This is a genomic window from Cupriavidus sp. 96C5-1 (genome assembly GCF_057798855.1).
Genome location: NZ_JBYOJU010000001.1, coordinates 507,894 through 564,442, shown reverse-complemented (window position 1 = coordinate 564,442; position 56,549 = coordinate 507,894). Strand labels below are relative to the sequence as shown.

At 66.8% G+C, this 56,549-nt stretch carries 48 protein-coding genes and 1 tRNA gene (1 of these 49 only partly in view); 23 read left to right on the top strand and 26 right to left on the bottom strand.

From position 1 onward, the window contains the following. Positions 1–102 precede the first annotated feature (102 nt). Positions 103–249 carry a hypothetical protein gene (locus AC3FOF_RS02570; protein ID WP_017224713.1) on the top strand — a complete coding sequence of 49 codons (147 nt, stop codon included), beginning with the start codon at positions 103–105 and terminating at the stop codon, positions 247–249. Positions 250–380: 131 nt separating this feature from the next. Next, positions 381–1,583, top strand: coding sequence for a DUF2863 family protein (locus AC3FOF_RS02565; RefSeq protein ID WP_276268458.1), 1,203 nt, complete (start codon positions 381–383; stop codon positions 1,581–1,583). A gap of 61 nt (positions 1,584–1,644) precedes the next feature. On the opposite strand, the gene trmB is transcribed toward AC3FOF_RS02565, so the two are convergent. Continuing rightward, positions 1,645–2,322, bottom strand: a complete 678-nt coding sequence (gene trmB, locus AC3FOF_RS02560; protein ID WP_017224711.1) for a tRNA (guanine(46)-N(7))-methyltransferase TrmB — start codon at positions 2,320–2,322, stop codon at positions 1,645–1,647. 246 nt (positions 2,323–2,568) lie between these two features. On the opposite strand from trmB, the gene AC3FOF_RS02555 reads away from it, so the two are divergent. Next, the gene (locus tag AC3FOF_RS02555; protein WP_488725672.1) at positions 2,569–4,206 is read left to right on the top strand and encodes an ABC transporter substrate-binding protein; all 1,638 of its coding nucleotides are present in this window, start codon (positions 2,569–2,571) and stop codon (positions 4,204–4,206) included. Between the two features lie 140 nt (positions 4,207–4,346). Here the strand turns inward: AC3FOF_RS02555 and AC3FOF_RS02550 are convergent, their stop codons facing one another. Then, positions 4,347–5,225, bottom strand: a complete 879-nt coding sequence (locus tag AC3FOF_RS02550) for a class I SAM-dependent methyltransferase (protein ID WP_488725671.1) — start codon at positions 5,223–5,225, stop codon at positions 4,347–4,349. A gap of 87 nt (positions 5,226–5,312) precedes the next feature. Then, positions 5,313–6,068 carry a tetratricopeptide repeat protein gene (locus AC3FOF_RS02545; protein ID WP_276268456.1) on the bottom strand — a complete coding sequence of 252 codons (756 nt, stop codon included), beginning with the start codon at positions 6,066–6,068 and terminating at the stop codon, positions 5,313–5,315. Between the two features lie 294 nt (positions 6,069–6,362). Between AC3FOF_RS02545 and AC3FOF_RS02540 the strand changes: the two genes are divergently transcribed. Then, positions 6,363–7,058 (top strand): mobilization protein, encoded by a 696-nt coding sequence (locus tag AC3FOF_RS02540; protein ID WP_017229805.1) that lies wholly within the window; start codon positions 6,363–6,365, stop codon positions 7,056–7,058. A gap of 194 nt (positions 7,059–7,252) precedes the next feature. Here AC3FOF_RS02540 and AC3FOF_RS02535 read toward each other — a convergent pair whose 3' ends face one another. The 7 genes from AC3FOF_RS02535 to AC3FOF_RS02505 all read right to left on the bottom strand — a co-directional run bounded on the left by AC3FOF_RS02535 (position 7,253) and on the right by AC3FOF_RS02505 (position 18,594). After that, the gene (locus AC3FOF_RS02535) at positions 7,253–8,416 is read right to left on the bottom strand and encodes a Wadjet anti-phage system protein JetD domain-containing protein (RefSeq protein WP_488725670.1); all 1,164 of its coding nucleotides are present in this window, start codon (positions 8,414–8,416) and stop codon (positions 7,253–7,255) included. After that, entirely contained in the window at positions 8,413–12,087 is a 3,675-nt protein-coding gene (locus tag AC3FOF_RS02530) for an ATP-binding protein (RefSeq protein WP_488725669.1), read from the bottom strand. Before AC3FOF_RS02530 ends, AC3FOF_RS02535 begins: the two co-directional genes overlap by 4 nt. Continuing rightward, positions 12,077–12,769, bottom strand: coding sequence for a DUF4194 domain-containing protein (locus AC3FOF_RS02525; RefSeq protein WP_488725668.1), 693 nt, complete (start codon positions 12,767–12,769; stop codon positions 12,077–12,079). Before AC3FOF_RS02525 ends, AC3FOF_RS02530 begins: the two co-directional genes overlap by 11 nt. Continuing rightward, entirely contained in the window at positions 12,756–14,186 is a 1,431-nt protein-coding gene (locus AC3FOF_RS02520; RefSeq protein WP_488725667.1) for a Wadjet anti-phage system protein JetA family protein, read from the bottom strand. Before AC3FOF_RS02520 ends, AC3FOF_RS02525 begins: the two co-directional genes overlap by 14 nt. Before the next feature lie 119 nt (positions 14,187–14,305). After that, positions 14,306–14,842, bottom strand: a complete 537-nt coding sequence (locus AC3FOF_RS02515) for a DNA-deoxyinosine glycosylase (protein ID WP_488725666.1) — start codon at positions 14,840–14,842, stop codon at positions 14,306–14,308. Positions 14,843–14,970: 128 nt separating this feature from the next. Continuing rightward, the gene (gene htpG, locus AC3FOF_RS02510) at positions 14,971–16,884 is read right to left on the bottom strand and encodes a molecular chaperone HtpG (protein ID WP_488725665.1); all 1,914 of its coding nucleotides are present in this window, start codon (positions 16,882–16,884) and stop codon (positions 14,971–14,973) included. Between the two features lie 210 nt (positions 16,885–17,094). Continuing rightward, positions 17,095–18,594, bottom strand: coding sequence for an aminotransferase-like domain-containing protein (locus tag AC3FOF_RS02505; protein ID WP_051078591.1), 1,500 nt, complete (start codon positions 18,592–18,594; stop codon positions 17,095–17,097). A 103-nt stretch (positions 18,595–18,697) separates the two neighbouring features. Between AC3FOF_RS02505 and AC3FOF_RS02500 the strand changes: the two genes are divergently transcribed. From AC3FOF_RS02500 to AC3FOF_RS02460, 9 genes are all read left to right on the top strand, one after another. Further along, a complete protein-coding gene (locus tag AC3FOF_RS02500; RefSeq protein ID WP_276264300.1) occupies positions 18,698–19,381 on the top strand; it encodes a VOC family protein in 684 nt (227 codons plus the stop codon). A 66-nt stretch (positions 19,382–19,447) separates the two neighbouring features. Then, on the top strand, positions 19,448–20,164 hold the full coding sequence (locus AC3FOF_RS02495; protein WP_488725664.1) for an alanyl-tRNA editing protein: 717 nt from the start codon (positions 19,448–19,450) through the stop codon (positions 20,162–20,164). Between the two features lie 16 nt (positions 20,165–20,180). Further along, entirely contained in the window at positions 20,181–20,825 is a 645-nt protein-coding gene (locus tag AC3FOF_RS02490; protein WP_276264328.1) for a LysE family translocator, read from the top strand. Positions 20,826–20,834: 9 nt separating this feature from the next. Further along, entirely contained in the window at positions 20,835–21,842 is a 1,008-nt protein-coding gene (locus AC3FOF_RS02485) for a DMT family transporter (protein ID WP_276264302.1), read from the top strand. An 11-nt stretch (positions 21,843–21,853) separates the two neighbouring features. Next, positions 21,854–22,312 (top strand): RidA family protein, encoded by a 459-nt coding sequence (locus tag AC3FOF_RS02480; protein WP_017230627.1) that lies wholly within the window; start codon positions 21,854–21,856, stop codon positions 22,310–22,312. Positions 22,313–22,412: 100 nt separating this feature from the next. Then, complete coding sequence (locus tag AC3FOF_RS02475; protein ID WP_017230626.1) at positions 22,413–22,742, top strand: DHCW motif cupin fold protein; 330 nt, start codon at positions 22,413–22,415, stop codon at positions 22,740–22,742. A 36-nt stretch (positions 22,743–22,778) separates the two neighbouring features. Next, positions 22,779–23,966: an aminotransferase-like domain-containing protein gene (locus AC3FOF_RS02470; protein WP_017230625.1), complete on the top strand. Its 1,188-nt coding sequence runs from the start codon at positions 22,779–22,781 to the stop codon at positions 23,964–23,966. 180 nt (positions 23,967–24,146) lie between these two features. After that, positions 24,147–24,791, top strand: coding sequence for a glutathione S-transferase (locus AC3FOF_RS02465; protein ID WP_017230624.1), 645 nt, complete (start codon positions 24,147–24,149; stop codon positions 24,789–24,791). 381 nt (positions 24,792–25,172) lie between these two features. Further along, positions 25,173–26,849 (top strand): L-lactate permease, encoded by a 1,677-nt coding sequence (locus AC3FOF_RS02460; protein ID WP_035817416.1) that lies wholly within the window; start codon positions 25,173–25,175, stop codon positions 26,847–26,849. Between the two features lie 92 nt (positions 26,850–26,941). On the opposite strand, the gene AC3FOF_RS02455 is transcribed toward AC3FOF_RS02460, so the two are convergent. The 5 genes from AC3FOF_RS02455 to hutU all read right to left on the bottom strand — a co-directional run bounded on the left by AC3FOF_RS02455 (position 26,942) and on the right by hutU (position 31,744). Beyond that, positions 26,942–27,367 carry a type II toxin-antitoxin system VapC family toxin gene (locus AC3FOF_RS02455; protein WP_488725663.1) on the bottom strand — a complete coding sequence of 142 codons (426 nt, stop codon included), beginning with the start codon at positions 27,365–27,367 and terminating at the stop codon, positions 26,942–26,944. Further along, complete coding sequence (locus AC3FOF_RS02450; RefSeq protein WP_017230621.1) at positions 27,361–27,633, bottom strand: type II toxin-antitoxin system Phd/YefM family antitoxin; 273 nt, start codon at positions 27,631–27,633, stop codon at positions 27,361–27,363. The genes AC3FOF_RS02455 and AC3FOF_RS02450 overlap by 7 nt, the downstream gene beginning before the upstream one ends. Before the next feature lie 83 nt (positions 27,634–27,716). Then, the gene (hutG, locus tag AC3FOF_RS02445; RefSeq protein WP_488725662.1) at positions 27,717–28,685 is read right to left on the bottom strand and encodes a formimidoylglutamase; all 969 of its coding nucleotides are present in this window, start codon (positions 28,683–28,685) and stop codon (positions 27,717–27,719) included. Further along, positions 28,682–29,989 (bottom strand): MFS transporter, encoded by a 1,308-nt coding sequence (locus tag AC3FOF_RS02440; RefSeq protein ID WP_017224405.1) that lies wholly within the window; start codon positions 29,987–29,989, stop codon positions 28,682–28,684. Before AC3FOF_RS02440 ends, hutG begins: the two co-directional genes overlap by 4 nt. 81 nt (positions 29,990–30,070) lie before the next feature. Next, positions 30,071–31,744 (bottom strand): urocanate hydratase, encoded by a 1,674-nt coding sequence (hutU, locus tag AC3FOF_RS02435; RefSeq protein WP_488725661.1) that lies wholly within the window; start codon positions 31,742–31,744, stop codon positions 30,071–30,073. 416 nt (positions 31,745–32,160) lie between these two features. Between hutU and AC3FOF_RS02430 the strand changes: the two genes are divergently transcribed. Together AC3FOF_RS02430 and AC3FOF_RS02425 are read left to right on the top strand one after the other, a co-directional pair. Beyond that, positions 32,161–33,993 carry an ABC transporter ATP-binding protein gene (locus tag AC3FOF_RS02430; protein ID WP_017229180.1) on the top strand — a complete coding sequence of 611 codons (1,833 nt, stop codon included), beginning with the start codon at positions 32,161–32,163 and terminating at the stop codon, positions 33,991–33,993. Between the two features lie 142 nt (positions 33,994–34,135). Then, a complete protein-coding gene (locus tag AC3FOF_RS02425; protein ID WP_488725660.1) occupies positions 34,136–34,318 on the top strand; it encodes a hypothetical protein in 183 nt (60 codons plus the stop codon). A 10-nt stretch (positions 34,319–34,328) separates the two neighbouring features. On the opposite strand, the gene AC3FOF_RS02420 is transcribed toward AC3FOF_RS02425, so the two are convergent. From AC3FOF_RS02420 to AC3FOF_RS02400, 5 genes are all read right to left on the bottom strand, one after another. Beyond that, the gene (locus tag AC3FOF_RS02420) at positions 34,329–34,859 is read right to left on the bottom strand and encodes a chromate transporter (RefSeq protein WP_488725659.1); all 531 of its coding nucleotides are present in this window, start codon (positions 34,857–34,859) and stop codon (positions 34,329–34,331) included. Continuing rightward, positions 34,856–35,524 (bottom strand): chromate transporter, encoded by a 669-nt coding sequence (locus tag AC3FOF_RS02415; protein WP_017229183.1) that lies wholly within the window; start codon positions 35,522–35,524, stop codon positions 34,856–34,858. The genes AC3FOF_RS02420 and AC3FOF_RS02415 overlap by 4 nt, the downstream gene beginning before the upstream one ends. A gap of 109 nt (positions 35,525–35,633) precedes the next feature. Then, on the bottom strand, positions 35,634–37,985 hold the full coding sequence (gene parC / locus AC3FOF_RS02410) for a DNA topoisomerase IV subunit A (protein ID WP_488725658.1): 2,352 nt from the start codon (positions 37,983–37,985) through the stop codon (positions 35,634–35,636). A 75-nt stretch (positions 37,986–38,060) separates the two neighbouring features. Continuing rightward, on the bottom strand, positions 38,061–38,846 hold the full coding sequence (locus AC3FOF_RS02405) for a lytic transglycosylase domain-containing protein (RefSeq protein WP_017229185.1): 786 nt from the start codon (positions 38,844–38,846) through the stop codon (positions 38,061–38,063). A 46-nt stretch (positions 38,847–38,892) separates the two neighbouring features. Continuing rightward, positions 38,893–40,884: a DNA topoisomerase IV subunit B gene (locus AC3FOF_RS02400; protein WP_017229186.1), complete on the bottom strand. Its 1,992-nt coding sequence runs from the start codon at positions 40,882–40,884 to the stop codon at positions 38,893–38,895. A gap of 302 nt (positions 40,885–41,186) precedes the next feature. Here AC3FOF_RS02400 and AC3FOF_RS02395 point away from each other — a divergent pair, with 302 nt between their 5' ends. Both AC3FOF_RS02395 and AC3FOF_RS02390 read left to right on the top strand, forming a co-directional pair. Beyond that, positions 41,187–42,434, top strand: a complete 1,248-nt coding sequence (locus tag AC3FOF_RS02395) for an MFS transporter (protein WP_017229187.1) — start codon at positions 41,187–41,189, stop codon at positions 42,432–42,434. Further along, complete coding sequence (locus tag AC3FOF_RS02390; RefSeq protein ID WP_276264310.1) at positions 42,431–42,571, top strand: hypothetical protein; 141 nt, start codon at positions 42,431–42,433, stop codon at positions 42,569–42,571. The genes AC3FOF_RS02395 and AC3FOF_RS02390 overlap by 4 nt, the downstream gene beginning before the upstream one ends. A gap of 305 nt (positions 42,572–42,876) precedes the next feature. Here AC3FOF_RS02390 and AC3FOF_RS02385 read toward each other — a convergent pair whose 3' ends face one another. Further along, positions 42,877–44,796 carry an ATP-binding cassette domain-containing protein gene (locus AC3FOF_RS02385; protein ID WP_488725657.1) on the bottom strand — a complete coding sequence of 640 codons (1,920 nt, stop codon included), beginning with the start codon at positions 44,794–44,796 and terminating at the stop codon, positions 42,877–42,879. Positions 44,797–45,292: 496 nt separating this feature from the next. Here AC3FOF_RS02385 and AC3FOF_RS02380 point away from each other — a divergent pair, with 496 nt between their 5' ends. Beyond that, the gene (locus AC3FOF_RS02380) at positions 45,293–46,483 is read left to right on the top strand and encodes a benzoate/H(+) symporter BenE family transporter (RefSeq protein WP_276264312.1); all 1,191 of its coding nucleotides are present in this window, start codon (positions 45,293–45,295) and stop codon (positions 46,481–46,483) included. 9 nt (positions 46,484–46,492) lie between these two features. Here the strand turns inward: AC3FOF_RS02380 and AC3FOF_RS02375 are convergent, their stop codons facing one another. Beyond that, entirely contained in the window at positions 46,493–46,990 is a 498-nt protein-coding gene (locus AC3FOF_RS02375) for a hypothetical protein (protein WP_488725656.1), read from the bottom strand. 334 nt (positions 46,991–47,324) lie between these two features. On the opposite strand from AC3FOF_RS02375, the gene AC3FOF_RS02370 reads away from it, so the two are divergent. Next, a complete protein-coding gene (locus AC3FOF_RS02370; RefSeq protein ID WP_017229192.1) occupies positions 47,325–47,657 on the top strand; it encodes a DMT family transporter in 333 nt (110 codons plus the stop codon). Between the two features lie 223 nt (positions 47,658–47,880). Here the strand turns inward: AC3FOF_RS02370 and AC3FOF_RS02365 are convergent. Beyond that, positions 47,881–47,955, bottom strand: a tRNA-Arg gene (locus AC3FOF_RS02365). A gap of 176 nt (positions 47,956–48,131) precedes the next feature. Then, positions 48,132–48,527, bottom strand: coding sequence for a YXWGXW repeat-containing protein (locus AC3FOF_RS02360; RefSeq protein ID WP_488725655.1), 396 nt, complete (start codon positions 48,525–48,527; stop codon positions 48,132–48,134). A gap of 980 nt (positions 48,528–49,507) precedes the next feature. Here AC3FOF_RS02360 and AC3FOF_RS02355 point away from each other — a divergent pair. Continuing rightward, entirely contained in the window at positions 49,508–51,469 is a 1,962-nt protein-coding gene (locus tag AC3FOF_RS02355) for a DEAD/DEAH box helicase (RefSeq protein ID WP_276264314.1), read from the top strand. Positions 51,470–51,573: 104 nt separating this feature from the next. Here AC3FOF_RS02355 and AC3FOF_RS02350 read toward each other — a convergent pair whose 3' ends face one another. Together AC3FOF_RS02350 and egtD are read right to left on the bottom strand one after the other, a co-directional pair. Then, positions 51,574–52,833: an SUMF1/EgtB/PvdO family nonheme iron enzyme gene (locus AC3FOF_RS02350; RefSeq protein WP_276264315.1), complete on the bottom strand. Its 1,260-nt coding sequence runs from the start codon at positions 52,831–52,833 to the stop codon at positions 51,574–51,576. A 133-nt stretch (positions 52,834–52,966) separates the two neighbouring features. Next, positions 52,967–54,058 (bottom strand): L-histidine N(alpha)-methyltransferase, encoded by a 1,092-nt coding sequence (gene egtD / locus AC3FOF_RS02345; protein WP_488725654.1) that lies wholly within the window; start codon positions 54,056–54,058, stop codon positions 52,967–52,969. 613 nt (positions 54,059–54,671) lie between these two features. Here egtD and AC3FOF_RS02340 point away from each other — a divergent pair. The 3 genes from AC3FOF_RS02340 to AC3FOF_RS02330 form a co-directional block, all read left to right on the top strand. Next, entirely contained in the window at positions 54,672–55,370 is a 699-nt protein-coding gene (locus AC3FOF_RS02340; protein WP_017227638.1) for a TerC family protein, read from the top strand. A 180-nt stretch (positions 55,371–55,550) separates the two neighbouring features. Continuing rightward, positions 55,551–56,345, top strand: coding sequence for a thymidylate synthase (locus tag AC3FOF_RS02335; protein WP_276264317.1), 795 nt, complete (start codon positions 55,551–55,553; stop codon positions 56,343–56,345). Further along, positions 56,342–56,549, top strand: the 5' portion of a protein-coding gene (locus AC3FOF_RS02330) for a dihydrofolate reductase (RefSeq protein ID WP_017227640.1). It continues 293 nt past the right edge of the window; 208 of the gene's 501 nt are visible here — the first part of the coding sequence; the start codon lies at positions 56,342–56,344; the stop codon falls past the right edge of the window. Before AC3FOF_RS02335 ends, AC3FOF_RS02330 begins: the two co-directional genes overlap by 4 nt.

Genomic DNA, 56,549 nt, shown 5'->3' with positions numbered 1-56,549 from the left:
GCCTGCCCTGCCACACTGCCATGCAACAAAACCCACAAAGCACCGCGCGAGGGCAGCCATGTCAGCCTGTCCCGCCTCGATCGCACAGGAGACACCAACACCATGGCAAAGATTTTCATCGCCTTCGTCGTCATTGCCGGCGCGGCACTCTATATGCTGTCCAAGGGCGGCGACATCTCGATGGGCGGCGAGCAGCACGGCGTGGAAACCCATGCGCCGGAGACCCCGCAAGCGCCCGCGCAGAAATAAAGCCCCGAGCGGTTCCGCCGCCGCGCGGGCCAAAGGGGTGCAATGCTGGAAGACCGCCAGGCACCTGGCGGCTTTTTTGTCAACGCAGCGAGTAGAATACCGTTTTACCGAAAAACGGATGATTTCGACTTATGGCAGGTTTTCGCCCCAAGGCTTCCCAACGTCTTTCGCCTGACGCCGAGCGTCTGGTGGCCGATGCGCTTGCGCTCGATGCCTCGGGCAGCCGCATGGAGGATGCGTATTGGGAGCGGCGGCTCTCGCAGCGCCTGGGCCGGCTCTTGAAGAACGGCAGCCAGTCCGCACTCGACGCGGCGCTCGAACACCTGTTCAAGCACAACGCCGATGCCTCCGACGTACTCGCCGAACAAGCCGAGACCCTGGCCGAGTCGGCCACCGTCGAAATCGACGGCGTCAGCTACGACGCGCTGCTGATCGCCGCGCCCATCCTGGCCCACACCCGCTACGCCATCCCGTCCGGCGCGCTCAAGCCCGAACTGTCACAGACCCTGGCGGTGCACATGCAGGCGCATGTGCTGGCGGCCAACACCAGGATGGCGCTGTCGCCCTACCTGTACAGCATCGACCAGCTGCCGCGCACGCACAGCGATACCTTCGCCCTGACCTACAAGCTGGTCTCGGCCGCCATGGCCGGCACCACGCCCAAGGTGGACCTGCGCGACCTGCCGGAAACCGCGCCGATCCTGGCCGATCCGCGCTACCTGCTGGCCGTGGTGGTGGCGCCGCACGAGCAGGCCCTGTTCCGCTGGCAGGAAGATGCCAAGGAGCACCATGCCGAGCGCACCGTATGCCTGGAACAATGGCGCACCCAGGTCCAGCCCTCGATCGCGCTGCTGATGCCCGGCTGCGAGTTCGAGCTGCTGCTGCCGGACGCCTTCTTCCTGTCCTGCCGCGAATCCGACAAGAGCATCCGCCCGCTGACCGTGCGCGCCGCCGTCAACTACCTGTGCGGCACGCTGGACGTGCCTGCCGGCCAGATGGCGGCGGTGGTGGCGGCCTTCGGCGAGGAGGAAGTCGAGGAATACCGCGTGGGCTTCACCATGCGCGGCGAGAAGGATGTGATCTACGGCATCGTCTGGCCGGTCTATGGCCGCGAGTCCGGCGAAATCGATGCCAGCGAGAAAGACAATCCGCTGGAGCAGATCTGCGAGGAACTGCGCAACGCCGGGGTAGAAGACATCTTCCGCCACGCCGCGCTGTTCGACCCTGAGTATTGCGAAGACTGCGGCACGCCGCTGTACGCCGACCGTTCGGGCGAGATCGTCCACGCCGAACTGCCGGAAGACGCGCCCACGCAGCAGCCGCTGTTCCACTGAGCGGCTGGCGCTGCCCTACCCTGCCGGATCGACGGCCCGCCTTGCGCGGGCCGTTTTTCTTTCAGGCTGCCGCCGCGGTCTCGCTCACGCAGCGCCATAGCGCATGGCCGGAGGCAGCGTACTTGCGCTCGAACGGCGTAATGGGCTCGGCGGGCTGCCACGGCTCGACCCGCGCCGGCCGGCCGACCAGCGCGAGCGCCTGGGCGAATTCATCGATATAGACCCGCCAGTTGCTGCGGCACTCCAGGTAAGCCCCGCACGCGGCCAGTGCAGGAAACACCGCATGCCCCTGCCAGCGCCGCCCGAGGTGGCCGATCTTGGGCCAGGGATTGGGATACAGCACGTAATGCCGCTCCACCGGCACGCGATCCGCCTGCAGCATCCGCCAGACGTCGACCAGGTCGGCACGCGCCCACGCGAAATTGGCCGGCATCGGCCCCTCCCACCAATCCTTGCCGCCGGTCAGCCGCTTCTCCGACTGGTCCACGCCGATCACGAAGTGGCCGGGAAAGGCCGTCGCCAGGCGCAAGGTGCTCTCCCCCACGCCGCAGCCGGCATCCAGGATCAGCGGCGCCGCCCCGGCCTGCTGCCATTGCTGCAGCGCAAGATCGAGCGCGCGCCGGCTGGGCTCGCCGATCGGCTTGCGAAAAGGCTCGGCCAGGTGGCGGGCGACGCGGGCCGCGAGATGGTCGTGGACATCGGCCTGCGCCGAGGTGATGGTGCGGGAGTTGGCAAACATGGGCGGGATTCTACCGGCTGCCGTGCGCTGCGTGGCCATGGCCGCGGCAACAAGGCATGGACAAGGGCCACCCCTTGCTGCCAGCATAAGGATATGACGTCCATGTCGCACGCCGATGTCGTTTTGACGGCACAATGCGGGCAACCGGGTGAACGCGCGGGCCGGCAGGCCCGGGCAGCCACCCCTTCTGAGAACCCGCCGCCGCCCGCCAATCCGGGCGGCGGCCCGTACGAGGAGCGCATCCCGATGAACGCCACACGCCGCACACGCCACCATCCCAGCCGCCTGACCGCCCTGATGCCGCGCCGCGCGCTGCTGCAAGCCGGTGCCGCCCTCGCGCTCGGCGGCGCCGCGCTGATGCTGCTGCCCGCCGGCGCGGCACAGGCCGAAGACCTGCGCATCGGCCTGTCAGCCGATGTCACCTCGATGGATCCGCAGTGGAACAATGCCGGGCCAAATAACGCCATCGCCCTGCATATCTTCGAATCGCTGGTGTTCATGGACAAGAACGCCCGTTTCATCCCGGGCCTGGCACTGTCGTGGAAGCCGGTCAATGCCATCACCTGGGAAATCAAGCTGCGCCCCAATGTGAAATGGCATGACGGCACGCCGTTCACCAGTGACGACGTCAAGGCCTCGCTGGAGCGCCCCGAGAAGCTCACCGGCAGCCCGGGCTCGTTCACCAGCTACACCAAGCCGATCGCGCGCATCGACACGCCCGACCCGCTGACCGTGCGCCTCACCATGAGCGTGCCCAACTACGCCAACCTGGCCAACGACCTCAACAGCGTGCCCATCATGCCGAAGAAGGTAGCGGCCACGCTGACCCAGGCGGACTTCGATTCCGGCAAGGCGATGATCGGCACCGGCCCGTTCAAGTTCGTACGCTTCGCGCGCGGGCAGGAAATCGTGATGGCCAGGAATCCCGATTACTGGGGCCCCAAGCCCGAATGGGATCGCGCGATCTTCCGCATCATCACGGATAACGGCGCGCGCAGCGCGGCGCTGCTGTCCGGCGACGTGGACGTGATCGAGAGCGTGCCCTCGGCCGACGTGGCCAAGCTCAGGCAGAATCCCAAGTTCCGCATCGAGCAGCAGGTGTCGTGGCGTACCATCTTCTGGCAGATGGACCAGTCGCGCGACAACCCGCCTTACGTTACCGACCGTGCCGGCAAGCCGCTGGGCAAGAACCCGTTCAAGGACGCGCGCGTGCGCGCCGCCATCAGCAAGGCGCTGAACCGCGATGCCATCGTCAGTCGCATCATGGAAGGCCTGGCCGTGCCTGCCTCGTCGATCGTCTCGCCGCAGATCTTCGGCCATCCCGGCACCAAGCCCGATGCCTACGACCCCGAAGGCGCCAGGAAGCTGCTGGCCGCGGCAGGCTATCCGGATGGCTTCGGCCTGACGCTGCACGCGACCAACAACCGCTACCTGAACGACGCCGCGGTGGCGCAGGCGACGGCCAGCATGCTGACGCGCATCGGCATCCAGACCAAGGTGGAGACCTTGCCGGTGGCGGCGTATTTCACGCGTGCGCGCCAGGGCGACTTTGCGTTCGAGATGCTGGGCTGGGGTTCGGCGGCGGCCGACGTGGCGCTGCGCTCTATCACGGGCACGCCCAATCCCAAGACCGGATACGGGACGTGGAACTGGGGCAAGTACAGCAATCCGCAACTGGACCAGCTGATCGAGAAATCGCTGACCACCGTGAGCAGCGACAAGGCCCGCGAGGACAACGCCCGAGCCGCGGCCAGGTTCGCGCTGGCCGATCACGCCATCATCCCCTCGCATAGCCAGCTCGCCATGTGGGCGATGCGGAAGGGCCTGAAGTATGAAGCACGCACCGATGAATGGTCGCTGGCGCAGTTCTTCCACAAGCAGTGAGGGGGAAGGGTTCAAGCGCCTGACGTTGATGGGTACGGCCTAAAATCAACTGCTTGACTGCTTAACAGTTGAGCAGTTGACTTTTGTTGAACAGCCAGGCTACCGCCCCCTCAACGCAAACCGTCAAACCCCAACCCCCCTCAAATCCGCAATCCGTCCTCCTGCCGCGCATTCGCCGCCCGCAATTTCTTCACCCAGTCGCGCGCCGGCAGGCCAGTGCTGTCCTCCACCACCTTGGCACGCACCTCCAGTACATCCCACGACACATCGATCGCCGGCCCGTTGAAAGCCAGGGCGATGACATTGCCGTCATGCACCTCGGGAAACACCAGTACGCGGTCATCGAATGCCTCGCAGATCCGCACGATGTTCTTGGGAAAGCTGTCGTGGTCGCCGAACAGGTTGATGGTCATCACGCCCGGCGCTTTCAGCACGCGGCGGCAGGCCTTGTAGAAGGCGGTGGTGTCCAGCACCGGTCCGCGCGCAGTGGCATCGTAGAGATCGACCTGCAGGACATCGAGGGCACCGGTGTGGGCGCCGTCCATCACGTAGTCCCAGGCATCCTGCTCACGCACGGTAAGACGCTCGTCGTCCTCGCGCAGGCCGAACATGCTGCGCCCGGCCACGATCACGGAAGGATTCAGCTCCACGGCGGTAACGCGCGCGCGGCTGAACTGGCGATGGCAGAACTTGGTCAGCGCGGCCGCGCCCAGGCCCAGCTGCGTGACGTGGAAATCCGGTGCCGACGGCGACAGGAACAGCAGCCACGCCATCATCTGCTGTGCGTACTCCAGTTCGATGGCATCGGGCTTGCGCAGGCGCATCGCGCCCTGCACCCATTCGGTGCCGAAATGCAGGTAGCGCACGCCTTCCATTTCAGAAAAGGTCACCGGCGCGAAGCGCGGCGTCATGCGTTTTTCCTCGCGCTGCGCTGCCTGCGCGCCGTCGCGGCTGCGCGTGCCGCGCGCGGGACGGCGCGAGGCCACGGCTTCAATCGATTTGCGTTTGAGAAGAGTCATGGTGATCAGGAGAAGACGAGCAGGCGTGCCGCCTACATGGACGGCACGTACGTAGTAAGGCGGCTGGCGACAGCCGGGCCGTTCAATTCATGCCTTGCCGAGCGCAGCCTGGGCACGCTGCAGCCATTCGCGATTGTGCTCCCGGGCATGGCGCGGCCAGTGCTTGCCGTCATGCACGATCTCGGCATACAGCGCCTGGGCGCGCTCCCGGTCGGCAGGTTCGGCGTGCGCAGCCAGCCAGTCGGCGAACAGGCAGCGCGCGGCCGCGTCGTTTGCGCAGGCAAGCGCCTGTTCGAATGCGGCGCGCGTGCCCGGCGCGTCCAAGGCGGCCAGCGCGCGCGCGTACAGCAAGGCGGGATCGGCCTGCTGGCGAGCCTGGGGCTGCGCGGCGAACAGCCGCTCCAGCGCGGCCACGGCGGCGGCATGCCCGCCGGTGGCGAACTGCGCGCGCGCCAGGCCCAGCAACAGGGCCGGGTCGGTGGCAAACGGGCCGCTGGCGGCGGCCTCGTAGTGCTCCAGCGCGGCCTTGGGCTCGCCGGCGTCCAGCAAGGCGGCGCCCAGGCGCATGCGGTGCTCGACGGTGGGCGCCCGGTCGAAGGCGTCGCGGGCCTCGCGTACCGCCCGGTTGGGGTCGACCAGTTGGCCGATGGCACGCGTGGCGGCCCACGCGCCACGCGTCTGGCGCAGTCCGGGCAGGTAGATGGCGAAGAAATACACCACGCTGCCCAGCCCCGGAAAGGCGAACAGGATCAGCAGCCAGTACATGTTCTGCTGCGTGCGCACCGCATGCACGGCGAAGTACAGCGCGACGATAACGTGAAAACCAATTCCTAGATACGGCATTGTCTATCTACCCTGCAAAACGTTGGCCGGCGGACTCGCCACCGGTATTCATGGCCGCGATTGTGACAGAAGCGGGCACCCTGCCCCCGGCTTCGGCGCGCAGCCGCGGGCGGCACAGCCGGTATTTTGCCAAATCCGGCGCCATCGCCGCGCTTGGCGCGGCATGCAACTTGCTACTGTCACACACGCCTCTTACGGTAGGCATGTTTCGGCTGGCATGGTTCGCAGCTACCTGAACCGAACCTGGGACACCCCGTTCAACCCGGCCCTATCCACGACCAAGGATCCGCAGAAATGAGCTACATCCACTTTATCGGTGGTGAAAAAGGCGGCGTCGGCAAATCGCTCGTCGCCCGCCTGCTGGCCCAGCATTTTATCGACCGGAGCATGCCGTTCCTGGGCTTCGACACCGACAAGTCGCATGGCGCGCTGCTGCGCTTCTATGCCGATTTTGCCGCGCCCGCCGCGCTTGAGCGGCACGACAGCCTGGATCCCATCATCGAACACGCGGTCGAGGATCCGCAGCGGCGCATCCTGGTGGACCTGGCAGCCCAGACGCAGCAAGCGCTGGCCAGGTGGCTCGACGATGCGGACGTGCTCGGTCTGGCCGAGGAGCATGGCCTGACACTTACCTGGTGGCACGTGATGGATGCGGGACGCGATTCGGTCGACCTGCTGCGGCAGTGGCTCGACCAGTTCGGCGGGCGCATCAGGCTGGTGCTTGTCCTCAATGAGATCCGCGGCGACCGTTTCGAGATCCTGGATGCGTCAGGCGAGCGCGCGCGGGCCGAAGCGCTTGGCGCCAGCGTGATGACGCTGCGCCACCTGCCCGATACCACGATGCAGAAGATCGATCAGCAAAGCACGAGCTTCTGGGCCGCGGTCAATCACCCGGACCGCGCCGCCACCGGGCTCAACCTGCTGGAGCGGCAACGCGTCAAGGTCTGGCTGAACCGGGCCTATGGCGAAATGGCTGCGCTCGCGCTGTGATGTAGGAGCACTGGCGGCCCGGCTTGTGCAATTCGCCGCTGGCCGACCGCGTTCGACTTCACGCCGCCACGCGACAGCCGCCGTCGCGGCTACGGGAATGAGGGCGGCAGCCGCATCCGCCACAGATCCAGCTTCTGCTCGAAGCTGCGCGCGGCGTGGGCCGGATTTGACACCGCCTGTCCGCAGCAAAGACGTTACACGCTCTCCTGATCGACAAATCGGCCCAGCCTGCGTAGTGCCGGTAGCAGCACTTCATCCGCATAACAACAGCCAGTCAGCCCCGGATCGGTCTGGCCCGACTTCCTTGCCTCATCCGGCGCGTGGGACTCCTCCGCAAGCAAGCGTGCAAGCAGCGCCTCGTAACCAGCCTTCCACGCTTGCGCGCCAGGGAACACCACGCGCAACTCCTTGAGAATATCCATGCCGGCGAAATCCAGGTCGCCCCAGAAATGCACTGGGCGCGTGACGTCGGGGCCATGCAGCCATGCAAGAAAACGGCTCCCCAATGCTGCATTCCGCTCAATCGCAGCTGGGGAAAAATAAACTGAACTGCCACCCGGCTGGCGCAGCCTCCTCGCGCTCGCCTTGTACCCTGATGCGTATATCAGGATAAAACCTTCGGCATCGCTCAGCCTCCCCGCCGCCATCGATTCGAACGTTGCGGCATTTTCCACAAACAGGATCGGGGCGGCAGGATCGGCCGTCCTGGCGGCCACCAGCAGTTGCACCGGTTTGTCCGGAAAGGGGCAGACATCTGCGCCAAGCAACAGGGCAATGGATTCCTGCTGGCCGTTGAGAATTTTTGACAAACCCCAGAACTGCCGGCTTGCCACCTCGTGGAGCAAAAGATTTTCACCGGCGAGTGCCGGGATGCCAGCGAAGCGCTCCAGAACCTGCTCCGGTGAGCGCGGCAAGATGAGAATCGGACGGGACAACAGCCGCTCGCACAGCGCCGCATTGCCGAAGCGCGCTTGCACGGCCTGCCGCCACTGCGCCATCCAGCCGGCCACGGCGCTGGGCTGGCGCCCCGTCTCGTCGCGAAGAAACACCTCCGCCTGCGCGGCAATGACGAGCTTCGGCGAGCGCTCCCAGATATCGAGGTCCCGCTGGCCGCGACGCTGGTCGAGCATCAGTGCCACCCCCGGCTGCGCCTGCAGCGCTTCCAGGGCACGCCACACGAACATGCGTTCGCCGTGGTGGGCGATCGCAAAAAATTCCGGCCACGTCCCGGCACTCAGCGGGAAGCTGATATCGCGGCGTCTCTCGGCAAATGGCTTCGCCTCGATGCGGTCCACCAGCGCATTCAGCAACGCAGCGAGGGCGGCCGGCCGGTGCCCTGGGATGCCGTCGCCGCTCATGGTTCCATGTCCGGGGCCAGTTGCTTGCGTGCCTCCTGCAAGTCGAACTGCCGTGCCGCTTCACGCCGCACCGTCTCCCGGCGCTCAGTCCAGAGCGCATGCAGCCGGTCAGCCTTCAGCAGGGAGCTGTCCACCTCGGTAATCTTATCGAGTTCTCCTGCCAGCCCCTCCACCTTCATCAGGGAAAAGCGATGCTCGAAGCTGAACAACTCGAGCAGCGGGCCGGACGCTCGGGACGGCATGGCAACCACCAGTTGCAAGTCAAGGTTCTCATTGAGATAGCGCATCACGGCGGCAGTGCGGCCCTCGTCCATCTTGTCGAAGGCCTCGTCGATCATCATGAGCCTCAGGCTCGGCGTCTTCTCGAACTGGCGGAATGCCTGGGCCAGCACCGCGGCCCGTACGAGGTAGGCCGGCGTCATCAGCTCGCCGCCGGAAAACGTCGCCATTCTCGCCAGGGACGCCTCGCGCCCATCTTCCGAATACTTGCGGATGTCGTACTGGCGATAGTTGCGGTAGTCCGCTATGTCCTTGAGCCGCCGCAACGCATGATCGCGATTGGTGTCGAGCAGCAGCGACTTGATGTCGTCCAGCGCCGCGACGCTTTCGGCGGACAGCACGCCTTCGGCCGCCGAGAACAGGTCTACCGGCGTTTGCGTCTCGGCCAGCCGGTTCAGCTCCTGGAACAGGTCGAAATACTTCTTGTACTCCTTGACCATCTGTCCGTATTCGATCTCGAAACGGTCTTCGCCGAATGCCAGGCGCTTGAGCTTCTCGTTGAGCCGCTTTAGCGGATCGACGCCCTGTTCCACCGCGGTACGCACGGTCAACGCGAAATGCGTGCTGAAGGTGTTGTTGAAGTTCTTCTCGGCGCCCCGCAGCTCGCTGGCATTGTTGAGAATGCGAACGTGTTCGAGCCGTTCGAGCATGGCCGAGATCTGCCGCCGTGCGGCAGGTACGCCGCCGTAGGCTTGCCACTCGTATTCCCCCTGCGTCGACTGGCAAAGCTGAAAGTCGACCCTTTCATCGAAGGAGGAAGCCAGGAGATTATGTGCCTCCAGTTTCCGCTCGAACGCCTCGCGTTCCTGGCGGTAGAGGCCGGCTTGCTGGCGCCGCCGCCCGTCGAACGACGCAGCGGTCTGCTCCTTGGCCGCTTCCCGGGCGCGCTGCTCCAGCCGGACCGGATCGAAGTGCGGATTGAGCCGGATCAATTCAGCCACGCGGGCGTTGACCTGTCTCACGCCTTCCTGGCACCCAACAAGCTTAGCCTCGGCGTCAACAATGCTCGCTTCGAAGCCACGCGCCCGGCCCGCCGCTTCGCCCGCTGAGCGGGACGCGGTATTGGATAGGCGGTGGTGGCCGTCCAATAGCTGCGCCGCGCGCGCCACGCGGCGCTCCAGCACGATGAGATCGGAGTCATCCAGACTGGCGAGCTGCGCCGCGAGACTACTCAGTCCGCGCTGCGTCTCGCCCAGCTTGTCCAGCATCGGTGCGACAGGCACCAGCTTCAGACCGAGCAGACGCGCGCCCCATGCGGCCAACTCTACGGAGCTTGCGCGATGTGCGTCCCTTTCCCGCGTCTTTTCGGCAATCTGCCGGGCAAGCCTCACCACGCGCTTGCGCCGCGCCTCGGCACCGAAGGCAAGTTCGCCGTCCTCCACCCATGACGAAAACATCTTGAACCCGCCGCTGGCCATGCCGTCCACGGTCAGTGCCTGTGGTGCGCCGCGCAGCGCCTGCGCATCCGCTACCTTGACATAGCGGCCGTAGCTTGCAACCAGATAGGCGCGCGCGGTCTCATCGGCGATCACCAGTTCCTGCAGCACGGCATCGGGCGACAGCGCCTGGTTTTCCGCCCGCCGCTTGGCCAGTTCACCCTGCGCCACGGAAGCCTCTCGTCCTTGCCTAGTCGCCGGCAGTTCGTGCCGCAGCGCCCGGATGGCGCTCGCCTCGTACTGCGCGTCCACCAGGATCACGAAGCGATTGCCGCCCAGAAGCCCTTCGATGGCGTTCTGCCAGCGTGAGCCCTCCCGCGGCTGGACAAGGTTGCAAAGCACCCTGGGACGGGCGCCCGGCATCTGGGCTTCGAGATATCGGACCGCGGCCTCCACATGCGCCGGCAAGTCGAAGTGACCATCTTCCAGCCCTTGCCGGCGCCGCTTCAGGTCATCGATTTCCCTTTGCAGGGCGGCAGCGCGATCCGACTCTCGCGCCTGCTCCTGAACCACTGCCCCATACAGGCCATCGGCGCCGTGCAGCCGCTGCGCAATGGGAGCCAGGGCGGCATCCAGTCTGGCGAACCGGTCGCGCCGCAGGCTCGCCGGGTCGATCTGCGCGCCTGTCAGCATCGCCGCCAGCTCGCGCGCGGCGGCCTGCCCATCGGCGGCATCGATCGCCGCGGCATCGACAACCAGCCGCTCCACATGGGGGGCGTAGGCGGAGGAGGCCGGTCCTGCAGGCAGTTTAGCCAGGGCAGCCAGTTCGTCCAGCACGCCGCGCAAGCCCGTCAGGGCGGCCAGGACGTCCAGCGCGATACGGGATCGGTCTTCGGTGGCAACGGCTATCTCGCGGCCGAGCCGCTCGCGATCCTGCGCCACCGGATTACCATTGAGCCGCCCCTTGGCCGTGCCGTGCAATTCCGTGGCACGCTTTAGCGCCTTGGCATGCCGGTCGGCAAGCGCCTGCTGCTTTTCGACATCGGCCAAGGCGAGGCGCCGGCAGGCCTCCAGTCTTTGGATCTCATCCTTGACATCCTGCTGCCGGCGCATCGCTTCGCCCAGTTCGGCCTCCATGGCTTCTTCGAACGCGGCAAGGAACGCATCCGCGTGGGCCTTCAGCACTGCCAGCCGCTCCCGGCATGCCAGCAACTCGGTGGCGATCTTGCGCAGACGTTGCACGTTCTGCATGAGCGACGCGATATGCCCGATCTGATCGGAGAAATCAGGCTCGGCCAGCACCTGCTCCCGGATCAGCTCGTCCACCGAGCCGACGGTCTTGCGGGCAATGGACTGGACGAAAGCCCGCGCCGCCGCTTCGGCCTCGCGCGGCCCGACCAGCGTCTTGCCGCCACCGCGAAACTCGGCATAGAGCTTGCACAGATAGTCTTCGATGCTGTTCTCGAACGGCAGGACGCGCGGATAGCGCTGGCGCAGCCGATGGTAGATATCCTCGACCTTCGCCGCCGTAATCGAATTGCCCTTGCGCGACTCGATGAAATCCGCCTCCATCGCGCGGCTGCCCGGCAGCACAAAGTAGAGCTTGCGCGCAACTTCGACGCTGCGGCCTTGCTCGCGCGTACCGGACACGGCGGCTTCCACCGCCACCACGGCGGTGAATGGCTCGGCGGACTCCCCGGCATCGGGCGCGAAGACGGCGACGACATAGGTGTGGGATCCATACGGCCGGACACAGAGGTTGTCGCGCATGCCGACCGCGTAGGTGGCCAGCGTCCGCCTTACCTTGCCGCCCGCGCGCAAGGCGCCGCTCTCGTCCTGCGCGGAGTTGAACACATTGATGTGCTGCTTGCCGCCGGTCATGACCAGCTGGATCGCGTCCTGGAAAGAGGACTTCCCGACCCCGGTCGAACCTGACAGCAGGGTGGTGTCGCCAAAGGGGTATTCCCGGGATACGACGAACCCCCAGTTGACCAGGATGAGCTTCTCAAGCTTCATCGTCAGGCTCCGGCGCGGTGGCGGCCGACACAGGCTTCCGTGTCTCGGCCAGGAGGGCATCGATGGCGGAGTCCGCCACGAACTGCAGGATCGTTCCGCGAATGGCGACCAGGGCATCGGCGTCTTCCGCCTCTGAGTCCGCCCGGTAGTCGATCAGTCGGGCACGTTTCAGGTCGGCAAAGAGCTTCTCCCGCGCAGTCTTCGCCGGCAGTGAGCGGCGCGCCTGCGCGGTCAGCGTGGCATTGAGGTATTCCACGGTGACAAGCGCCTCGTTGCGCTCGTTGATCGAGCCCTGCCGCAAGCTTTCGTTGTACAACAAGCGCAGTACCAGGCAACATGCGACAAAATCGGCCGAGAGCCTCGCCCGCACGGCATCCACCACGATAGGGTCGTCCTCGGCGGGCAGCCCCGGCACGCGCGCGCCCGGCGGGTAGAGCCGAAAATAACTCTGATGCCGCTCGTGCAGCAAGCGGAACCCACCCACATCAAAGTACGCATTGAGCAGTCCCTCGATACGCACGGCGTCGTCGTAGAGCTGGCGCTCGATGGCGCTATCCTCCCTGTGCAGGATGGACAGCCCCAGCAGGCGGCCGAGAATCTGGCGGAACGCCTCCGGCCTGACGCCCTTCGCCGTCAGTTCCGCATCCACCAGTTGCCCAATCGAAATATCATCCGTGGCCAACGTGGCGCCTCCTGATTGCATAGTCGGTGCCCGACATAATGGCATTCTCCAGCGGCTCGCCGTCCAGCCGCTCCACCTCCAATCCGTCATGGTCCCGTGCCGCCTCGACGGCCCGCAACAACGATAGCGCCTGGATCGCATCGTCGACCGGCAACTCGGACAGGCGCAGCGCACCCGTGCCACGCATGGAGCCGAGCAGGTAACCCACGACATCGTGATGCGAGAGCGAGAAAGCCCGCTCTTCCGCTTGCCGGACGAATTGACGCAAGCGCTCCTCCCGCGTGATTTCCGGAACAATGCTCACAGCCTGCGCCTGGTTGCGCTCGGCGGCTTTTCTCGGTTGTACCGCCGCGGGGTCATACAAGGCCACGTGCATCGGCGCGAGCGTCGCCCCTTGCTGCTCCAACCACGCGCCCTGGTCCCGCTCCGGCATCTCGCCAAGGCGGCGAATCAGCGTGGACAACGCCGCTCCGCTTCCCGACGCCCCCATGAACAGACTCTGCGACAACAAGACCACGTGGCGGCGGACATAGCTTTCCATGGCCCGGAACAATTCCGGTTGTTTCGTCCGGCAGGCTGCCGTCACCATCTCGTCGATCCGATCGAGCAGCCATCTCAAGATCGCCCCATCCGGGGCGACCTGCGCGGCCCATGCCGCATGATTGGCCAGATCATCGTCGATGGCCTGCATCTCGGCCGCGCCCAACTCGTTCAGGCGTTCGATCAGCGCGCTGATGTCCAAGCGGTGGCGCTCGGCATTGTCATAGACTAGCCGGGGCGAGAATTCATCGCGAAAACGCCGCTCGACGAACTCGATGAACCCATCCCAATTGCCCTGTACATGCGCATCGAGCAAGATCTTGCGGGCCAGGTCATAGAAAAGCTCGATATCTTCGGAGAGGTCGGCAATGACGCGATCGGCATACTCGTAGGCGTCGAGCAGGTCCTCCGCGTCGCGGCGCTCGATGAAGGCACCCAAGGCGTTCTTGCAGGAGCGCATGTTGCGCTGGCGGGTCCGTTCGCGCGGACGGTCGGCCAATGTCAGCGCCTGTGCGAAGATCTTGCCGGCACGGGTAAAACGATAGGCTGTCACCAGCCGCACACGATCCTCGGCGGTTTCGAGCCAGCCATCGGCGACGAGGAGACGTACGATGGCGCTTGCCAGCTTCTGGTCGTCGGCAAGGTCACCTGCGGCGAATCCGTCTTCGCCCTCTTCCTCGGCCGGGTTGGCCGGCGGCGTGGCGGACTGCATGGTCTGAACGAACAGGTCGCGCAAGTCCTCACGCCCGAGAATGGAGCGATAGTCGGCATGGGAGCCATAAAGCCGCGTATAGAATGCACGGATGCAGGCGGCGATCAGCCGGCGCCTCTTCAGCGTCAGCGGACGAAAGAATTGCGAATGTCCCGAATCGAGCATGGCGGCTGGTGTCCCATCTACCTGATACCCCGGCACCTGCATACCATCACAGCAGAGGCCAAAAACGTACGAAACCACCCCTGGCTGCCTTGCCGGGAAGCGTTCGCGCCTGCTTACTCTTACGGGAGAGATTGTGACAGAAGCCCGCGCCACGACTCCAGCTTCTGCTCGAAACTCCGCGCTGCGTGCGCAGGACTCGACGAGGGCAGCACCACCGTCTCGTAGCCGGCCTGCGCAAACTGCACGGCGAAACGGCCCGAAGTACCCCCGTTGAAACCGACGCGATGCAACTCAGGCGCCAGAGAACGCAGCCGCGCGAAATCGTTGGCCTGCGGATAGCGGATATTGCTATCGAGGCTACCCTCGCGCACGCAGGCGCCAAGAACATCCCAGACCCCTATGCGATGCGCCAGCAGCCGCACCAGCCGCTCGGCATACGGCAGCTCGGCCAGCGGCTCGCCGGTCAGCGCGCCAAGAAGGGGCCAGAACTGGTTGCGTGGATGGGCGTAGTACTGTTGCGCCGCCAGGGAGGCTGCGCCGGGAAAACTGCCCAGCACCAGCACGCGGGTGTGCCGGTCGATGACCGGGGCCAGGCCTTGCTGGAGATCGGGGGGAAGATTCGGCGGGGAGGCGGGGCAAGCGTCTGGGACTGGCATGGCATGAGTGTACCGCGCGAGGACCGGCTGGCCGGGGGCCGACCAGCGCTGGCGCGGCTTGCCGCCAGCGCCGCTCCCCCGGGCTCCTCCCCCGCACGCGGGAGAGGAGCGCAAACCACTGGCTACGGCTACGCCAGCAGCTTGTTGATGCGGCGCACGTAGGCCGACGGGTCCTCGAGCGTGCCGCCCTCGGACAGCAGGGCCTGGTCGAACAGCACATGCACGCGGTCGCCGAAGGCGTCGTCGGCGGGGCCCGCTTCCGCCAGCGCGCGCAGCTTCTGCACGAGCGCGTGGTCCGGGTTCAGTTCCAGGATGGGCTGGGCGTCCGGCGCCTTCTGGCCGGCCTGCTTCAGCAGGCGCTGCAGGTAGCCGCTCATGTCGCCTTCGTCGGAAACCAGGCAGGAGGCCGACTCGGTCAGGCGCAGCGTCACGCGCACGTCCTTGGCCTTGCCGTCCAGCACGGTCTTGGCGCGCTCCAGCACGTCCTTCCAGTCGCCTTCGGCCTTTTCCTGCTCGGCCTTTTCGTCGGCATCGGCCAGCGTGCCCAGCTCCAGGTCGCCGCGGGCCACCGAGACCAGTTCCTTGCCGTCGAACTCGCGCAGGAAGGACAGCATCCACTCGTCCACGCGGTCGGTCAGCAGCAGCACCTCGATGCCCTTCTTGCGGAACACTTCCAGGTGCGGGCTCGACTTGGCCGCGGCCCAGCTATCGGCCGTGACGTAGTAGATCTTGTCCTGGCCTTCCTTCATGCGGGCGACGTACGCGGCCAGCGCCACGCTCTGCTCGGCGTTGTCCTGGTGCGTGGAGGCGAAGCGCAGCAGCTTGGAGATACGCTCCAGGTTGCCGGCGTCCTCGCCCAGGCCTTCCTTGAGCGCCTGGCCGAACTGCTGCCAGAAGGTGGTGTACTTGGCGCGTTCGGCTTCGTCCTCGCTGTCGGCCAGCGTTTCCAGCATCGACAGCACGCGCTTGGTGCAGCCTTCGCGGATCGCCTTCACGTCGCGGCTTTCCTGCAGCAGTTCGCGCGAGACATTGAGCGGCAGGTCGGCCGAATCCACCACCCCCTTGACGAAGCGCAGGTAGGACGGCAGCAGCTGCTCGGCTTCGTCCATGATGAAGACGCGCTTGACGTAGAGCTTGAGGCCGCCCTTGTGGTTGCGGTCCCACAGGTCGAACGGCGCGCGTGCCGGCACGTACAGCAGCTGGGTGTATTCGCTGCGGCCTTCGACGCGGTTGTGGGTGTAGGCCAGCGGCGCTTCGTTGTCGTGCGCGATGTGCTGGTAGAAGGCGGTGTACTGCTCTTCGGTGATATCCGACTTGGACCGCGTCCACAGGGCGCTCGCCTGGTTGACGCTTTCCCACTCGCCGGTGGCCTTGTAGGCGCTGGCCTCGGCATCCCACACCTCCTTGGGCATGCGGATCGGCAGCGAGATATGGTCGGAATACTTCTGGATGATGCCCTTGAGCTTCCAGGCGGAGAGGAAATCGTCCTCGCCTTCGCGCAGGTGCAGCGTGATGGTGGAACCGCGCTCGGCACGGTCGATGGCGTCCACGCTGAACTCGCCGTCGCCGGCGCTTTCCCAGCGCACGGCTTCGCTGGCGGGCAGGCCGGCGCGGCGGGTTTCCACGGTGACCTTGTCGGCCACGATGAAGGCCGAGTAGAAGCCCACGCCGAACTGGCCGATCAGGGCAGCGTCCTTCTGCTGGTCGCCGGAGAGCTGCTGGAAGAATTCCTTGGTGCCCGAGCGGGCGATGGTGCCGAGGTTGCGGATGGCCTCGTCGCGGCTCATGCCGATGCCGTTGTCGGTGATCTTCAGCGTGCGCGCCGCGGGATCGGCCTCGATGCGGATGGCCAGATCGGCGTCGTTCTCGAGCAGGGCCGGATTGGCAATCGCCTCGAAGCGAAGCTTGTCGGTGGCGTCGGAAGCATTCGAAACCAGCTCGCGCAGGAAAATTTCCTTGTTGCTGTACAGCGAGTGGATCATCAGGTGCAGCAATTGCTTCACTTCCGCCTGGAAGCTCATCGTCTCGTGCGGTGCGGTCATGGTTCTCCTCTTGGCAAACTTGGCTGACTTGGGAATCTTGGCAATGTGGCGGATCGGATACGGAAACGTCCGAAGAGGTTCCCGAATCCAGCCCGCACAGGGGCTTGGCGACACCGGGTGGCACCCCCGGTGCCGCCCGGTGTCAGGCCGATGTCCGGAAACATAGGGGCGGCTGCGCGCTTTTCAAGATCCGGCGCGCCGCCATCCCGGCTAGCGCCGCTCCAGCTGGCGCGCCAGGAAGGCCAGCATGCCGGGATCCTGGCTGCTGGCCACGTTGAAGCGCATCCAGCCGGAGGGCATCTGGGACGGTGAAAACAGGCTGCCGGGAGCGAACAGGTAGCCCTCCTCGTGGCCGGCGGTGGCGATGGCGTTGGTATCCCGCCCGGTGTCCGCCCACAGGTACATGCCGGCATGCTGGCCGGGAAACAGGGACAGGCCGAGCCGCTCGATGGTGCGCCGGGTCTCGTCGCGGGCGCGGTCGAGCCGGTTGCGCACCCGTTCCACGTGCTTGCGGTAGTGCCCTTCCGTCAGCACCTTATAAAGCACACGCTCGTTGATCTCGGGTGAGGCCAGGCCCGCCAGCAGCTTGCTGTCGGTCAGGGTGGCGGCCAGTTCCGGATGGGCCGCGATAAAGCCCACGCGCAGGTTGGCGGCAAGCGTCTTGGAAAAGCTGCCCAGGTAGATCACGCGGCGCAACTGGTCCAGGCTGGCCAGCCGGGTGGCGACGTGGCCGGGCGGGCACAGGTCGCAGTAGATGTCGTCCTCGACGATCAGCAGGTCGTACTGCTCGGCCAGCCGCAGCAGCTGGAAGGCCTTGGCGGCCGACAGCGAGGTGCCGGTCGGGTTGTGCAGCACGGAATTGATCACCATCAGGCGTGGCCGGCGCGCCTGCAGGATACGCTCCAGCGCCTCCAGGTCCGGGCCTTCGGCGGTATAGGGCATGCCGATCAGCTGCGCGCCCTGCGCGGCGAAGCGGCCGAACATGACGAACCAGGCCGGATCGCCCACCAGCACCGCGTCGCCCGGACGCAGGTAGAGCCGGGCAATCAGGTCGAGCGCCTGGGTGATGCCGGAGGTCAGCACGATCTGGTCGGGGGTGGCGCCGATCTCCAGCTCCGCCAGGCGGTTGCGCAACTGCTGGCGCAGCGGCAGGAAGCCCTGCGGCGTGCCGCTGGCCAGGAAATGGCTGCCCGGCTGGCGGCCCAGGCCGCGCAGCGCGCTGGCGATCAGTTCGCCATCGAGCCAGTCGTTGGGCAAGAAGCCCATGCCGGGCGATTTATAGGGCTCGGTCGAGTGGAACATGCTGCGCAGCAGCCAGGTCACGTCGATATTGCGCGCACCGTTGGCCACCGGCGCCACCGGCGTCACCAGCGGAGTCCGTTCGCGCACATAGAAGCCCGAGCCGCGGCGGGATTCCAGGTAGCCCAGCGCCACCAGCCGCTCGTAGGCCTCGACCACGGTGAAGCGGGAGATGCCCTTTTCCTGCGCGAGCTGGCGGATCGAGGGCATGCGCATGCCGGCACGGAACACCCGCTCGTCGATGCGCAGCCGCGCCCATTCGGTCAGCTGCTCCACCAGCGTCATCTGCGCCGAGGGCACCGGATCGGGCATGCGCTCGGTGGGCGGCGGCAGCACCAGGCGCAGGGAACGCGCCTTTTCGGCGGCCGGCGTGACCGCCGCGGCTCCTTTATCCTTGAGGCCTGGCGCCATCGGATCCTTGCTGCTCATTGCCTTGCTCCCGCCACTGTACTGAGAATGTTCTGCATAACTGTATCGGTACTGTACCGACAACCTTGTCTACCATCAACACACAATGACAATCGCCCTCGACCATCTCGTGATCGCCGCCCCCACGCTTGCCGCGGGGGCGCAGCACGTCGCCGACGCACTTGGCGTGGCGCCCCAGCCAGGCGGTGCGCACCCGGGCATGGGCACGCACAATTGCCTGCTGGGCCTGTTCGGCGGGGCCTACCTGGAGGTGATCGCCATCGATCCAGAGGCGCCGCCCCCGGCCCGCCCGCGCTGGTTCGGCATGGACACCGAGGCGGTACAGGCGCGGCTGCGCCATGGCCCCTTCCTGCTGCACTGGGTCGCGCGGGTGGAGCGGCCGACCGACCTGTCCCTGTGGCAGGCGCAGTATCCCGGGCGCATCGCGCCGGTCATCCCGATGACCCGCGGCGACCTGCGCTGGCGTATCACCGTGCCCGAAGACGGCAGCCTGCCGGCATGGCCGGCTGACGACGTGGGTGGCGCCGCGATCCCGGGCGACGGCATCCTCCCCACGCTGATCCAGTGGGATGTAGCGACCCATCCTTCGTCCCGGCTGCCGAACCAGGGCCTGGCGCTGCGCTCGCTGCGGGCGCGCCATCCGCAGGCGGCCCGGCTTGCCGAAGCCATGCAATGGCTGGGCGGCGGCCCGTTCGTCCCGGAGGCGTCCACCCTCGCGGAACTGAGCGCGGAGATAGAAACGCCCGACGGCGTGCGCACGCTGCGCTGACCCAGGTGCGCCGTAGCGAAAGACCAGCACCAGACAACAACCACTGCCGCACAGGAGACCCGACCGATGTCCGCCACCCACAAACGCTTCGACGACGACGCCTATCTGGGCAACTGCACCGCCACCGTGGTGGCCGTGCACGCCGGCGGCATCGAGCTCGACCAGACCGTGTGCTACGCGCGCAGCGGCGGCCAGGCGGGCGATACTGGTACGCTCAAGCTCGCCAACGGCGCCACCATTGCCTTGCTGGAAACGGTGTACGCCCCGGATCGCAGCCATATCCTGCACGTGCCCGAGCCTGGCGCCGCGCTGCCGGAGCCTGGCGACATCGTCGCCGTCGCCATCGACTGGGAACGCCGCCACCGGCTGATGCGGCTGCACACCTGCCTGCACCTGCTGGGTTCGCTGATCCCGGTGCCGGTGACCGGCTGCGGCATCTCGCCCGACTCGGCACGCATCGACTTCGACCTGCCTGAATCCACGCTGGACAAAGCCGTGCTCACCGAGCGGCTCAACGCGCTGATCAGCGCCGACAGCCGCGTCGGCATCGAACGCATCACGCCCGAGGCGCTGGCGGCGCAGCCGGAGCTGGTGCGCACCGTGGGCGCGGCGCCGCCGGCCGGCAGCGGCGCCATCCGCATCATCGACATCCCCGGCGTGGACCGCCAGCCCTGCGGCGGCACCCATGTCGCGGCCACCGGCGAGATCGGTCCGGTGGTGGTAACCAAGATCGAGAAGAAGAGCCGTACCAACCGCCGCGTGGTCGTGCAGTTCGCAGCGTGACAAGGGCATGGCCACCATGCTCTTTGACCCTGCCCTGCTGACCGGGCTGTCGGCGGCCCAGTTCGTTGCACTGCTGTCGCTGATGACGGTGGGCTCGTTCACGCCCGGCCCCAACACCACCATCGCCGCCGTCACCGGCGCCAACTTCGGCCTGCGCGCCACCCTGCCCCATTGCGTGGGCGTGGCGTTCGGCTTCGCCAGCATCCTGGCGCTGTGCGCGGCCGGCGTGGGTGCGCTGGTGCTGGCCAGCCCCACGCTGGCGCTGCTGGTGCACGTGGCCGGCGTGCTTTACCTGCTGTGGCTGGCGCTCAAGCTGGCGCGCAGCACCACGCTGTCCGACAAGCAGGTGCTGCGCCCGCTGTCGGCGTGGCAATCGGCGGTGCTGCAGTACGCCAATATCAAGGCCTGGATGCTGGCGCTGGCAACGGCCGCCTCGTACGTGGCCGGCGCCCAGTCGCCGTTGCACCGGGCCTTGCTGGTCTGCGCGGTGTTCGGCGTGTTCGGTTTTGTCAGCAACGGCGTGTACGGCGTGATCGGCGCCTCGCTGCGGCAATGGCTGCAGGTGGGCCATCGCATCCGCTGGTTCAACCGTGGCATGGGACTGGCGCTCGCGCTGACCGCGCTGTGGATCGCGCTCGCCGGGCGACCGGCCCTTCACTGACGACCGGCCATGACTGCCAGATCCGCACCCGTTGCGCACCGCGCCGCTGCTGCCCACGATAGCGGCCATGGCGGCGGCATGCTGCTCGGCTTTATCGGCGTGGCCGTGTTCAGCCAGACCTTGCCCTTCACCCGCATGGCGGTGGCGGAACTGGACGCGACCTTCGTCGCACTTGGCCGCGCCGTGGTGGCCGCGCTGCTGGCGCTGGCGCTGCTATGGCAGCGCGGCGCCTTCGCCGGCACGCGCCGGCCCCGCGGCGGCCAGTGGTGGCGCCTGGCGGTGACCGCCTGCGGCGTGGTGGTCGGCTTCCCACTGTTTTCCTCGCTGGCCATGCGCGAAGTGCCGGCCGGCCATGGCGCCATCATTACCGGCCTGCTGCCGCTGGCCACCGCGGTCTTTGCCGCCTGGTTCGGCCGCGAGCGGCCCTCGCCCGCGTTCTGGCTGTCGGCCGCCATCGGCAGCGCGCTGGTGATCGCCTTTGCCCTGTGGCAGGGCGCCGGCGGACTGCAGCATGCCGACTGGCTGCTGTTCGCGGCCATGGTGCTGGGCGCGCTGGGCTATGCCGAGGGCGGCAAGCTATCGCGCGAACTGGGCGGACTGGAAACGATCAGCTGGGCGCTGGTGGTGGCGCTGCCGCTGCTGCTGCCCGCGGTGGCATGGCTCGGCCTGCGGCACCTCGATCAAATCGCCGCCGCCTCGCCGCGCGCCTGGCTCGGCATGGGCTATGTGTCGGTGTTCTCGATGTTCATCGGCTTCCTGTTCTGGTACGGCGGGCTTGCAAAAGGCGGCGTGGCGCGCGTGGGCCAGATACAATTGCTGCAGCCGTTCCTCACGCTGGCGGGCGGCGCCCTGATGCTGGCCGAGCCGCTCGATGCCATCACCCTCGCTTTCGCGGTGGCGGTGATCGGCGTGGTGGCGCTGGGCCGCCGAACCGCCGTGCGCAGCGCGCCCGCGGGCTCCCTGCCCACGCCGGCCGTCGAAGAACCCCACCCCTTCCCCACGGGACGATCCCACTGACTGGAGACCCTATGTCCGTCTACGACACCCTTGCCCGCCTCGGCATCGAACTGCCCACCGCCGGCGCCCCGGCCGCCGCCTATGTGATGGCCGCGCAAACCGGCAACACCGTATTCCTTTCCGGCCACATCGCCCGCAAGGATGGCAAGCCGTGGGTGGGCAAGCTAGGCAAGGACCTCACCACGGAAGACGGCAAGGCCGCCGCACGCGCCATCGCCGTGGACCTGCTTGCCACGCTGCATGCTCACCTGGGCGGCGACCTGAACCGCGTCACCCGCATCGTCAAGGTGATGAGCCTGGTGAACTCCACGCAGGAGTTCACCGAGCAGCACCTGGTCACCAATGGTGCCTCGGAATTCCTGGCGGAAGTCTTTGGCGACACGGGCAAGCATGCCCGCAGCGCCTTCGGCGTGGCGCAGATCCCGCTGGGCGCCTGCGTCGAGATCGAGATGATCGTCGAAGTAAAGTAAGCAAGGCAAGCAAAGTGAAGTGAAGAAAGGGGGCAGGCATGCGCGCCGGACAGCGCGGCCCGCTCTCCGCCTCTGGCAAGCAAAAGCACCCACCCCACACATGCGCATCGACAACCTGCCTTTCGGCACCACCGACTGGTCCGATATCACCCCGACCCGCCACCCCGGCGACAGCGGGGAAGCCCTCTGGCGCACCCGCCAGTTCGGCGACATCCGCGTTCGCATGGTGGAGTATTCTGCCGGGTATCTCGCCGATCACTGGTGCACCAAGGGGCACATCCTCTTTGTGCTGGAAGGCGAGCTGCATACCGAGCTGGAAGACGGCCGGCACTTCGTGCTCCGCGCGGGCACGAGCTACCAGGTTGCCGACCACGCCGAACCGCACCGTTCGTCCACACCGACCGGCGCTCGGCTTTTTATCGTTGACTGAGTCGATGCCACTCGACTCCCACACCAAGAGAACATCATGAACTGGGCCATCTCCCGCCGGGCGCAACAGTTGACCAGCTCGGCCATCCGCGAAATCCTGAAAGTCACCGAGCGTCCGGAAGTCATTTCCTTCGCCGGTGGCCTGCCCTCCCCTGCCACCTTCCCGGTAGCGGCCATGGAACAGGCGGTGGCCCGGATCTTCGCCGGCAACCCGCAGGCGGCACTGCAATACGCCGCCACCGAAGGCTACCTGCCGCTGCGCGAATTCATCGCCAAGCGCCACAACGTCGGCGTGGAGCGCGTGCTGATCACCACCGGTTCGCAGCAGGCGCTGGACCTGATCGCCAAGGTGCTGATCGATCCGGGCAGCCCGATCCTGGTGGAAACGCCGAGCTACCTCGGCGCGCTGCAAGCCTTCTCGCTGTTCGAGCCGGAATTCGTCTCCGTGCCGGGCGACGACAAGAGCCTGCTGCCGGAAGCCCTCACCCCCGAGCTGACCGCCGGCGCGCGCTTCCTCTACGCCCTGCCGAACTTCCAGAACCCCACCGGCCGCCGCATGCCGCTGGAGCGCCGCCAGGCGCTGGTGGCGCGCGCGCGCGAACTGGGCGTGCTGCTGATCGAGGACGATCCCTACGGCGAACTGAGCTACCACGGCGACCAGTTGCCGAGCCTGCTGTCGATGAACCCCGACGGCGTGATCTACATGGGCTCGTTCTCCAAGATCCTCGCCCCCGGCCTGCGCCTGGGCTTCGTGATCGCGCCGCCCGACCTGCACTTCAAGCTGTGCCAGGCCAAGCAGGCTTCCGACCTGCACACCCCCAGCTTCACGCAGATCCTGGCGTACGAGGTGGTGCGCGACGGCTTGCTGGACACGCACATCCCGACCATCCGCGAGCTCTACGGCAAGCAATGCCAGGCCATGCTGGATTCGCTGGCCCGCCACATGCCCGAGGGCGTGACCTGGAACGCGCCGGAAGGCGGCATGTTCATCTGGATGGAGCTGCCCGAAGGACTGGACAGCATGGAGATCCTGCAGGAGGCGGTCAAGCGCAATGTGGCCTATGTGCCGGGCGCACCGTTCTACGCCAGCAACCCGCGCCGCAATGCGCTGCGGCTGGCCTTCGTCACGGTGTCGCCGGAGCGCATCGAGCAAGGCGTGACCATCCTCGGCGAAGTGTTCCGCGCAGCGATCGCCAAGCAAGCACCTCAAGCCAAGGCAGCCTGAGCAAGGCCGCCTGAGGCACTGCGCCAGCGGCGCAGATGCGCACCGGGCCGGCGGCCCGGTGCGCGGCACCGATACTTCTCCCTACCGGTTTCTCGGCGGCGGGCTTCATGGCAAGATAGCGGCCATCACACCCGTCAGCCCGGGCCGCGGCGCGGCCCAAGCCATAAGGAGAAGATCTTCGTGCTACGTATCTGGGGTCGGCTCTCGTCGATCAACGTACAGAAGGTAGTCTGGTGCGCGCGCGAGCTGCACCTGGACCACGAACGCATCGACATCGGCATTCGCGAGGGCGACCTCGATACCGAAGCCTATGTGCGGCTCAACCCGAATCGCAATATCCCGGTGATCGAGGATTTCCGCGGCACCGATGTCGGCGGCGAGCCTTTTGTGCTGTGGGAGTCGAATGCCATCGTGCGCTACCTTTGCGCGCATGACGGCGAGGACTCCCTGTGGCCCGGGAACGTCAAGGCGCGCGCGCTGGCGGACCGCTGGATGGACTGGCAGACCAATACCTTCAGTCCGGCCATGACCGACGCCTTCCGCCAGCTGGTGCGGCTGCCCGCCGGAGAACGCGACGCGGCCCTGATCGCCCAATCCCTGGCGCGCACCGAACCGCTCGCAGCCCGGCTCGACGAAGCCCTGGCCAACCGCGAGTTCATCTGCGGCGACCGCTTCACCATGGCTGACATCCCGCTGGCCTGCGCCGCCCACCGCTGGCTTGGACTGCCGGTGGCGCATCAGCCCCGAGCGCACCTGGAGCGCTGGGTTGCCGCCATGCGGGCCCGGCCTGCCGCAACGGGCATCCTGGTACTGCCGCTGACCTGACTGACGCACCGTCCTCTCCTCCTGTCCCCTGCCGTTGCCCGCGCCACGCACTTCGGCAAGCCGCGCCGGCCCGATCATGCCGCCTTGCTGGCCGCTTCCGCCACCGCGGAAGCGGCCAGCATACATTTGCGGATGGTGCAGTTTGGAGTACTCTGGCTAAAGGATTGCGAGTGCGCCAGCCTGCCCCCGTGCAAACCCTGATTCCTGAATCCGGCTCACGATCCCGGTGATCCGATTTTGGGCGGCGCGGCGGGAACCCATCCTTAGAATCGCGAAGTTTGCCGGGCGTGCGGCTGGCACGGCACGCCAGGACAAGGAAAAAAACGGCAGGCCGGGCAAACAGAAAACAATCCTGCCGCCCAACCCGAGGAGGATTCAATCGTGTGGAGTCAAGTCTATGACCCGCTAGGCAGCATGGCGCTATCCACGCTGGCTGCCGGGGTTCCTGTCGCCGTGCTGCTGGCCGCGCTGGCGTTCTTCCATCTGCAGGCCCACCTCGCGGCCGGGCTGGCGCTGGTGGTCGGCGTGGTCATCGCCTCCGCCGTGTTCGGCATGCCTGCCGAGATGGCGGGCAAGGCTGCCGGCCTGGGCATCGTGTCGGGCTTGTTCCCGATCGGCTGGATCGTCCTGAACATCATCTTCCTGCACCGGCTGACCACCATCAACGGCTCCTTCAAGGTGCTGCAGAACTCGATCTCCGGCATCACCGAGGACCGCCGCCTGCAGCTGCTGCTGGTGGCCTTCAGCTTCGGCGCCTTCTTCGAGGGTGCGGCCGGCTTCGGCACGCCGGTGGCGGTGACCGGCGCCATCCTGATCGGCCTGGGCTTCTCGCCGCTGGCCGCCTCGGGCCTGGCGCTGATCGCCAATACCGCGCCGGTGGCCTACGGCGCGCTGGGCGCGCCGCTGATCGGGCTGGCTTCGGTCACCGGCCTGGACCTGCTGCAGCTCTCGGCCATGGTCGGCCGCCAGTTGCCGTTCTTCTCGGTGCTGGTGCCCTTCTGGCTGATCTGGGCGTTCGCGGGCTTCCGCGGCATGCTGGCGATCTGGCCGGCGATCCTGGTGGCCGGCGTCACCTTTGCCGTGCCGCAGTTCCTGGTGTCGAACTACCATGGCCCCTGGCTGGTGGACGTGATCGCCGCGCTGGTCTCGATGGGTTCGCTGGCGATGTTCCTCAAGGTCTGGAAGCCCAGGGAAATCTGGACCTCCACCAAGATCCTGGGCCGCAAGGACGACTCCAAGGTCGACGACCCCGAAGCCGTAGCCGCCGAAGCGCGCGCCAGCACGGCTTCCGCCAGCATCTCCGTGGTCAAGGCCTGGATGCCGTGGGTGATCCTGACGGTGTTCGTCTTCGTCTGGGGCATCCCGGAATTCAAGAAACTGATGGACGGCCTGTGGCAATGGAAGTTCGCCATTCCCGGCCTCGACAAAGCCGTGCTCAAGGTGCCGCCGGTGGTGCCCAAGCCCATCGCCGAAGGCGCCGTATTCAGCTTCAACGTGCTGTCCATGGCGGGCACCGGCATTCTCGTCTCGGCCTTGCTGGGCGGCTTGCTGATGGGCTATTCGGTACCCCGCCTGATCAAGGAATACTGGGAGACCATCAAGCTGGTCAAGTACTCGCTGCTGACCATCTGCGCCATGTTCGGCATCGGCTACCTGACCCGCTACTCTGGCCTGGACGCCACCATGGGACTGGCCTTTGCCCACACCGGCGTGCTCTACCCGCTGTTCGGCACCATGCTGGGCTGGCTGGGCGTGGCGCTCACCGGCTCGGACACCGCCTCCAACGTGCTGTTCGGCGGCTTGCAGAAGACTACCGCGGAGCAACTCGGGCTGTCGCCCATCCTGATGGCCTCGGCCAACAGTTCCGGCGGCGTGATGGGCAAGATGATCGACGCGCAGTCCATCGTCGTGGCCTCCACCGCCACCAAGTGGTACGGCCACGAGGGCGATATCCTGCGCTACGTGTTCTTCCATTCGATCGCACTGGCGGTGCTGGTGGGACTGTTCATCACGCTGCAGGCGTATGTGCATCCGTTCACGCGGATGGTGATTCACTGAGCGGCCGCGTCGGGCTGCCATGATGAAAATGGCCCCGCCCTTTGGGGGGCGGGGCCAGAGCGCTGGCAGTAGCGGCGGCGATAGCCCGGTGCTCAGCCCTCGAACCAGTTCGCCAGCCGCAAGCCGTCCAGCTCGGCGAAATCCCTGGTATTGCGCGTCACCAGCGTCAGGCCGTGCGCCATTGCAACGGATGCGATCTGCCCATCCACGAAGGGCAAGGTGAACCCGGCCCGCTCGCGCGAACTGCGCAGATCGGCATGGATCCGCGCCGCAGCGTTGTCATAAGGCAAGACAGGCAAGGTGCTGACAACGTCCTGTACAAAACGGCCGACCGCGTCCTTGCGCCGGCCTTCTGGCATACGCAGCCAGCCATAACGAAGCTCGTGCCAGACCGGTGCCGGGATGGCCAGTTCACCGTCAAATCGAGACAGGTTCGCCATGACCCCGGCATCCGGCCGTGGCCGCATCGCCTCGGAAACGATGTTGGTGTCCAGCAACCAGCTTGCGGCGTTCACCATGTGAAGTCGCGTCCCTCGCCGCCTTGACGCAAACCCTCAAATGGGCCGACTTCATCCTCAAGTTGCACATGATCCTTACGCCATTCCGTCAAGCGCGCGAGGAAGCCGGATGAGGATCCGGCAAGCTGCCGGTATTGCGCCCAAGACATCAACACCGCCGCGGCCTGTCCGCGCCGGGAGATAAGGAGGGGCTCCTGCTCCCGCTCAACGTCGCGTAGCGCATCTGCCAGATGCGCTCTTGCCTCTGAGAATGGAATAGTCTGCATAGCGATGCTCCCCGCCCGACATGTACATTTCAATTGTACAACACGCCGTCACTGACGGACCAATGCGTGGGCCGGCAGGACACTCACGCCATCAACCGGTACGCCAGCCGTGCCGCGGCCCGTGCGCCGCAGGCGTCGCGGTCATAGAGCGGGTTGAACTCGGCCAGGTCCGCCACGCGCAGCTTGCCGCTGGCGCGCACCAGCGCGACCACCTCCTCCACGACCGGCAGCGGCACGCCATAAGCGGCCGGGGCCGATACCGCCGGCATCACGGCCGCCGGCAGCACGTCGAGGTCGATGGTGAGGTAGACATGGTCAACCGCGTCCATCAGGCCCTGCAGCTCGGCAAGCCGCGCGCCAAGGTGCCGCTCCTGCATCTGCACGTCCTCGACGTAGTGCACGCCAAGCGCATCCGCACGCGCGAACAGCGCGGCGGTATTGCCCAGGCGGCTCACGCCCAGGCAGGCGTACTCGAAGCGCTGGCCGCGCTCGCGGCATGCCTGCGCGATCTGGTCGAACGGCGTGCCCGAACTGCCGGGACGGCCGGTGCGCAGGTCGAAGTGCGCATCGAGGTTGATCACCAGCACGCGGCCATGGTCGCCGCGCGCATCGAGGTGCGCGCGCAAGCCTTGCCAGGTGCCCCAGGCGATCTCGTGGCCACCGCCCAGCACCAGCGGGGCAGCGCCCCGCGCCAGCTCTGCCGCGACCGCCTGTGCCAGCGCTTGCTGCGCCGCTTCGAGGTCGCCATCGACGCAGGTAACGTCACCTGCGTCGTGGAAGGCGCCCAGCCCGTGGGCGGGAATGCCGGCCAGCGCGCGGCGGATTTCGCGCGGGCCGCCGGCGGCGCCGGCGCGGCCCTGGTTGCGCAGCACGCCGGCGTCGCAGCAAAAACCGATCAGCACGGGCGCGCCGGGTACGCGTTCGCCGCCGCCGGTGCGCACCACGTCGAACAGCCGGCGCGTGTCGCCAGTCTCGTTGCTATCGGTGCGGCCACGCCAGACGGTGCTGGCCGCCGCCTCATGCCCCATGGGTAGCGGGTCCATCGCACTCATGACAGTCGGCGCCCCAGCGTTTCCGGCACCATCGCCAGTCCGAGCAGCGAAACCAGGCCGCAGCCGATCACGTAGAACGCAGGCGCATTCGGATTGGCCGTGAGATGGATCAGCTCGGTCGAGAAGAACTGCGCGAAGCCGCCGAAGATGGCAATCGCCACGCAATAGGCGATCGACAGGCCGGTGGCGCGCAGGCGCTGCGGCAGCACTTCGCTGACCAGCACCATCGAGGCCGGCGAGGTCATCGACATCGGCACCGACAGGCAGCCCACCACCAGCAGCAGGCGCGTCAGGCTAGGCTCGGCGTTGATCAGCACGAAGGCCGGATAGATTATCAGCAGCAGGGCCACGCGCGACCACAGCACCACCGGGCGGCGGCCAACGCGGTCGCTCAGCCAGCCGGCGAACGGCGACAGCACCACTTGCACGGCGGCTGCCACGCAGGCTGCCCAGATGCCCAGCGACAACGGCATATGCAGTTGGCTGACCGCGTAGTTGCTCAGGTAGTACACCACGATGTAGGTCGACGAAGCCACGCCGATCATCAGCAGGATGCTGGCCACCAGCGCGCGCCCGTGCTCACGCAGCAACTGCAGCGTGGAGCCGCGCTCCGACTCGCCCGCGGCCGGCGCGGTTTCTTCCAGGCGGCGGCGAATCACCAGGCCCACCGGAATCACCAGGATGCCAATCACGAAGGCCAGGCGCCAGCCCCATGCTTCCAGCGCCGCCTGTTCCAGCACATTGCTGAGCAACAGGCCAACCAGCGCGCCGAAGAGCGCCGCCAGGCCCTGGCTGAACGGTTGCCAGCTCGTATAGAAGCCACGCGAGCGGTCGTCGGCATATTCCAGCAGCAGTGCCGTGGAAGCGCCCATCTCGCCGCCGATGGCGAAACCCTGCACCAGGCGTGCAAGCAGGATCATGATCGGCGCCAGCATGCCGATCTGAGCATAGGTCGGCGTCACCACGAAGATCACCGAGCTCAGGCCCATCAGCCAGAGCGTCAGCGCCACCGCCGGCTTGCGCCCGACGCGGTCGGCATACATGCCGATCAGCAGGCCGCCCAGCGGACGCATCAGGAAGCCGACGCCGAAGGTGGCGAAGGACAGCAGCAGTTGCCCGGTGGGATCGGATACCGGGAAATACAGGCGGCCGATCAGCGTGGCGAAGAAGGAGTAGACCACGAAGTCATAGAACTCCAGGCCGTTGCCGACGGTGATGGCGGCGATGGCCTTGAACTTCGACAGGGGTGCGGGGGCAGCCCCGCTGCCGGTCGCTGCGGCGGGTACGGTGGTGTTGACGGACACGATTGAGTCTCCCTGGCTTGAAATCCCCGCCTCCTGCTCGGAGGCGGATTTGTGGGGCGCGCGCGGCGGCGCGCCAACCGTTCAGCGGCCCAGCATCGGCAGGTTCAGGCCCTGCTCTCGTGCGCAGTCGATGGCGATGTCGTAGCCGGCATCGGCATGGCGCATCACGCCGGTGGCCGGATCGTTATGCAGCACACGGGCGATGCGGGCCGCGGCTTCATCCGTGCCGTCGCACACGATCACCACGCCGGAATGCTGCGAGAAGCCCATGCCCACGCCGCCGCCGTGGTGCAGCGAGACCCAGGTCGCGCCGCTGGCGGTATTGAGCAGCGCGTTGAGCAGCGGCCAGTCGGACACCGCATCGGAGCCGTCCTGCATGCTTTCGGTTTCACGGTTGGGGCTGGCCACCGAGCCGGAGTCGAGGTGGTCGCGGCCGATCACCACCGGCGCCGACAGCTCGCCGCTGCGCACCATCTCGTTGAAAGCCAGGCCGAGCTTGGCGCGCAGGCCCAGGCCCACCCAGCAGATGCGCGCCGGCAGGCCCTGGAAGCTGATGCGCTCGCGCGCCATGTCCAGCCAGCGGTGCAGGTGCGCGTCATCGGGAATCAGTTCCTTGACCTTGGCGTCGGTCTTGTAGATGTCCTGCGGATCGCCCGACAGCGCGGCCCAGCGGAACGGGCCGATGCCGCGGCAGAACAGCGGGCGGATATAGGCCGGCACGAAGCCGGGGAAGTCGAAGGCATTGGCCACGCCCTCTTCCTTGGCCATCTGGCGGATGTTGTTGCCGTAGTCGAAGGTGGGCACGCCCATCTTCTGGAAGTCCAGCATGGCCTTCACGTGCAGCGCCATCGACTGCTTGGCGGCCTTGACCACCGCGGCCGGATCGGTCTGCGCGCGGTCGCGGTACTGGCCCCAGGTCCAGCCTGCCGGCAGGTAGCCGTTGAGCGGATCGTGCGCGCTGGTCTGGTCGGTGACCATGTCCGGGCGCACGCCGCGGCGCACCAGCTCGGGCAGCACTTCGGCGGCGTTGGCGCACAGTGCGATGGAAACGGCGCGGCCTTCGGCCGCGTACTTTGCGATGCGGGCCAGCGCGTCGTCGAGATCCGTGGCCTGCTCGTCGACATAGCGCGTGCGCAGGCGGAAATCGATGCTGGCCTGCTGGCATTCGATGTTGAGCGAGCAGGCGCCGGCCAGCGTGGCGGCCAGCGGCTGCGCGCCGCCCATGCCGCCCAGGCCCGCGGTCAGCACCCAGCGGCCCTTCAGGCTGCCGTTGTAGTGCTGGCGGCCCGCTTCCACAAAGGTCTCGTAGGTGCCCTGCACGATGCCCTGGCTGCCGATATAGATCCAGCTGCCGGCGGTCATCTGGCCGTACATGGCCAGGCCCTTGGCATCCAGTTCGTTGAAATGCTCCCAGGTGGCCCAGTGCGGCACCAGGTTGGAATTGGCGATCAGCACGCGCGGGGCGTTGCTGTGGGTCTTGAACACGCCGACCGGCTTGCCGGACTGCACCAGCAGGGTCTCGTCGTCGTTCAGGGTCTTGAGGGTTTCGACAATCTTGTCGTAGCACTCCCAGTTGCGCGCGGCACGGCCGATGCCGCCGTACACCACGAGCTCCTTGGGGTTCTCCGCCACTTCCGGGTCGAGGTTGTTCATCAACATGCGCAGCGGCGCTTCGGTTTGCCAGCTCTTGGCATTCAACTGGCTGCCGCGCGGGGCGCGGATTTCTACATCGCGAAAGCGGTGGGTATTGCTCACGGCAACTCCTTCGGTAAATGCAGCCGGATCGGATCCGGTCTGTTCATCTGTCATAGGTATGTATAGTGTTGTATAGACAAGTTCAGAGAAATTGGGGTATTCCCGGAGGCTGTCTCCTGCCGCCCAGGAAAAGTGCAGTAAAAGTTGTCTGGTGACGGTTGGCGATGCGCTCAGGGACAGCGGCACGGCCATCGCCCGCTGCGGGATCGCGTTGCGCGCGCTGACCGGGCACTGGGCCACGCATTCCCCATCCCCGCATGCCGGCGCGGATCTCGCCATCCGCAACCGCTGTATCATGCTCCTGATACGCCGCATGCCCTCGCACCCCCCAACACCGTGCCCATGGCATCGATACGGCTCCTGCCCGCACCGCGGCAACCCGGAATGCCGCGCTCGCCGCGACCCAATGGACTCCCATGCTGATGCGTTTCCTGGAACGATTGATCGACCCGTTTCGCGCCCTCCCCGACACCGAGCCGCCCGCGCAGATCTGGCGCTTCTATGCCTACTACCTGCGCGAGGTGTGGCCCGTCTTCGGCCTGCTGCTGGCGGTCGGGCTGGCCGGCGCGCTGATCGAAGTCTCGCTGTTCGGCTTTCTCGGCCGCCTGGTCGACCTGGCGCAGGCAACGCCCGGCGCCGGCTTCTTCCGGCAGCACGCCGGCGAACTCGCATGGATGGCGGCGGTGGCGCTGGTGCTGCGTCCGCTGTTCAATGGCTTGCACGACATCCTGGTGCACCAGGTCATCAATCCCAGCCTGGGCAACCTGGTGCGCTGGCAGAACCACCGCTATGTGCTCAAGCAAAGCCTGTCGTTCTTCCAGAACGACTTTGCCGGCCGCATCGCCCAGCGCATCATGCAGACCGGTTTCTCGCTGCGCGATTCGTCGGTGCAGGCGGTGGATGCGATCTGGCACGTGCTGATCTACGCGGCCAGCTCGCTCTACCTGTTCGCGGCGGCCGACTGGCGCCTGATGATTCCGCTGCTGGCGTGGATCGTGTGCTACGTGGCGGCGATGGTGTATTTCACGCCGCGCGTGAAGGCACGCTCGGTGGCCGCCACGGGCGCGCGCTCTCGCCTGATGGGGCGCATCGTCGACGGCTATACCAATATCACCACGCTCAAGCTGTTCGCCCACACCCGCCACGAGGAAGACTACGCGCGCGAAGCCATGGCCGACCTGACCGACAAGGCGCGGCTGTCGGGACGCATGGTCAGCGCCATGGATTTCACCGTGACCACGCTCAATGGCGCGCTGATCGCCAGCACCACCGGGCTGGCACTGTGGCTATGGAGCGAGGGTCATGTCAGTGTGGGGGCGATCGCGCTGTCGAGCGGCCTGGTGATCCGCATCGTCAATATGTCGGGCTGGATCATGTGGGTGATCAACGGCATCTTCGAGAACGTCGGCCAGGTGCAGGACGGCCTGCAGACCATCTCGGTGCCGCGCAAGGTGACCGACCGCGACGGCGCGCAGGCGCTGAAGGTGAGCCGCGGCGAGGTGCGTTTCGAAGGGGTGGGCTTTCACTACGGCAAGGGCTCAGGCGTGATCGAGAACATCGACCTGGTGGTGCGGCCAGGCGAGAAGATCGGCCTGGTCGGCCCCTCGGGCGCCGGCAAGTCGACCCTGGTCAACCTGCTGCTGCGGCTGTACGACGTCGAGCACGGACGCATCCTGATCGACGGCCAGGATATTGCCGGCGTCACGCAGGAAAGCCTGCGCGCGCAGATCGGCATGGTGACGCAGGACACCTCGCTGCTGCACCGCTCGATCCGCGACAACCTGCGCTACGGCCGGCCCGGCGCCAGCGAGGCTGAGTTGCTGGCCGCGGCGGACGATGCCCATGCCGGCGAATTCATTCCGCAACTGCGCGACGCGCATGGCGCCACGGGCCTCGATGCCCAGGTGGGCGAGCGCGGCGTCAAGCTCTCCGGCGGGCAACGCCAGCGCATTGCCGTGGCGCGCGTGCTGCTCAAGGACGCGCCCATCCTGATCCTCGATGAAGCCACCTCGGCGCTCGACTCCGAAGTGGAAGCCGCCATCCAGGAAAACCTGGAAACGCTGATGCAGGGCAAGACCGTGATCGCCATCGCGCACCGGCTCTCCACCATCGCGCGCATGGACCGGCTGGTGGTGCTGGACAACGGCCGCATCGCCGAGAGCGGCACCCACGCCGAACTGCTCGCGCGCGGCGGGCTCTACGCACGGCTGTGGGCCCACCAGACCGGGGGCTTCGTCGGCGTGGAGTAAGCCACTGCCAGCAGGGATCAGTCCGCAGCCTGCCGCTCCTGGAAGAACAGCAGCGCGCCATGGGCTGGCGCCGCCGCGGCGGCTGACACGCTGCACCTCCAACCTGCTGTTCAGCAGCCTGCTGCTGGAGACCGATGCGGTGGTGCCGTTGTCGCTGGCCTCGCTGCAGGCCAGGCTCACGGCCAGGCAGCTGCAGGCGCTGGCCTTGCCCGAGAGCCCGCCCGACCTGCGCCTGGCGTTGATGGTGCGCGAGGGCGCCATCCTCACGCGCCCCGCCGACTACTTCATCCACTGCATCCGCGAGCTTGCCGCGCAAGCGGGCTGAAGGGCCGCGTTCACACCAGGCCCAGCAGCCCCGCGCCCGCGCCGAGCGCCACCAGCACCAGCGGATGCACGCGGGTCTTGAGCATCAGCACGATGGTGACTGCCGTCACCGCCACCGCGCTCCAGCGATGGTCGACGCTGGCGGCAAGGATCCATCCGGTGGAGAACAGCAGGCCGATGGTCAGCGTGGTGAGGCCGCGCCGGATCAGGCCGGGCCAGCGCGCCTGCGGCGAGCGCCCCGCAAAATACTCGAAGCCCAGCGCGATCACGCTGGACGGCCCGCAGATACCAATCATGCCGACCATGGCACCGGCCAGCCCGGCGACCTGCCAGCCGAACAAGGCGACGAACAGGATATTCGGCCCCGGCGCGGCCTGCGAGATGGCGTACATGGCGGAAAACTGCGCATCGCTCATCCAGGCGTTCGACTCCACCAGGAAACGGTGCATGTCGGGGATGGTGGTGCTGGCGCCGCCGATGGCCAGGAAGGACAGCGTCAGGAAATGCGTAAGCAGGCTGGAGAGGACGTTGGGGGAACTCATTGGCGCGGCTCCCCGGTCACCGCCGGCACCGGATCGATGCCGTCGTCGCTGGAAGGACTGGCAGGCAGGGGCGGCGCAGGCGCGCGCCGCCCCTGCTGCTCCGTGCGCCACTCGAGCGCCAGGCCCAGCGGCACCAGCACCGCCATCACCGGCACCAGCGGCCAGCGCAGCAGCCCGATGCCGGCGAAAGCCGCGCCGCCGATCATCAGCCCGCGCACGGTGCGCGGCTGGCTCTGCGCCAGCTTGAAACCGGTCGACAGCACCAGCCCCGCCGACACCGCGGTCATGCCGGTCAGCATGCGCTGCACCGCCGCCACGTCGCGGTAGTGCTCGTACAGCAGCATCAGCGACAACACGCCCACCATCGGCACCATCACCAGTCCGGCAAAGGCGGCCAGCGCGCCGCGCAACCCCGCGAAGCGCAGGCCCAGCATCAACGCGAGGTTGATCACATTGGGGCCGGGCAGCACCTGCCCGAGGCTCAGCAACTCGACGAACTCGCGGTCGCCAAGCCAGCGGTTGCGCTCCACCACGGCACGCCGCACGAAGGGCAGCACGCCGCCGAAGCCGGACAGGCCCATGCGGGCAAATTCGATGAACAGGCGGCGCGGCGTGGGGGGCGGTGCGGCCGCATCGTCGCCGGCGGGGGAAGGAGAAACAGGCATCACGGGTAGCAGGAGGCGGCATTGCCGGCCGGAAACGTCCGGGCGGTCCGGCATCAGCAAATAAAAAAGCCCCGCGCAAATGCGCAGGGCCAGGTTGGGTCGAAGAGGCTTAGTTGCCGCCCGCCGGAGGATCGATCCGGACCGGGTCGATGCGTGGCTCCTTGAGCCGGGTCTCGAGCGCGCGGCCCTTGCGGGCGCGCTTGCCGACATAAGGCAGCAGGTTCTGGCCCGCCAGCTTCTGCGAACTCGGCTTGCCGCCGCGTCCGGCGCCGGACAGCACCAGGCCCGGCGCACCCACCGCGATCGCCTGCAGCAACGTTTCCTTGGGCTCGAGTTCCATCAGGATCACGCCGCGGCCACCGGCCGAGAGCGACTTGATTTCATCGAGCGCCACCAGCAACAGGCGGCCGTTGGCCGACAGGCAGGCCACATGCGTGGCCTCGGCGCCGATCGGCGCCGGCTCCAGCGGGGCATCGCCCTCGTCCAGCGTGAGGTAGGCGCGGCCGCCCTTCTGGCGGCTGACCATATCACCGACCTTGGTCTGGAAGCCATTGCCGCCGCGCGTGGCGATCAGCATGCGCTGGTCGACGCTGCCGGCAAAGGTGTGGGCGATCTGGCTGCCGGGCTGCAGCTCGATCAGCGTGGTCACCGGCACGCCGTCGCCGCGCCCGCCGGGCAGGCTGGCCACCGGCACCGTGTACGCGCGGCCATTGGTGCCGAACACCAGCATCACATCCACCGTGCGGCACTCGAAGGTGCCGTAGAGGGCATCGCCCGCCTTGAAGGTGAACTGCTGCGCATCGTGGCCATGGCCCTGGCGCGTGCGCACCCAGCCCTTCTGCGATACCACCACGGTGACGGGTTCATCCACCACGCGCACCTCGGCGGCGGCGCGGCGTTCTTCCTGGATCAGCGTGCGGCGCGGGTCCTTGTCTTCCGGGCTGTATTGCTTGGCGTCGGTCTCGATCTCCTTGATGATGCGCCGGCGCATCATGGTCTCGGACTTGAGCAGCACGTCCAGCTCGGCCTGTTCTTCGCGCAGCTCCTTCAGCTCCTTCTCGATGCGCAGGGCTTCGAGGCGGGCCAGCTGGCGCAGGCGGATTTCCAGGATGTCCTCGGCCTGGCGGTCCGACAGGCCGAAGGCCTGCATGAGCGCCGGCTTGGGCTCGTCGCTCTCGCGGATGATGCGGATCACCTCGTCGATATTGAGCAGCACCAGCATCCGGCCTTCCAGGATGTGGATGCGGTCCTCGACCTTGCCGAGGCGATGGCGCGTGCGGCGGGTGACGGTGGCGAAGCGGAAGGCGATCCACTCGCGCAGGATCTCGGCCAGGCCCTTCTGGCGCGGCCGGCCGTCGGTGCCGATCATCACCAGGTTGATCGAGGCGCCGGATTCCAGGCTGGTATGGGCGAGCAGCGTCTGGATGAATTCCTGCTGCTCGATGTTCTTGCTCTTGGGCTCGAACACCAGCCGTACCGGCGCGTCCTTGCCGGATTCGTCGCGTACCGCGTCGAGCACGGCCAGCATGCCTTGCTTGAGCTGCAGTTGCTCGGGCGTGAGCGACTTCTTGCCGGCGCGCACCTTGGGGTTGGTGATCTCCTCGATCTCCTCCAGCACCTTCTGCGCCGACGTGCTTGGCGGCAGCTCGGTCACGACAAGTTGCCACTGCCCGCGCGCCATGTCCTCGATGATCCAGCGCGCGCGCACCTTCAGGCTGCCGCGGCCGTTCTCGTAGATCGCGGCGATGTCCGATGCGGGCGAGATGATCTGGCCGCCACCGGGATAGTCCGGCCCGGGCATCAGCGCCAGCAGCTCGGTCAGCGTGATATTGGGGTTGCGGATCATCGCCACCGTGGCGGCCGCGACTTCGCGCAGATTGTGCGGCGGCACTTCGGTGGCCATGCCCACGGCAATGCCGGAGGCGCCGTTGAGCAACACGAAGGGCAGCCGCGCCGGCATCAGCCTGGGCTCTTCCATCGAGCCGTCGTAGTTGGGCACGAAATCCACCGTGCCTTCATCGATCTCGTCGAGCAGCAGGCGCGAGATCGGCGTGAGCCGGGCTTCCGTGTACCGCATGGCCGCGGCGCCATCGCCGTCGCGCGAGCCGAAGTTGCCCTGGCCGTCGATCAGCGGGTAGCGCAGCGAGAAGTCCTGCGCCAGGCGCACCAGCGCGTCGTAGGCGGACTGGTCGCCGTGCGGGTGGAATTTACCGAGCACGTCGCCAACCACGCGCGCGGACTTGACCGGCTTGGCGTCGGCGCGCAGGCCCATCTCGTGCATGGCGTACAGGATGCGGCGCTGCACCGGCTTCTGGCCGTCGGCCACCTCCGGCAGCGCGCGGCCCTTGACCACGCTGATGGCGTAGTCGAGATAGGCGCGCTCGGCGTAGTGGGCGAGGGTCAGCGAGTCCGCGCCGCCATCGGGCGAACCTGGGTCAAACGGAATATCTTGTTGTTCCATGGATTGGCAATAAGACGGCGCACCGCATCATTGGCCGGTGCGCCGGTTGCATGTTGTTCGATTTCGTTGTCGGGATCAGGGCATGTTGCGGCGGCCGCCGATCACCATCTTGACGCGACTGACTCCGCCCTCCCCGACACCCATGGGGGCGCCGCCCGGACGATAGAAGCGGTAGAACTGCAGCACCGTGCTGACATACTGCTGGGTCTCCGGGAATGGCGGAATCTTGTTGTTGTAGCGCTGCACCGCACCCTCGCCGGCGTTGTACGCTGCCAGCACCAGTTCGAGGTTGTTGGGAAACAGCTCCATCAGCCAGCGCAGGTAACGCACGCCGGCCGAGATATTGGTGCGCGGGTCGGCCAGCTTCTGCCCGACCGTGCGCTTGGCGTCGGCGCTCACGCCGAAGCGCGCGCCGGTATCGGGAATCACCTGCATCAGCCCGATCGCCCCCTTGGGCGAAACCGCGCCGGCATTGAAGCCCGACTCCACCGCCATCACCGCCTTGACCAGGGCCGGGTCGACGTTCTGCGCGTGCGCGATCTGGCGGATCATGGGTTCGACCGTGGCGATATTCGGATGGTTGACGACATAGCGGTAGAGCTTGTGCGTCTCCAGGTCGATCTGCTGGCCGATGCTCTGGCTTTGGCGCCCCAGCGACGGGCTCTTGAATTCCCCGCCGTTCTTCATGAACAGCGTGTAGCGGTCGTCCAGCTTCTCGTCGGAGAAATGCGCCACGCCGTCGTCGTCGATGTAGCCGTACAGCGCCGCGTGAGCCGCCGGGACGCACGACAAGCCGGCCAGCACCAGGCCCGCGGCAAGCCACTGTCGCGGCCGGATGCTGGTGTATCGGGTCTTTGTCATCGGGGCTCTCCTCGCGTTCGCGTTGTGCCGGTCAAAGGGTTGCCGATCAGATGTCGGCCACCACCTCGTTGCCACGCTCTTCGAGCCAGGTGCGCCGCTGCGCGGCCTCGCCCTTGCCCATCAGCATATTCATCACGCCCACGGTCTGGGGCAGGTCGAAGCTGCCCAGCGCCACAGGCAACAGGCGGCGCGTATCCGGGTTCATGGTGGTTTCCCACAACTGCTCGGCATTCATCTCGCCCAGGCCCTTGAAGCGGGAAATCTGCCAGCCGCCTTCCTTGATGCCGTCCTTCATCAGCTTGTCCTGGATCGCCACCAGCTCGCCGTCGTCCAGCGCGTAGAGCTTCTGGGCCGGCTTCTTGCCGCGCGCCGGCGCATCCACCCGGTAAAGCGGCGGGCGCGCCACGCACACGTTGCCGTTGTCGATCAGCTTGGGGAAATGGCGGAAGAACAGAGTCAGTAATAGCACCTGGATGTGCGCGCCGTCCACGTCAGCGTCGGACAAGATACAGATCTTTCCATAGCGCAGGTTGGACAGGTCGGGCTCGTCGCCGGGACCGTGCGGATCCACACCGATCGCCACCGCGATATCGTGTACCTCGTTGTTGGCGAACAGCCGGTCGCGCTCGGTCTCCCAGGTATTGAGCACCTTGCCGCGCAGCGGCAGGATGGCCTGGAACTCCTTGTCGCGGCCCATCTTGGCCGAGCCGCCGGCGGAGTCGCCCTCGACCAGGAACAGTTCGTTGCGGGTGACGTCGGTGGATTCGCAGTCGGTCAGCTTGCCCGGCAGCACGGCCACGCCCGAGCCCTTCTTCTTTTCCACCTTCTGCGCGGCGCGCGTGCGCGCCTGCGCCTGGCGGATCACCAGCTCAGCCAGCTTCTTGCCGTACTCGACATGATGGTTCAGCCACAGCTCCAGCGCGGGACGGCTGAAGGTGGACACCAGCTTCACCGCGTCGCGGCTGTTCAGGCGTTCCTTGATCTGCCCCTGGAATTGCGGGTCCAGTACCTTGGCCGAGAGCACGAAGGAAGCGCGCGCGAAGACGTCTTCGCTCATCAGCTTGACGCCCTTGGGCTGCAGCGCGTGCATCTCGATAAAGCTCTTGACCGCCTGGAACAGCCCTTCGCGCAGGCCGGACTCATGCGTGCCGCCGGCCGGCGTGGGGATCAGGTTGACGTAGGATTCGCGCACCGGCGCGCCGTCCTCGGTCCAGGCCACCACCCAGGAAGCGCCCTCGCCCTCGGCGAAGCCCTCTTCCGCCAGGTTGGCGTCGGGGTCGGCGAAGTGCTCGCCCTCGAACATCGGCACCACGAGTTCGGCGCCGCTGCCCTGCGCCAGGGCTTCCACCAGGTAGCCCTTGAGGCCCTGGTCGTACTGCCAGGTCTGGCGCTCGCCATTCTTCTCATGCAGCAGCGTGACCTTGACGCCGGGCAGCAGCACGGCCTTGCTGCGCAGCAGCCGCTGCAGCTCGGCCATCGGAATGGTGGCGGAATCGAAGTATTTCGCATCCGGCCACACCTGCACCCGGGTGCCGCTTTTCTTCTCGCTGCGCTCAAGCTTGCGCGTGGCCAGCGGCACGGTGACGTCGCCGCCCGAGAAGGTCAGGGTGGAGCAGCTGCCGTCGCGCCATACGGTCACGTCGAGCTGGGTCGACAGTGCATTGGTGACGGAAACACCCACGCCGTGCAGGCCGCCGGAGAAGGCATAGGCGCCGCCCTTGCCCTTGTCGAACTTGCCGCCCGCGTGCAGGCGGGTGAAGACGATCTCCACCACCGGGACCTGCTCCTCGGGATGGATGCCGACCGGGATGCCGCGGCCATCGTCCTCCACGCTGACGCTGCCGTCGCGATGGAGGGTGACCATGATCTCGGAGCCATGGCCGCCGAGGGCTTCGTCGGAAGCGTTGTCGATCACCTCCTGCACGATGTGCAGGGGGTTGTCGGTACGGGTGTACATGCCGGGTCGTTGCTTGACCGGCTCCAGGCCCTTGAGGACCCGGATGGAAGATTCGCTGTACTGACTGGTTTTGCTCGCCATGGAGTCGCTTGCTTAGTGGGATTCTCGGCCAGCCTGGCGGGGGCGGTTGCCGCACGCTAGCCCAGGCTGGCCGGGCAGCCTGCATTGTAATGGAAGCGCGTAGCCGTCTTGCTGCCATTCGTCATTCGCTTAAAAGTACATCATGAAGCACTTTAATGCGAACCGGTCAGGCGGGAGGGCCTCACCACGCACCTGGCGGATGCGGAGTACACTCGCTCGCACCGGGGCGGGCCCTGAGGGGCCAGACCACGGAGAAAACTAGAAATAGCGGTACGCACACCGAGCCAGGAATGCAGAAGACAATGCACAACGACATACAGAACGGCGCGCAAGGCGCCATACGGAAAAAACAACTCTCCCTCACCGCCGTCCTCGTCTGCGGTGGCCTGTTGGTCACACTATCGATGGGCATCCGCCACGGCTTTGGCCTGTTCAACCTGCCGATCACGCAGGCGCACGGCTGGACCCGCGAGACCTTCGCTTTCGCGCTGGCGCTGCAGAACCTGATGTGGGGCGTGACCCAGCCGTTCACCGGCGCCCTGGCCGACAAGTTCGGCGCGTTCCGCATCATGCTGGTCGGGATCGCGCTCTATGTGGGCGGGCTGCTGGTGATGGCCATGGCCAGCTCGGGCACCGCCTTCGCCTCCGGCGCCGGCATCCTGATCGGCATCGCGCAATCCGGCACCACCTACAGCGTGGTGTACGGCGTGATCGGGCGGGTGGCCAGCGCCGAGAAGCGCGTCTGGGCCATGGGCATCGCCGCGGCCGCGGGCTCCTTCGGGCAATTCCTGATGATCCCGGTCGAGCAGACGCTGATCTCCACCGCCGGCTGGCAGAACGCGCTGTTCGTGCTGGCGGTGATGGCCTGCCTGATGCTGCCTCTGGCCTTCAGGCTGCGCGAGCCGCAGGCCGACGCGCACGTGGCCGGCTTCCAGCAGACCATCGGCCAGGCCGTGCGCGAGGCCTTCGGCAACCGCAACTTCCAGCTGCTGACGCTGGGCTACTTCGTGTGCGGCTTCCAGGTGGTGTTTATCGGCGTGCACCTGGCGCCCTATCTCAAGGACCGCGGCCTGACCGATCCCAAGGTGGCGACGGTGGCGCTGGCGCTGATCGGCCTGTTCAATGTGTTCGGCACCTACACCGCGGGCGCGCTTGGCCAGCGCATGCCCAAGCGCTATCTGCTGTCGATGATCTATATCACCCGCTCCGTGGTGATCGCCGCCTACCTGCTGCTGCCGCTCACGGCAGCCAGCACCTGGATCTTCGCCGCCATGATGGGCTTCCTGTGGCTGTCCACGGTGCCGCTCACCAACGGCATCATCGCGCAGGTGTTCGGCGTGCGGTACCTGTCGATGCTGTCGGGCGTGGTGTTCTTCTCGCACCAGATCGGCAGCTTCCTGGGGGCGTGGCTGGGTGGATTCCTGTATGACCGCACCGGTACCTACAACACTGTCTGGATGATTGCGATCGGGCTGGGCGTGGTGGCCACGCTGGTCAATCTGCCGATACGCGAGCACGCGATTGCGCGCCCGCAGGTGGCCGCGGCATGAGCACAGGGAGCAGTATTGTCGTGCGGGCCGCCGGCTTTGCCGCGCTGGGCGGCGTGCTGGCGCTGGCCTTCATGGCTTACTTGCGGCCGGCCTTCGTGGTGGACCTGACGAATATGGTGCTGGCCTGGTGCGGGTGAGGATCTCGGGCAGGGCGTAGCACTCGCTGAGGTGTGCGCCCCTCTCCCGCAAGCGGGGGGCTCGCGGAAGTGGCTAGTGCGTCATACCCCACCGAACTGGATAAAACCGCTGGCTTCGGATTCTGTGGCTCCTGGCTAGTCCACCCCGCTCGCCACCCCTCCTCCCATGAGGGAAGAGGGAGTGACAACCGCCGGGCACTTCGTGCGGCACGGGCGCATCCTGGCAGCTTCGTCCAGCGCTTCGCGGTCTCCCCCGGACGCCCCACACAAAGTTGACGCGTTCCGCGCACGGCGCTAGCGGACTCCTATTGCGCTTCGCCCTTCGTCTTCGCTTCCAGCACTTCCCAGCGCTCCAGCGCCCCCAGCAGTTCCAGTTCGATCTCGTCGTGGCGGGTTGCCAGTTCCGCGGCCTTGCCCGGGTCGCTGGCGTACAGCGAGCCGTCCGCAAGCTGCGCGCTCACGGTCTTCTGCTCGTTTTCCAGCGAGGCAATGCGCTCGGGCAGCCCGTCGAGTTCGCGCTGTTCCTTGTAAGACAGCTTGACCACGCGGCTGGGCCCGCGCGTTTCGCGCGGTTTCGGCGTTTCCGCGCCCTTGCGCTCGCCGCCGCGCGCGTCCTGCATGGCCGCGCTGCGTGCCGACTGGACTTGCCAGTCGGAGTAGCCGCCCACGTATTCGCGCCAGCGGCCATCGCCTTCGGCGGCGATGGTCGAGGTCACCACGTTGTCCAGGAAGGCCCGGTCGTGGGAGACCAGGAACACGGTACCGCTGTAGTCCTGCAGCAGTTCCTCCAGCAGTTCCAGCGTATCGATGTCGAGGTCGTTGGTGGGCTCGTCCAGCACCAGCACATTGGCCGGCCGGGCGAACAGGCGCGCCAGCAGCAGCCGGTTGCGCTCGCCGCCGGACAAGGACTTGACCGGCGAACGCGCGCGTTCGGGCGCGAACAGGAAGTCGCCCAGGTAGCTCATGACGTGCTTGCGCTGGCCATTGATCTCGACCCAGTCGCTGCCCGGGCTGATGGTGTCGGCCAGCGAGCGCTCGAGATCCAGCTGGGTGCGCATCTGGTCGAAGTACGCCACCTGCATATTGCTGCCGTTCTTGACCGTGCCGGCGTCCGGCTCCAGCTCGCCCAGGATCAGGCGCAGCAGCGTGGTCTTGCCCGCGCCGTTGGAGCCGATCAGGCCGACCTTGTCGCCGCGCATGATGGTGCCGGTGAAATCGCCCACCACCACCTTGCCGGCGAAGGCCTTGCTGACATCGGTGAGCTCGGCGACGATCTTGCCGGAGCGCTCGCCTTGCGACACTTCCAGCTTGACGTTGCCCTGCACGTCGCGGCGCGACGCGCGTTCATTGCGCATCGTCACCAGGCGCTGGATGCGGGCCACGCTGCGCGTGCGGCGCGCTTCCACGCCCTTGCGGATCCAGACTTCTTCCTGGGCCAGCAGCTTGTCGAACTTGGCCTGCTCGACCTGCTCGGCGGCCAGTTGCTCGGCCTTGCGCGTCTGGTAGGCGGCAAAGTTGCCGGGGAAGGAAACCAGCCGGCCGCGGTCCAGCTCGACGATGCGGGTCGCCACGCGGTCAAGGAAGGCGCGATCGTGGGTGATCAGCAGCACGCTGCCCCGGAACGCCAGCAGCAGGTCTTCGAGCCAGCGGATGGCTTCGACGTCCAGGTGGTTGGTGGGCTCGTCCAGCAGCAGGATATCGGGCTCGGCCACCAGGGCCTGCGCCAGCGCCACGCGCTTTTGCATGCCGCCGGACAGCGAGTCCACGCGCACATCGGCGCTCAGGCTCAACTGCGCCAGCGTGGTCTCGACCCGCGTGCGCAAGCCCCATGCGCCGGCGGCGTCGACTTCGGACTGCAGGCGGTGCAACTCGGCCAGCGCGGCCTCGTCGTGGCTGTCGTCCAGCGCCGCCAGCGCCGCTTCGTAGGCCACCAGCAGATCGTGGACCTTGCCCAGGCCCTGGGAGACCGCATCGAACACGGTCTGGCCGGGCTCGAACTGCGGCTCCTGCGGCACATAGGCCGAGGTGACGCCGTTCTGGCGTGCGATCAGGCCGTCGTCCGGCGCGGCAAGGCCGGCCACGATCTTGAGCAGCGACGACTTGCCGGAGCCATTGCGGCCAATCAGGCCGACGCGCTCGCCGCCTTCCAGGGAGAAGTCGGCATGGTCGAGCAGGGCCACATGCCCGAAGGCGAGCTGGGCGTCGGAAATCGAAAACAGGGCCATGGGAGCAGTACGAAAGGAGGCAGCGAAAGGGTGGGAGCGAAGGTGGCGATTCCCGCGGCTTGCATCCGCGGGCTGGCCGCCGGCGGTGGATACGGCCAGGCGGCGGGACGCCAGGTAGCCGGCATTGTAGACCACCGCCGCCGGCCCTCGCCCGCAGGCGCCGGCAGCCGCCGGCTGCGGCGGCCGAAAAAAATAAGGGCCCGCGCTCGCGCGGGCCCAAGAGTCTCTCCTCGGTGCCCTGCTCGCAAGGCACAGCCGAAGCATAGCAATGCGCCTTGCGCGGCTGTAGTCGGACAAGTCCGTAAGGGAAAGCCCCGTCAACGCGGCACCGGACAACTGCTTGCCATCGCGCATGCCTCGGGAGGCGTCTCCCCTGCAATCCCGTCCTGGCCCCGCAATGGATATTGTCGTCCCTCGCGCCGCCGTGGAGCGGCGGGGCAAGTCATGCGAAGATGGCGTCCCAGCCGCTTTCCCCGCGTGACGCCAAGTCCCTCCCATGTCCAACGCCCCCCTGAAACTGACCGACCTCTCCGTCTCCGCCCTGGTCGCCGGCCTGATCGCCATGCTGACCGGCTACACCAGTTCGCTGGTGCTGATGATCCAGGCGGGCCAGGCGGCGCACCTGTCGGACGCGCAGGTCGCCTCGTGGATCTGGGCGCTGTCCATCGGCATGGGCGTGACCACCATCGGGCTGTCCCTGCTGACGCGCGCGCCCATCGTCATTGCGTGGTCCACCCCGGGCGCCGCCCTGCTGATCGCCAGCCTGCCCGGCGTGCCCTACCCGGAAGCGATCGGGGCCTTCGTGATGGCGGCGGCGCTGATGACGGCGGCGGGCCTGACCGGCTGGTTCGACAAGCTGATGCGCGCGCTGCCGGCCAGCATTGCCTCGGCCCTGCTGGCCGGCATCCTGTTCCGCATCAGCATCGACGTTTTCGTGCAGGCCCAGCAGCAAACCCTGCTACTGCTGCCGATGTTTGCGCTCTACCTGGTGGGCAAGCGCTGGTGGCCGCGCTACGCGGTGCCGGGCGTGCTGCTGGTGGGCGTGGTGCTGGCGGGTGCGCTCGGGCAATTGCACTTCGAGTCGTTTCACTTCGCGCTGGCGGCGCCGGTCTGGACCACGCCGGCCTTTTCCTTGCAGGCCTTGGTCAGCATCGCGGTGCCGCTGTTCATCGTTGCGCTGGCGTCGCAGAACATTCCCGGGCTGGCCGTGCTGCGCGCCGACGGCTACCACGTGGCGGCCTCGCCGCTGATCACCGTGACCGGCATCGCCTCGGTCCTGCTCGCGCCGTTCGGCTCGCACGGCATCAACCTGGCAGCGATCACGGCGGCCATCTGCACTGGTGCGCAAAGCGATCCGGACCGCAACCGGCGCTATACCGCCGCCGTGGTGTGCGGACTGGGCTACCTTGTGGCAGGCGTGCTGGCGGCAAGCATCGCCGCGCTGTTCGCGGCCTTCCCCAAGGCGCTGGTGGTGGCGGTGGCGGCCTTCGCCCTGCTCGGCTCGATCGCCGGCGGCCTGACCACGGCCATGCAAACGCCGGCCGAGCGCGAGTCGGCCCTGCTGACGTTCATGATCACGGCTTCCGGCATGACGCTGGCCGGTGTCGGCTCGGCCTTCTGGGGCGTGGTGGGCGGCATGCTGGCGCTGCTGGTATTGCGCCCGCGCACCGCCCCGAAAGCGGGGTGAAAAGCAGGGCTACAGCAACAGGAAGGCAATGTCCTGTGCGCCGATGCCGGAAAGCGGCGTGCCCTTGCGCCGCTGGAACAGGATGTGCTGCAGCACTCGGTCGCGGTGCTCGGCAAAGGTGGCGGCGTCGAAACGCAGCGCCGCCAGGGCGTAATGCTCCGAGAGCAGCTTGTAGACCCGGTGGCGCACCATCAGCATTTCGCTCTCGGCGCGCAAGCGGCTCATCTCGCCGGCGTTATCGTCCTCCAGCTGCCGCATGCCCACCACGACCCGGGCATGCATGCCGCGATACCGATCCAGTTCGGCATGTGCCTTGCGCAACTCCTCGCGCAGGGCCCTCACCTCCTGCTGCAGTTTCAGGTTGTGCTGCACGCCGCGCTGAATGCGCGAAGCTTCTTCCAGTGCCACGTCCGCCGCTGCAATCGTGTTCTGCCAGACCCCCTGCTGCCCCGCCGCCTGGCCATCCATCTGCGGCCAGACGGTGCGAACCTCATCCTCGCCTTTCATGGCGCTCCCCTTCAGAACCTGACTCCCCCGCTGCTGGCTTTATCACAACCGCCAACTGGTCGGGACTACGCGACCACTGCATGCGATCAGGCTGATCGCCGGCACCGCAAACTGCAACCTCTTCGATTGAAGACGGCATGCCCAATGAACGAAACCACCCGAAAGAGGGGATAGTTTATGGACGCGACCAGACTCTCGTGCCTTGTACTGTACACCGACGGACCCAGGGGCCGGCATCCGTAACCCGCCCGTCCCCGCTTGCGGCCAGGCCTATCCCGGCGCATGTGGGAAAATGCGGCCCCGGCGACAGCCAACGAGAAGGATGGATTCATCGATGAACAGCTACATGCTCCTGGCCCTCGCCATCGTGGCCGAAGTCATTGCCACCAGCAGCCTCAAGGCATCCGAGAGCTTTACCCGGCTGATCCCCAGCGTATTGGTGGTGACCGGCTATGCGGGCGCTTTTTTCCTGCTGATACAAGTGATGAAAACCGTGCCGGTGGGCATCACCTACGCCATCTGGTCCGGCGCGGGCATCGTGCTGGTCACCTTGATCGCCAGCGTGCTCTATCGCCAGATACCCGACCTGGCCGCCTGGCTGGGAATCGGACTGATCGTTGCGGGCGTGGCGGTGATCCAGCTGTTTTCGAAGACCGGCGCGCATTGAGCATGCCGATGCCGCCTTCGATGGCGCACTTTGCAATGAAACATCGAACATGCGGAAGATCCCGAGAGCCTGATCGCCGAATCCGGTGGTCTCCTTCGACGAGCGCGGCAATGACATCGGTGCGATTGCCGGCAATCCGGTCGTCCTGACCGTCCGTCGCGCACAGCCGGCCTCTGGTGGACGGGTGGCTTTGAGGAACTGCGGAGAATGAACAAGGGAGAACTGGTCCCGCCGGCAGGAATCGAACCTGCATTTCACGCTTAGGAGGCGCGTGTTCTATCCATTGAACTACGGCGAGCGGATAGACCCCCGAAGATGCATCAGAGCGTGCATCAACGCGCCTTGGCGGCGCGGATCCGGGAGCAGGCCCGGAGTATATCAAAATCCTCATCGTCAAAGGAACGCGAGAGCGCCGCATGGTTCAGCCCCCGCTCCTTCCTTCCGTTCCATCATGCCAGGCCGGCGCCCTGCCGATCAGCACTCCCCCTTCTTGGCGTGCCCCGGCGGGCAGTGATAGCCCTTGTAGCCCCGCCCCGGGCGGCCATCGCCACGCCCTTCCCAGCGCTCGGGCTGCAGCATCCAGCCATCGCGTGCGTGTATCCAGCGCGGTGCCTCGTAGACGTAACCCGCACGCGCGCGCTCCCACCGGCCTTTCTTCCACTTGTGCTTGTGGCCGCGATCGTCCCAATCCCAATAGCCGGGCGCCCAGACATAGCCCGGGCGGGCGACGGGCACGACCTCATAAACCGGGGCCGGTGGCGGGACACCGATGGACACATTGACAGATACCTGGGCGAGCGCACAGGGCGCGGCACCAAGCCCGCCCGCCAAACCCGCCGCGGCCACCGCGCACAAAAGGACTTTCCTCATATCGTCTGCTCCTCAACCGGATTCATTCCGGGCGAGAATAGCGCGACCTGGCGCGGCAAGCTGTTAGCAAAGGTATCAATAGATTACTTGCACGCCGAAAAGCGCGCGGCAGCAAGGAGCGGCGAAGCCACATAGGAAAAGCCCGCCAGTGAACTGGCGGGCTGGCTGCGGACGGGTCCGGACCTTCCAGGTCAAGGCCGCGCTATCCCGGCAAACTGTCGTGCAAGCAGGATTCCCATGATTCCGCCCATGACGCGGACGACCGTTTCGGACTAACCAAAGGGTCGAAGGATCACTGGCAATGGCACCGACTGCCGCGACACCGGCGGCTAGCGGCGCTTAAAGCAAAGCGCCGTGGAAGGTCAGCGGGTGTTCCAGGGTCCACCACCTTGCCGGGCTACGGTGTGCCCGACGGCTTCAGTATAGGCAGGCATCCCGGGGATGCAACGTGCAATGCGAGACGACGCGGACCAGCCAGGACACGCCGAAAGTGCCCGCTGAATCGCATGACAAGGCATTGCCAGCCAATTTAGGAATTCCTATCGCAGTGCAACAAACTTACTTTTGTTTCTGCTATAATTCGCGCCGTGAGTTCGCACTGTGAGTTGTGCAACACGTCTACCGGTTCCGTCCGGCAGGCGATACCGCCCCCGCTCTCAAGCTCTGCTCCCCGGTCCCGCCGGCTGGCCTGCCTCAAGTTGTTGAATCAAGGCCAAGTGGTGATACCCGACAGAACGCATATCTCACCGACGTTGCCTCGTCTCCGATCCTGTTGAATGGCTCTATAGAGCTGTTTGCCTGCCAGGGACCGCGCGCCCGGCCTTGTGCCCGGTGTCGCCCTGCCTGCCGCCGTACTGTCAGCTGTGTCTGTCGTAACGGCCTCACCGATTGGCGCCGAAGCCTTTTTAAGACTTTGCACTGCGCCCGCCCCTGTTCGCTAGTTCGGCATGGGGTGCCATGCATTTAAAGAAAATCACGACATGACCCAGCACGACATTCGTGCGGAGCAAGATTTTGCCTCCGCCGCCGACGCATCGACCGAAGCCGCCGCCATCGCCACGCCCGCTATCCAGGAACCCAGCCCGCTCGACAAGCTCGACGCCATGCTCAGCCCGGAAGCCGCAGTAGCGCCCGCAGCCGCCGCCGTCGACGCTGAAAACGGCTTTGCCAAGCTTGGCCTCGAGGAAGCCATCCTGCGCGCCCTCGTCGAACTGAACTACACCACGCCGACCCCGGTGCAGGCCCAGGCGATCCCCGCCTTCCTGGCTGGCCGCGACCTGCTGGTCTCGAGCCAGACCGGCTCGGGCAAGACCGGCGCCTTCATCCTGCCGGCCATCCAGCGCATCAGCGAGAAAGCTGCCCCGAATCGCCCGCGCTCGGACGAACCGGTCAAGCGCATGAAGGGCAAGCGCCCCCGCCCGTCGCCGGCGCAGCCCGCGCTGCTGGTGCTGACCCCGACGCGCGAATTGGCCCTGCAGGTGACCGAAGCCACCGCCAAGTATGGCCGCCACCTGCGCCGCATCGTCTGCGCCAGCATCCTGGGCGGCATGCCTTACCCGAAGCAGCTGGCCGCGCTGTCCAAGATGCCTGACATCCTGGTGGCAACGCCCGGCCGCCTGCTCGACCACGTCGAAGCCGGCCGTATCGACCTGTCCGCGCTGGACATGCTGGTGTTCGACGAAGCCGACCGTATGCTCGACATGGGCTTCGCCGACGACATCGACGCCATCGTTGCCGCCACCCCGGCCACCCGCCAGACGCTGATGTTCTCGGCCACGCTGGACGGCCGCATCGCCCAGCTGGCTTCGCGCCAGCTGCGCGACCCGCAACGCATCGAGATCGCCGCGACCCGCGCCGACCAGAGCAATATCGAACAGCGCCTGCACTTCACCGACGACATGTCGCACAAGGAAAAGCTGCTCGACCACCTGCTGCGCGACACCACGCTCAAGCAAGCCATCGTCTTCACCGCCACCAAGCGCGATGCCGACTCGCTGGCCGAGCGCCTGTCCGACACCGGCTTCGCGGCCGGCGCGCTGCACGGCGACATGACCCAGGGCGCGCGTAACCGCACCCTGACCTCGCTGCGCCGCGGCAACCTGCGCATCCTGGTGGCAACCGACGTGGCCGCGCGCGGCATCGACGTGCCGGACATCACCCACGTGGTCAACTTCGACCTGCCCAAGCAAGCCGAAGACTACGTCCACCGTATCGGCCGTACCGGCCGTGCCGGCCGCTCGGGTGTCGCCATCAACCTGGTGAACCACGGCGACATGTTCCAGTGGAAGCGCATCGAGCGCTTCACCAACAACCGCGTCGACGCTTCGGTGATCGAAGGACTGGAACCGCGCCGTTCGCCCAAGCCGCGTTCCGGCTTCGGCGGCAAGCCGGGCGGCGACCGCGGCGGCTACCGTGGCAACAGCAATGGCGGCGGCTATCGCGGCGGTGACAACCGCAGCTTCGGCGACCGCAAGTTCGGCGGCGGCGAAAGCCGCGGCTTCGGCAACCGTGACGGCGCTGCGCGCCCCTCGGGCGACCGCCCGTTCGGCGATCGCGACGGCAACCGTGGTTTCGGTGACCGCGGCGGCTTCGGCAATGCCAACGGCAACAGCACCGGCTATCGCGGCCAGGGCGCAACCGGCGGCCAACGCAGCTTCGGCAACGAAGGCGGCGGCTACCGCGGCGGCGACAACCGCGGCTTCGGCAACCGTGACGGCGCGGCTCCGCGCAGCTACGGCGACGGCAATCGCGGCGCCGGCTTCGGTGGCGGTGCCGCCGGCAACGGCGGCAATGGTGGCTACCGTGGCGGCGAAGGCCGCAGCTTCGGTAACCGCGACGGCAACCGTGACGGCGCTCCCCGCAGCTTCGGCGACGGCAACCGCGGCGGCTTCGGCGGCGCACGCAATGGCAACGGCGGTGGCCGCTCGCGTTTCGAGCGTTAATCGCCGCGCCTGAATGGACTCGCCGCGCTCGCGGCGATCCATCGTCAGCCCAAAGAAAAAAGCACCCTCGGGTGCTTTTTTCTTTGGTGCCTGCCGGCGCGCTGCTACATGGGACAACTGCGAAAGCCGACGAACGCGAAATCGTCTTCGGGCAGCAACGCCAGCCGGGCGCGCGCATGGCGCTGCCGCGCCGCGCTGGCGAACGACGCGCCGCGCACGGCCTGGTGCGTGGCGAAGCAGTCCACGAACTCCGCATCGGCAGGACTCGCGGCAAAACCTGCATACGGCTCGTAAGGCGTGGCCGTCCATTCCCGCACCATGCCCCAGCGCAAACCGCCGCGATCCTGCACCGCCGCCAGCTCCCACTCGCTTTCCATGGGCAGCCGCCGGCCCGCCCAGGCGCACCACGCCTGGGCCTCGAACAGGCTGACGTGGCGTACCGCCTCGTCCGGATTGAGCGTGCGAAGACTGCCAAAACGCAGCGCCATCCAGGCCCGCGAATCCGGGTGGCGCGCCCAGTATCGCGGCGCCGAGCGGTCCTGCATCATCAGCCACTGGCGGCCTGCCGCCGTCCACCATGCGGCACGCTCATAGCCGCCATCCTCGACGAACTCCAGGAACTGCGCATTGGTGACCGGCGCGGCATCCATCTCGAAAGCGGGCACATAGGTGGGCTGCGGCGGCAGTTCATCGGGCAGCGCAAAGCCGTCCGGCGCGCTCCAGCCCTGCACGAAGCGCCCGCCGGGAAACTGCAGGGTGCCGCCATGCGGCACCGACACCGAAGGCAGCGCCTCGGCCGGTTCCACGGGTGCGATGCCGAGCGCCTGCAGCAGCGCGGCGACGGCTTCGCCCTGGCGGTCCTCGTGAAACAGCGCACGGCGCCAGGCATAGAGCGTGGCATCGCCATCGTCCGGCTGCACCGCCAGGCGGCGCAAGGTGGCGTCGAGCACGTCGGCGGCGTAGCGCTTGACCACCGCCACGTCCGGCAGCGCTGCCTCCCAGCGGGCGTCGCGGCCGATGCGTCCGGGGTCGAACCATTCGTCCGCGCCGGCCAGCAGCGAAGGCACCCCGGGTACCTGCAGCAGCAAGCCATCCCGCTCCAGCGCGCGCACCTCGCGCAGGCACCACCACTCGGCATGCCAGGCCACATGGCCCAGCGTCCATAAGGGCGGATCGGCAAAGTCCTGGCCTGGCACTTCCCACCCGCGCCGGGTCTGGCCAAAGGCGGCCAGCCACGCCAGGGTGCGGTTGCGCGCCTCCACCAGCGCCTGCGCAAGGCCCTCGCGCGGCAGCCGCCGGGCATCGGCCCAGACGGTCTTGCCGCCATTGAAGTGAAGGTCCGGAAGCATGGAAAAGCCGCTCATCGAAATCCCTGCCGGTGAATGGGGGTCGCCCGCGGTGACACGGCCTCCGGCGGGCAGTGTGCGCGAGGCGCCGCACCCGCACCGGAGGGATGCGGGCATTATGACACCAGCCCCGCCTTGGCCCCGCCGGCCGTCAGGCCCGGGCGTGGAACACCGCAAACCAGCCGCGCGGATCCGTCCACCAGACCGGATCGTCGAAGCCTGCAGCCTCCAGCAGGGCAGCGAATGCCTCCGGGCGATATTTATAGGAGTCCTCGGTATGGATCTGCTCGCCCGCGCAGAATTCGCGCTGGCCCTCCGGCCAGCGCACGGTGACATCCCGCTCGGCCTGCAGATGCATCTGGATGCGCGAACCCGCCGTATCGAAACGGGCCGCATGGCGCCAGTCCTCAAGCCGGAAATCACTGCCGACGATGCGGTTCAGGTTGCGCAGGACATTGCGGTTGAAGGCGGCGGTCACGCCCAGCGCATCGTCATAGGCCGCCACCAGTGCACGTTCGTCCTTGACCAGGTCCACGCCGACCAGCACGCCATCGCCCCGGACCGCCGCCGCGCGCAGGCGCTGCAGCAGGGCCTGCGCCTGGGCCGGCGCGAAGTTCCCGATGCTTGAGCCCGGATAGAAGAACAGGCGGCGCCCGTGCCGTACTTCCGGCGGGAGATCGAGCGGCGCGCACAGATCGGCGCCAAGGCCGAGCATGGGAATCTGCGGGTGCTGCTGCTGCAGGCAGAACAGCGTACCGCGCAGGAACTCCACCGAGATGTCGAGCGCCACGTATTGCGCCGGCTGCAGGCTGCCAAACAGCCGCGCGGCCTTCTGGCAATTGCCCGCGCCGAGATCGATCAGCACGCAGCCACTGCCGGCCCGCGCAGCCATGGCCGGCGCGAAAGCGGCAAACACCGCGGCCTCCGTACGCGTGGGGTAATACTCGGGCAGGTCGGTAATGGCCTCGAACAGGCGGGAACCGAGCACGTCGTAGAAGAATTTGGGACTGATGCTGGCGGCGCTGGCCAGCAGGCCGCGGGTGATCTCCCCGCGCAAGGCGCCGCTGTCCTCGTGGTACTGCTGGATGAAATCGAGCCTGGGCACCGGTTTGGGCAACGCATGTCCGTTCGCGGCGAGGACGGCACCGGCCTGGCTGCCATTGGATTTCAGGGTTGGGGTGCCATTGTGCTTGGCGTGGGAAGGATCGTGACGCGGGTGCAGCGGGGTCGGGACGGCCGGCATGACGTTTCCTTGATGGTCGATGGGCGATGCATAAAACCCCCAGGTGCCCGCACCTCATGCATGCGCGGGGCCGGCGCGGGATATGCCTCCGGTGACGTCTGGGGCGCATCAGCCTGAAGCCGGTCTTCTCAGGATAGATGGCGAGCGCGGAGTGTGCTTGCCGCAATGCACCAGACCCGCCGGTGAGGCATCCCCCCTCGCTTGGCATAAGCGCCACAGACCGCACATCAGGCGGGCGACCCCGCACGCAGGCAAGTCTCCAAGAGCACCATAGCTCACCTTTGTCTGATGCCTGCCCGATACCTGGTGGCAGCACAAAAGCTATGGCTTCGCTTATAATCCGCCTCAGCGTATCCACTTCGGGCTTGTCCCGGACGGATCGCCCCTCAAAGGGGAGTAGCTCCGGGGCCCAGCCCTTAGCACAATCGTCATTCCGAGACTGACAGTCTCCGGTTGTGCTGACCGCGCCAATGCAGCATCGGCGGTCGAGCAAGACCTTTGCAACCTGGTTTCATGGTTTGCAAAGGCGCCCCCATCGCTCCCGAACAACATGTCTCCAGGCAACCCGGTGCTTGCGCACGGCTTTTGGCTATCGTTGTTTCGAGGAGATTTTATGGAATGGTTTACCGATCTGTTCACGATGCAGTTCCTGACGGCGCTGCTGTCCATCGTCGTCATTGACCTGGTGCTGGCCGGCGACAACGCCATCGTGATCGCGCTGGCGGCGCGCAACCTGCCTCCCCATCTGCAGAAAAAGGCCATCGTCTGGGGTACCGTCGGTGCGGTCGTGGTGCGCTCGGCCATGACGGTCGGCGTGGTGTGGCTGCTCAAGATCCCCGGCCTGCTGCTGATCGGCGGCGCGGCGCTGGTGTGGATCGCCTACAAGCTGCTCTCCGACGACGGCGATGGCGACGAACACGGCGCGGGCGCGACCACGCTGGTTGGCGCAATGAAGACCATCATCATCGCCGACGCGGTGATGGGCGTGGACAACGTGCTGGCGGTGGCCGGCGCGGCGCATGGCAGCTTCCTGCTGGTGGTGCTGGGCCTGCTGATCAGCATCCCCATCGTGGTGTGGGGCTCGAGCCTGGTGCTCAAGCTGATGTCGCGCTTTCCCTCGATCATCTTCGCGGGCGCCGGCGTGCTGGCCTTCACCGCGGTCAAGATGATCGTCAGCGAGCCTCTGGTGAAGCCGTTCTTCGACGCCAACGCCCTGGCTTACTACGGCCTGTTCGTGCTGATCATCGGTGGCGTGCTGGGCGGCGGCTACCTGGCGCAGAAGCGCCGCGCTCCGGAGACGGCCGCGCAGTAACGCCGGACGGCGCCGGCATCTGAAGCGACAGATGACTGGAGCATGAAACGGGCTGCCGCGAGGCGGCCCGTTTTGCTTTGCGATAAAATGCTGACTCTTCAGCAACCTGCATATCCATGCGCAGGTTGCCCCAACCGCGCGCACCGCTGTCGCGTCACTTTCCCCCCAACACCCGCGCCGATGAAACAGTACCTCGACTTCATGCGCCATGTGCAAGAGCATGGCACCGAAAAGGCCGACCGCACCGGCACCGGCACGCGCTCGGTGTTCGGCTACCAGATGCGCTTCGACCTGCGCGAAGGCTTCCCGGTCGTGACCACCAAGAAGCTGCACATGAAGTCGATCATCCACGAATTGCTGTGGTTCCTGAAGGGCTCGACCAACATCCAGTACCTCAAGGACAATGGCGTCAGCATCTGGGACGAATGGGCCGACGCAAACGGCGAACTGGGGCCGGTCTATGGTTCGCAGTGGCGCGCGTGGCCGACGCCGGATGGCCGCCATATCGACCAGATCAGCGAACTGATGGCGCAGATCCGCGCCAACCCCGACTCGCGCCGCCTGATCGTGTCGGCCTGGAACGTGGGCGAGATTGCGCAGATGAAGCTGCCGCCCTGCCACGCCTTCTTCCAGTTCTACGTGGCCGAGGGCCGCCTGTCCTGCCAGTTGTACCAGCGCAGTGCCGATATCTTCCTGGGCGTGCCCTTCAATATCGCCAGCTACGCGCTGCTGACGCACATGATCGCGCAGCAGACCGGGCTGGATGTGGGCGACTTCATCTGGACCGGCGGCGATTGCCATATCTACAGCAACCACGCCGAGCAGGTGCAGACCCAGCTCGCGCGCGAGCCGATGGCGCTGCCGCAGCTCAAGATCCTGCGCAAGCCGGACAGCATCTTCGACTACCGGTTCGAAGACTTCGAACTGGTGGGTTACGAATCGCATCCCGCCATCAAGGCACCGGTGGCCGTATGACGCTGTTGACCCTGATCGTGGCGAAAGCCCGCAACGGCGTGATCGGCCGCGACAACGCCCTGCCCTGGCGCCTGCCGGAAGACCTGGCGCACTTCAAGCGCACCACCATGGGCGCGCCCATCCTGATGGGCCGCAAGACCTGGGAATCGATCGGCCGGCCGCTGCCGGGCAGGCGCAATATCGTGGTGAGCCGCAACCGCGACC

Bases quoted from the DNA above. Each gene is read 5' to 3' on its own strand.
- AC3FOF_RS02570 (WP_017224713.1), top strand. From the start codon at position 103: ATGGCAAAGATTTTCATCGCCTTCGTCGTCATTGCCGGCGCGGCACTC.
- AC3FOF_RS02565 (WP_276268458.1), top strand. From the start codon at position 381: ATGGCAGGTTTTCGCCCCAAGGCTTCCCAACGTCTTTCGCCTGACGCC.
- trmB (WP_017224711.1), bottom strand. From the start codon at position 2,322: ATGTTTGCCAACTCCCGCACCATCACCTCGGCGCAGGCCGATGTCCAC.
- AC3FOF_RS02555 (WP_488725672.1), top strand. From the start codon at position 2,569: ATGAACGCCACACGCCGCACACGCCACCATCCCAGCCGCCTGACCGCC.
- AC3FOF_RS02550 (WP_488725671.1), bottom strand. From the start codon at position 5,225: ATGACTCTTCTCAAACGCAAATCGATTGAAGCCGTGGCCTCGCGCCGT.
- AC3FOF_RS02545 (WP_276268456.1), bottom strand. From the start codon at position 6,068: ATGCCGTATCTAGGAATTGGTTTTCACGTTATCGTCGCGCTGTACTTC.
- AC3FOF_RS02540 (WP_017229805.1), top strand. From the start codon at position 6,363: ATGAGCTACATCCACTTTATCGGTGGTGAAAAAGGCGGCGTCGGCAAA.
- AC3FOF_RS02535 (WP_488725670.1), bottom strand. From the start codon at position 8,416: ATGAGCGGCGACGGCATCCCAGGGCACCGGCCGGCCGCCCTCGCTGCG.
- AC3FOF_RS02530 (WP_488725669.1), bottom strand. From the start codon at position 12,087: ATGAAGCTTGAGAAGCTCATCCTGGTCAACTGGGGGTTCGTCGTATCC.
- AC3FOF_RS02520 (WP_488725667.1), bottom strand. From the start codon at position 14,186: ATGCTCGATTCGGGACATTCGCAATTCTTTCGTCCGCTGACGCTGAAG.
- AC3FOF_RS02515 (WP_488725666.1), bottom strand. From the start codon at position 14,842: ATGCCAGTCCCAGACGCTTGCCCCGCCTCCCCGCCGAATCTTCCCCCC.
- htpG (WP_488725665.1), bottom strand. From the start codon at position 16,884: ATGACCGCACCGCACGAGACGATGAGCTTCCAGGCGGAAGTGAAGCAA.
- AC3FOF_RS02505 (WP_051078591.1), bottom strand. From the start codon at position 18,594: ATGGCGCCAGGCCTCAAGGATAAAGGAGCCGCGGCGGTCACGCCGGCC.
- AC3FOF_RS02500 (WP_276264300.1), top strand. From the start codon at position 18,698: ATGACAATCGCCCTCGACCATCTCGTGATCGCCGCCCCCACGCTTGCC.
- AC3FOF_RS02495 (WP_488725664.1), top strand. From the start codon at position 19,448: ATGTCCGCCACCCACAAACGCTTCGACGACGACGCCTATCTGGGCAAC.
- AC3FOF_RS02490 (WP_276264328.1), top strand. From the start codon at position 20,181: ATGCTCTTTGACCCTGCCCTGCTGACCGGGCTGTCGGCGGCCCAGTTC.
- AC3FOF_RS02485 (WP_276264302.1), top strand. From the start codon at position 20,835: ATGACTGCCAGATCCGCACCCGTTGCGCACCGCGCCGCTGCTGCCCAC.
- AC3FOF_RS02480 (WP_017230627.1), top strand. From the start codon at position 21,854: ATGTCCGTCTACGACACCCTTGCCCGCCTCGGCATCGAACTGCCCACC.
- AC3FOF_RS02475 (WP_017230626.1), top strand. From the start codon at position 22,413: ATGCGCATCGACAACCTGCCTTTCGGCACCACCGACTGGTCCGATATC.
- AC3FOF_RS02470 (WP_017230625.1), top strand. From the start codon at position 22,779: ATGAACTGGGCCATCTCCCGCCGGGCGCAACAGTTGACCAGCTCGGCC.
- AC3FOF_RS02455 (WP_488725663.1), bottom strand. From the start codon at position 27,367: ATGGTGAACGCCGCAAGCTGGTTGCTGGACACCAACATCGTTTCCGAG.
- AC3FOF_RS02450 (WP_017230621.1), bottom strand. From the start codon at position 27,633: ATGCAGACTATTCCATTCTCAGAGGCAAGAGCGCATCTGGCAGATGCG.
- hutG (WP_488725662.1), bottom strand. From the start codon at position 28,685: ATGAGTGCGATGGACCCGCTACCCATGGGGCATGAGGCGGCGGCCAGC.
- AC3FOF_RS02430 (WP_017229180.1), top strand. From the start codon at position 32,161: ATGCTGATGCGTTTCCTGGAACGATTGATCGACCCGTTTCGCGCCCTC.
- AC3FOF_RS02420 (WP_488725659.1), bottom strand. From the start codon at position 34,859: ATGAGTTCCCCCAACGTCCTCTCCAGCCTGCTTACGCATTTCCTGACG.
- AC3FOF_RS02415 (WP_017229183.1), bottom strand. From the start codon at position 35,524: ATGCCTGTTTCTCCTTCCCCCGCCGGCGACGATGCGGCCGCACCGCCC.
- parC (WP_488725658.1), bottom strand. From the start codon at position 37,985: ATGGAACAACAAGATATTCCGTTTGACCCAGGTTCGCCCGATGGCGGC.
- AC3FOF_RS02405 (WP_017229185.1), bottom strand. From the start codon at position 38,846: ATGACAAAGACCCGATACACCAGCATCCGGCCGCGACAGTGGCTTGCC.
- AC3FOF_RS02400 (WP_017229186.1), bottom strand. From the start codon at position 40,884: ATGGCGAGCAAAACCAGTCAGTACAGCGAATCTTCCATCCGGGTCCTC.
- AC3FOF_RS02395 (WP_017229187.1), top strand. From the start codon at position 41,187: ATGCACAACGACATACAGAACGGCGCGCAAGGCGCCATACGGAAAAAA.
- AC3FOF_RS02390 (WP_276264310.1), top strand. From the start codon at position 42,431: ATGAGCACAGGGAGCAGTATTGTCGTGCGGGCCGCCGGCTTTGCCGCG.
- AC3FOF_RS02385 (WP_488725657.1), bottom strand. From the start codon at position 44,796: ATGGCCCTGTTTTCGATTTCCGACGCCCAGCTCGCCTTCGGGCATGTG.
- AC3FOF_RS02380 (WP_276264312.1), top strand. From the start codon at position 45,293: ATGTCCAACGCCCCCCTGAAACTGACCGACCTCTCCGTCTCCGCCCTG.
- AC3FOF_RS02375 (WP_488725656.1), bottom strand. From the start codon at position 46,990: ATGAAAGGCGAGGATGAGGTTCGCACCGTCTGGCCGCAGATGGATGGC.
- AC3FOF_RS02370 (WP_017229192.1), top strand. From the start codon at position 47,325: ATGAACAGCTACATGCTCCTGGCCCTCGCCATCGTGGCCGAAGTCATT.
- AC3FOF_RS02360 (WP_488725655.1), bottom strand. From the start codon at position 48,527: ATGAGGAAAGTCCTTTTGTGCGCGGTGGCCGCGGCGGGTTTGGCGGGC.
- AC3FOF_RS02355 (WP_276264314.1), top strand. From the start codon at position 49,508: ATGACCCAGCACGACATTCGTGCGGAGCAAGATTTTGCCTCCGCCGCC.
- AC3FOF_RS02350 (WP_276264315.1), bottom strand. From the start codon at position 52,833: ATGAGCGGCTTTTCCATGCTTCCGGACCTTCACTTCAATGGCGGCAAG.
- egtD (WP_488725654.1), bottom strand. From the start codon at position 54,058: ATGCCGGCCGTCCCGACCCCGCTGCACCCGCGTCACGATCCTTCCCAC.
- AC3FOF_RS02340 (WP_017227638.1), top strand. From the start codon at position 54,672: ATGGAATGGTTTACCGATCTGTTCACGATGCAGTTCCTGACGGCGCTG.
- AC3FOF_RS02335 (WP_276264317.1), top strand. From the start codon at position 55,551: ATGAAACAGTACCTCGACTTCATGCGCCATGTGCAAGAGCATGGCACC.